The sequence below is a fragment of the Komagataeibacter xylinus genome (assembly GCF_004302915.1).
GTDB classification, from domain to species: Bacteria; Pseudomonadota; Alphaproteobacteria; order Acetobacterales; family Acetobacteraceae; genus Komagataeibacter; species Komagataeibacter xylinus_C.
The window spans coordinates 1-57,671 of the sequence record NZ_QQBI01000016.1; the positions used below are offsets into that span (position 1 = coordinate 1).

General features: G+C 65.1%; 50 protein-coding genes and 1 tRNA gene (1 of these 51 running past the window's edge). 28 read left to right on the forward strand and 23 right to left on the reverse strand.

The genetic code is table 11. From position 1 onward, the window contains the following. Nucleotides 1-48 precede the first annotated feature (48 nt). Nucleotides 49-396, forward strand: a complete 348-nt coding sequence (locus tag DV027_RS10315) for a tyrosine-type recombinase/integrase (protein ID WP_130731724.1) — start codon at nt 49-51, stop codon at nt 394-396. Nucleotides 397-426: 30 nt separating this feature from the next. Here DV027_RS10315 and DV027_RS10320 read toward each other — a convergent pair. Beyond that, nucleotides 427-501: transfer RNA gene (locus tag DV027_RS10320), tRNA-Met, on the reverse strand. Nucleotides 502-678: 177 nt separating this feature from the next. Between DV027_RS10320 and DV027_RS10325 the strand changes: the two genes are divergently transcribed. Further along, entirely contained in the window at nt 679-1,908 is a 1,230-nt protein-coding gene (locus DV027_RS10325) for a mechanosensitive ion channel family protein (RefSeq protein ID WP_130731725.1), read from the forward strand. Nucleotides 1,909-1,926: 18 nt separating this feature from the next. Here the strand turns inward: DV027_RS10325 and DV027_RS10330 are convergent, their stop codons facing one another. After that, nucleotides 1,927-2,769 carry an undecaprenyl-diphosphate phosphatase gene (locus DV027_RS10330; RefSeq protein WP_130731726.1) on the reverse strand — a complete coding sequence of 281 codons (843 nt, stop codon included), beginning with the start codon at nt 2,767-2,769 and terminating at the stop codon, nt 1,927-1,929. A 123-nt stretch (nt 2,770-2,892) separates the two neighbouring features. Between DV027_RS10330 and DV027_RS10335 the strand changes: the two genes are divergently transcribed. The 3 genes from DV027_RS10335 to DV027_RS10345 all read left to right on the forward strand — a co-directional run bounded on the left by DV027_RS10335 (nt 2,893) and on the right by DV027_RS10345 (nt 5,026). Beyond that, nucleotides 2,893-3,351, forward strand: coding sequence for an MlaD family protein (locus DV027_RS10335; protein WP_130731727.1), 459 nt, complete (start codon nt 2,893-2,895; stop codon nt 3,349-3,351). Between the two features lie 115 nt (nt 3,352-3,466). After that, nucleotides 3,467-3,736 carry a hypothetical protein gene (locus tag DV027_RS10340; RefSeq protein ID WP_130731728.1) on the forward strand — a complete coding sequence of 90 codons (270 nt, stop codon included), beginning with the start codon at nt 3,467-3,469 and terminating at the stop codon, nt 3,734-3,736. 126 nt (nt 3,737-3,862) lie between these two features. Beyond that, nucleotides 3,863-5,026, forward strand: a complete 1,164-nt coding sequence (locus DV027_RS10345) for a pyridoxal phosphate-dependent aminotransferase (RefSeq protein WP_130731729.1) — start codon at nt 3,863-3,865, stop codon at nt 5,024-5,026. Between the two features lie 126 nt (nt 5,027-5,152). On the opposite strand, the gene DV027_RS10350 is transcribed toward DV027_RS10345, so the two are convergent. Beyond that, on the reverse strand, nt 5,153-6,247 hold the full coding sequence (locus DV027_RS10350; RefSeq protein ID WP_130731730.1) for a D-alanine--D-alanine ligase: 1,095 nt from the start codon (nt 6,245-6,247) through the stop codon (nt 5,153-5,155). Beyond that, entirely contained in the window at nt 6,244-6,822 is a 579-nt protein-coding gene (locus DV027_RS10355; RefSeq protein WP_130731731.1) for a DedA family protein, read from the reverse strand. Before DV027_RS10355 ends, DV027_RS10350 begins: the two co-directional genes overlap by 4 nt. Nucleotides 6,823-7,106: 284 nt before the next feature. On the opposite strand from DV027_RS10355, the gene DV027_RS10360 reads away from it, so the two are divergent. From DV027_RS10360 to DV027_RS10405, 10 genes are all read left to right on the forward strand, one after another. After that, nucleotides 7,107-8,123 carry a lytic murein transglycosylase gene (locus DV027_RS10360; protein ID WP_165399165.1) on the forward strand — a complete coding sequence of 339 codons (1,017 nt, stop codon included), beginning with the start codon at nt 7,107-7,109 and terminating at the stop codon, nt 8,121-8,123. Further along, nucleotides 8,120-9,400 carry a D-alanyl-D-alanine carboxypeptidase family protein gene (locus DV027_RS10365; protein WP_130731732.1) on the forward strand — a complete coding sequence of 427 codons (1,281 nt, stop codon included), beginning with the start codon at nt 8,120-8,122 and terminating at the stop codon, nt 9,398-9,400. Before DV027_RS10360 ends, DV027_RS10365 begins: the two co-directional genes overlap by 4 nt. Nucleotides 9,401-9,403: 3 nt before the next feature. Further along, on the forward strand, nt 9,404-10,039 hold the full coding sequence (gene tmk / locus DV027_RS10370; protein WP_130731733.1) for a dTMP kinase: 636 nt from the start codon (nt 9,404-9,406) through the stop codon (nt 10,037-10,039). Then, nucleotides 10,032-10,994 (forward strand): DNA polymerase III subunit delta', encoded by a 963-nt coding sequence (locus DV027_RS10375; RefSeq protein WP_130731734.1) that lies wholly within the window; start codon nt 10,032-10,034, stop codon nt 10,992-10,994. Before tmk ends, DV027_RS10375 begins: the two co-directional genes overlap by 8 nt. Beyond that, nucleotides 10,991-12,532, forward strand: coding sequence for a methionine--tRNA ligase (gene metG, locus DV027_RS10380; protein WP_130731735.1), 1,542 nt, complete (start codon nt 10,991-10,993; stop codon nt 12,530-12,532). Before DV027_RS10375 ends, metG begins: the two co-directional genes overlap by 4 nt. After that, nucleotides 12,529-13,326 carry a TatD family hydrolase gene (locus DV027_RS10385; RefSeq protein ID WP_130731736.1) on the forward strand — a complete coding sequence of 266 codons (798 nt, stop codon included), beginning with the start codon at nt 12,529-12,531 and terminating at the stop codon, nt 13,324-13,326. Before metG ends, DV027_RS10385 begins: the two co-directional genes overlap by 4 nt. A 4-nt stretch (nt 13,327-13,330) precedes the next feature. Further along, nucleotides 13,331-14,116 (forward strand): MBL fold metallo-hydrolase, encoded by a 786-nt coding sequence (locus DV027_RS10390; protein WP_130731737.1) that lies wholly within the window; start codon nt 13,331-13,333, stop codon nt 14,114-14,116. Between the two features lie 162 nt (nt 14,117-14,278). Beyond that, nucleotides 14,279-15,781: an IMP dehydrogenase gene (gene guaB, locus DV027_RS10395; RefSeq protein ID WP_130731738.1), complete on the forward strand. Its 1,503-nt coding sequence runs from the start codon at nt 14,279-14,281 to the stop codon at nt 15,779-15,781. Between the two features lie 38 nt (nt 15,782-15,819). Continuing rightward, nucleotides 15,820-17,118, forward strand: coding sequence for an RsmB/NOP family class I SAM-dependent RNA methyltransferase (locus tag DV027_RS10400; RefSeq protein ID WP_130731739.1), 1,299 nt, complete (start codon nt 15,820-15,822; stop codon nt 17,116-17,118). 461 nt (nt 17,119-17,579) lie between these two features. Next, on the forward strand, nt 17,580-19,439 hold the full coding sequence (locus tag DV027_RS10405; RefSeq protein WP_130731740.1) for a cation:proton antiporter: 1,860 nt from the start codon (nt 17,580-17,582) through the stop codon (nt 19,437-19,439). On the opposite strand, the gene DV027_RS10410 is transcribed toward DV027_RS10405, so the two are convergent. Beyond that, the gene (locus DV027_RS10410) at nt 19,423-19,935 is read right to left on the reverse strand and encodes a L,D-transpeptidase family protein (protein WP_207303474.1); all 513 of its coding nucleotides are present in this window, start codon (nt 19,933-19,935) and stop codon (nt 19,423-19,425) included. The genes DV027_RS10405 and DV027_RS10410 overlap by 17 nt on opposite strands. A 167-nt stretch (nt 19,936-20,102) precedes the next feature. Here DV027_RS10410 and DV027_RS10415 point away from each other — a divergent pair, with 167 nt between their 5' ends. Continuing rightward, a complete protein-coding gene (locus DV027_RS10415) occupies nt 20,103-20,822 on the forward strand; it encodes a response regulator transcription factor (protein WP_061273227.1) in 720 nt (239 codons plus the stop codon). Nucleotides 20,823-20,955: 133 nt separating this feature from the next. Here the strand turns inward: DV027_RS10415 and DV027_RS10420 are convergent, their stop codons facing one another. Further along, entirely contained in the window at nt 20,956-21,750 is a 795-nt protein-coding gene (locus DV027_RS10420) for an exodeoxyribonuclease III (RefSeq protein WP_242621843.1), read from the reverse strand. A 380-nt stretch (nt 21,751-22,130) separates the two neighbouring features. Here DV027_RS10420 and uvrC point away from each other — a divergent pair, with 380 nt between their 5' ends. From uvrC to DV027_RS10450, 6 genes are all read left to right on the forward strand, one after another. Beyond that, complete coding sequence (uvrC, locus tag DV027_RS10425) at nt 22,131-24,017, forward strand: excinuclease ABC subunit UvrC (RefSeq protein ID WP_165399166.1); 1,887 nt, start codon at nt 22,131-22,133, stop codon at nt 24,015-24,017. A 92-nt stretch (nt 24,018-24,109) separates the two neighbouring features. Then, complete coding sequence (pgsA, locus tag DV027_RS10430; protein ID WP_130731743.1) at nt 24,110-24,709, forward strand: CDP-diacylglycerol--glycerol-3-phosphate 3-phosphatidyltransferase; 600 nt, start codon at nt 24,110-24,112, stop codon at nt 24,707-24,709. Between the two features lie 102 nt (nt 24,710-24,811). Next, nucleotides 24,812-25,285, forward strand: a complete 474-nt coding sequence (locus DV027_RS10435; protein ID WP_130731769.1) for a hypothetical protein — start codon at nt 24,812-24,814, stop codon at nt 25,283-25,285. Nucleotides 25,286-25,339: 54 nt separating this feature from the next. Then, nucleotides 25,340-25,594 (forward strand): molybdopterin converting factor subunit 1, encoded by a 255-nt coding sequence (moaD, locus tag DV027_RS10440; protein WP_130731744.1) that lies wholly within the window; start codon nt 25,340-25,342, stop codon nt 25,592-25,594. Between the two features lie 7 nt (nt 25,595-25,601). Further along, nucleotides 25,602-26,087, forward strand: coding sequence for a molybdenum cofactor biosynthesis protein MoaE (locus DV027_RS10445; RefSeq protein WP_130731745.1), 486 nt, complete (start codon nt 25,602-25,604; stop codon nt 26,085-26,087). Nucleotides 26,088-26,375: 288 nt separating this feature from the next. After that, on the forward strand, nt 26,376-28,220 hold the full coding sequence (locus tag DV027_RS10450; protein ID WP_242621845.1) for a ribonucleoside-diphosphate reductase subunit alpha: 1,845 nt from the start codon (nt 26,376-26,378) through the stop codon (nt 28,218-28,220). A 114-nt stretch (nt 28,221-28,334) separates the two neighbouring features. On the opposite strand, the gene DV027_RS10455 is transcribed toward DV027_RS10450, so the two are convergent. Continuing rightward, on the reverse strand, nt 28,335-29,084 hold the full coding sequence (locus tag DV027_RS10455; RefSeq protein ID WP_130731747.1) for a tRNA1(Val) (adenine(37)-N6)-methyltransferase: 750 nt from the start codon (nt 29,082-29,084) through the stop codon (nt 28,335-28,337). A 204-nt stretch (nt 29,085-29,288) separates the two neighbouring features. Here DV027_RS10455 and DV027_RS10460 point away from each other — a divergent pair, with 204 nt between their 5' ends. Further along, nucleotides 29,289-30,293, forward strand: coding sequence for a polyprenyl synthetase family protein (locus DV027_RS10460; protein WP_130731748.1), 1,005 nt, complete (start codon nt 29,289-29,291; stop codon nt 30,291-30,293). 80 nt (nt 30,294-30,373) lie between these two features. On the opposite strand, the gene DV027_RS10465 is transcribed toward DV027_RS10460, so the two are convergent. Both DV027_RS10465 and DV027_RS10470 read right to left on the reverse strand, forming a co-directional pair. After that, complete coding sequence (locus DV027_RS10465) at nt 30,374-31,207, reverse strand: glutamate racemase (RefSeq protein WP_130731770.1); 834 nt, start codon at nt 31,205-31,207, stop codon at nt 30,374-30,376. 15 nt (nt 31,208-31,222) lie between these two features. Beyond that, nucleotides 31,223-31,984, reverse strand: a complete 762-nt coding sequence (locus DV027_RS10470; RefSeq protein WP_061273257.1) for an orotate phosphoribosyltransferase — start codon at nt 31,982-31,984, stop codon at nt 31,223-31,225. 227 nt (nt 31,985-32,211) lie between these two features. Between DV027_RS10470 and DV027_RS10475 the strand changes: the two genes are divergently transcribed. After that, a complete protein-coding gene (locus DV027_RS10475; RefSeq protein ID WP_082770746.1) occupies nt 32,212-32,466 on the forward strand; it encodes a hypothetical protein in 255 nt (84 codons plus the stop codon). A gap of 916 nt (nt 32,467-33,382) precedes the next feature. Here DV027_RS10475 and gltA read toward each other — a convergent pair. The 4 genes from gltA to DV027_RS10495 form a co-directional block, all read right to left on the reverse strand. Beyond that, nucleotides 33,383-34,681, reverse strand: coding sequence for a citrate synthase (gene gltA, locus DV027_RS10480; RefSeq protein ID WP_130731749.1), 1,299 nt, complete (start codon nt 34,679-34,681; stop codon nt 33,383-33,385). Between the two features lie 217 nt (nt 34,682-34,898). Next, a complete protein-coding gene (locus DV027_RS10485; protein ID WP_130731750.1) occupies nt 34,899-35,420 on the reverse strand; it encodes a SixA phosphatase family protein in 522 nt (173 codons plus the stop codon). An 8-nt stretch (nt 35,421-35,428) separates the two neighbouring features. Continuing rightward, complete coding sequence (locus DV027_RS10490; RefSeq protein WP_130731751.1) at nt 35,429-35,746, reverse strand: chorismate mutase; 318 nt, start codon at nt 35,744-35,746, stop codon at nt 35,429-35,431. A gap of 42 nt (nt 35,747-35,788) precedes the next feature. Beyond that, the gene (locus DV027_RS10495; RefSeq protein ID WP_130731771.1) at nt 35,789-36,565 is read right to left on the reverse strand and encodes a metallophosphoesterase; all 777 of its coding nucleotides are present in this window, start codon (nt 36,563-36,565) and stop codon (nt 35,789-35,791) included. Nucleotides 36,566-37,094: 529 nt separating this feature from the next. Here DV027_RS10495 and DV027_RS10500 point away from each other — a divergent pair. Continuing rightward, nucleotides 37,095-38,612, forward strand: a complete 1,518-nt coding sequence (locus DV027_RS10500) for an acetyl-CoA hydrolase/transferase family protein (RefSeq protein ID WP_130731752.1) — start codon at nt 37,095-37,097, stop codon at nt 38,610-38,612. 167 nt (nt 38,613-38,779) lie between these two features. Here the strand turns inward: DV027_RS10500 and DV027_RS10510 are convergent, their stop codons facing one another. The 7 genes from DV027_RS10510 to DV027_RS18080 form a co-directional block, all read right to left on the reverse strand. Then, a complete protein-coding gene (locus DV027_RS10510) occupies nt 38,780-43,315 on the reverse strand; it encodes an AAA family ATPase (RefSeq protein WP_130731753.1) in 4,536 nt (1,511 codons plus the stop codon). Nucleotides 43,316-43,317: 2 nt separating this feature from the next. Beyond that, on the reverse strand, nt 43,318-43,941 hold the full coding sequence (locus tag DV027_RS10515) for a thioredoxin domain-containing protein (RefSeq protein WP_130731754.1): 624 nt from the start codon (nt 43,939-43,941) through the stop codon (nt 43,318-43,320). 131 nt (nt 43,942-44,072) lie between these two features. Beyond that, nucleotides 44,073-44,990, reverse strand: a complete 918-nt coding sequence (locus tag DV027_RS10520; RefSeq protein WP_130731755.1) for a hemolysin family protein — start codon at nt 44,988-44,990, stop codon at nt 44,073-44,075. After that, nucleotides 44,987-45,490 carry an rRNA maturation RNase YbeY gene (gene ybeY, locus DV027_RS10525; RefSeq protein ID WP_130731773.1) on the reverse strand — a complete coding sequence of 168 codons (504 nt, stop codon included), beginning with the start codon at nt 45,488-45,490 and terminating at the stop codon, nt 44,987-44,989. Before ybeY ends, DV027_RS10520 begins: the two co-directional genes overlap by 4 nt. Before the next feature lie 43 nt (nt 45,491-45,533). Further along, nucleotides 45,534-46,595, reverse strand: a complete 1,062-nt coding sequence (locus DV027_RS10530; RefSeq protein ID WP_130731772.1) for a PhoH family protein — start codon at nt 46,593-46,595, stop codon at nt 45,534-45,536. 89 nt (nt 46,596-46,684) lie between these two features. Then, nucleotides 46,685-48,091, reverse strand: a complete 1,407-nt coding sequence (miaB, locus tag DV027_RS10535) for a tRNA (N6-isopentenyl adenosine(37)-C2)-methylthiotransferase MiaB (RefSeq protein ID WP_130731756.1) — start codon at nt 48,089-48,091, stop codon at nt 46,685-46,687. A 3-nt stretch (nt 48,092-48,094) separates the two neighbouring features. Next, nucleotides 48,095-48,217 (reverse strand): hypothetical protein, encoded by a 123-nt coding sequence (locus tag DV027_RS18080; RefSeq protein ID WP_255210374.1) that lies wholly within the window; start codon nt 48,215-48,217, stop codon nt 48,095-48,097. Nucleotides 48,218-48,504: 287 nt separating this feature from the next. Here DV027_RS18080 and DV027_RS10540 point away from each other — a divergent pair, with 287 nt between their 5' ends. Next, on the forward strand, nt 48,505-50,451 hold the full coding sequence (locus DV027_RS10540; RefSeq protein WP_130731774.1) for an autotransporter assembly complex protein TamA: 1,947 nt from the start codon (nt 48,505-48,507) through the stop codon (nt 50,449-50,451). Continuing rightward, nucleotides 50,451-54,653, forward strand: a complete 4,203-nt coding sequence (locus tag DV027_RS10545) for a translocation/assembly module TamB domain-containing protein (protein ID WP_130731757.1) — start codon at nt 50,451-50,453, stop codon at nt 54,651-54,653. Before DV027_RS10540 ends, DV027_RS10545 begins: the two co-directional genes overlap by 1 nt. A gap of 62 nt (nt 54,654-54,715) precedes the next feature. Here DV027_RS10545 and DV027_RS10550 read toward each other — a convergent pair whose 3' ends face one another. The 3 genes from DV027_RS10550 to DV027_RS10560 all read right to left on the reverse strand — a co-directional run bounded on the left by DV027_RS10550 (nt 54,716) and on the right by DV027_RS10560 (nt 56,696). After that, on the reverse strand, nt 54,716-55,027 hold the full coding sequence (locus DV027_RS10550; RefSeq protein WP_130731758.1) for a hypothetical protein: 312 nt from the start codon (nt 55,025-55,027) through the stop codon (nt 54,716-54,718). Between the two features lie 139 nt (nt 55,028-55,166). Beyond that, nucleotides 55,167-55,763, reverse strand: coding sequence for a CarD family transcriptional regulator (locus DV027_RS10555; protein ID WP_078524182.1), 597 nt, complete (start codon nt 55,761-55,763; stop codon nt 55,167-55,169). A gap of 57 nt (nt 55,764-55,820) precedes the next feature. Then, nucleotides 55,821-56,696: a bestrophin family protein gene (locus DV027_RS10560; RefSeq protein ID WP_165399167.1), complete on the reverse strand. Its 876-nt coding sequence runs from the start codon at nt 56,694-56,696 to the stop codon at nt 55,821-55,823. Between the two features lie 237 nt (nt 56,697-56,933). On the opposite strand from DV027_RS10560, the gene DV027_RS10565 reads away from it, so the two are divergent. Then, nucleotides 56,934-57,671: the 5' portion of an S-(hydroxymethyl)glutathione dehydrogenase/class III alcohol dehydrogenase gene (locus DV027_RS10565; protein ID WP_130731759.1), read on the forward strand. Its footprint extends 378 nt past the window's final position; the window shows 738 of its 1,116 coding nt (coding positions 1-738); it begins with the start codon at nt 56,934-56,936; its stop codon lies beyond the right edge, outside the window.

Sequence of the window (57,671 nt, forward strand, 5' to 3'; positions counted from 1 at the left end):
CTCAATGGCTGATCACCATATCCGTGCTGGGGAATTTTCCGACAGCACATGTGGGGAATTTTGAAACAGCATTTACAACCATTTCAGACCGCTGTAAGCATGGCCATTCGGGGCGCAGGGCTGCAGGGCATCGTCTGGCACGGCCTGCGTGCCACAGCCGCCAAGTGGATGGCTGAAGCTGGATGCTCGGAGCGAGAAAACATGTCGATCACCGGGCACACCAGCTCGGCCATGGTCGGTCGCTATGTGCGCGAAGCGAGCCAGAAACGCCAGGCGCGAAGCGCGGCAACAAAGGTGGCCGAGTATCGCTTGAAACAGGGGATTGCCAAACCGGGGGAAAATGGAGTGCCAAACCACAGCAAAGCAGAGGCTGCTAGTGACCCTGAAAAAGCATAAAAAATGTAGGGAAATCAATCCTAACGCAGATGGTAGCGGTGGACGGATTTGAACCGCCGACCAAGGGATTATGATTCCCCTGCTCTACCGCTGAGCTACACCGCCATCGCGTTAGGATGAGTGCGGAATACCCGCGCTTATGGGGCAAGTCAACCCGTGTTTTCGCGTTCGGGTTCAAAACACATAAAAAAGCCCCGGATTTGGCACATCCACCCGATAGGGGGTACTAAGGCAGGCTCACCCCTTGACCGGCAACAACCAGCAAAAGGCTGCGCATCCTTCGTGAAAACCGAATTCCTTACACTTCTGACCCATATCAGGCACCTGTTCGGATGGCTGCCGGGACTGCTGTCCTCCATCCTCATGCTGTGTGTGGCTGGGCTGGTGGCGGAAATGTTCAGCCGGTTCATCACGAAACTCATCGTGCGCATACCGGGGCAGAAGCGCGGGGCCTTCGTGCGTTCGTTCACCATGGCCATGCAGCGCCCGGTGCGCATCATGCTGGTCATCGTGTTTGTGGGCACTGCGCTGCCGGTGTCGGGCCTGCCGTATGACATCATGCAGGCCACCACCCACGCGCTGGTGGTGCTGTTCGTGCTCATGCTGGGTTATGCCGCCGTCGTGGCCACGCGCATCCTGTCCGATGCCTACCTCAAGCGCATCAATGGCAAGGACGACAAGGACGACATCCTGCTGCGCACCCACATGACACAGGTGCGCGTGCTGCGCCGCACGAGCGACCTGCTGATCGGCCTGCTCACCATAGGGGCCGCACTCATGACCTTCGAGCCGGTGCGGCAGTATGGCCTCAGCCTGTTCGCCTCCGCGGGTGCGGCGTCGCTAGTGGTCGGTCTGGCCGCCCGTCCGCTGCTGACCAACCTGTTCGCGGGCATGCAGATCGCCATGACCCAGCCCATCCGCATGGAAGACCTCATCATCATCAATGGCGACTGGGCCTGGGTGGAGGAAATCACCTCCACCTATGTCGTGCTGCGGGTGTGGGACTGGCGGCGGCATATCGTGCCGATCTCGTATTTTCTTGAAAACACGTTCCAGAACTGGACCCATAATTCGGCAGCGCTGATCGGGGTGGTGTTCCTGCATCTTGATTTCAACGCGCCGATGGACCGCATCCGCGAGCGCCTGCGCGAGATCGTGCATTCAGCACCATTGTGGGATGGCAAGGAATTCGCAGTCCAGGTGGCCGATTGCAATGCCCATGTCATGACCGTGCGCGTCATTGCCAGCGCGCGCTCGGCCATGCAGAGCTGGGACCTGCGCTGCGAGATCCGCGAACAGATCATCGCCTATCTGCGTGATGAATGCCCCGAGGCGCTCCCGCGTGAGCGCCTGTCGCATGTGGCATCGGTATCGGGGCTGGATGTGATGGCGGACCCGGCATCGCTGTCGCCGCCTGTCAGGCGGCCGCCGCCGGGGGCCTATCTTGGCCCGCGCAATGGCGCGGGTGGTGGTGGCATGGGGCTCAGCGATGGCGGCCAGGGCCATGGCTGAGCGCCCCATGTGGCCTGCTCAGAACGACAGGTAGAGGAACGCGACCACGCCAGCACCCATGCAGTACCAACCAAACGGACGCAGCGCCCAGTCCTCATGGTCGCGGAAGTAGCGCATGAGGATGCCCGTGCACACCAGCGCCACGACACCCGCCACGATGGCGGCAATGATGGCCATGTGCATCTGTTCGGGCTGGGGCGGGGCATGGCGCAGCTTCAGCGCCTCGAGCACGGTGGCGGCCAGAATGACCGGCTGCGCCATGAGGAAGGAGAAGCGCGCCGCATTCTCATGCGACAGCCCGCGCAGCAGCCCGCCCACGATGCACGCCCCCGAGCGCGACAGGCCGGGGAAGAAGGCCAGGCACTGGAACAGCCCGATCACCAGCGCCTCGCCAAAGCCGAGGGCTGCGAGCGGGCGGTCGTTGTGGTGGCGCAGGGTGGCGCGCATGCGGTCCACGGCCAGCAGCATGACGCCATTGAGGGTAAGGAAAACGGCGGCGTAACGCGCCGTGCCGAACAGGTTGCGGATGGCGTGCTCGAACAGCCCGCCAATCAGCACGGCGGGCACGGTGGCCACGCACAGCAGGGCAAGGATGCGGATGCTGTCCATCTGGCACGTCTCGCCATGGCGACCGGCAGCGCCGGTGAACAGCGCAACCCAGTCACGCCAGAAAAAGACCAGCAGGGCGGCACAGGTGCCCAGGTGGAGCATGACCAGCAGGGGCAGGAACATCTCCCCATGCAGGTCGAGTGGCCAGTGCAGCATGGCCGGCACGATGGCCGCATGCCCGAGGCTGCTGATGGGGAACTGTTCGGTCGCCCCCTGAATGATGGCAATAATGATAGCCTGAAGGAGTGTCATTGTCCCCCCGTCCGTGACGCAGTAGAATGAAAAGATAAGGCAAGGTGTTGCGCCGCATTCCCCTCGCACCGCATTGCGGCAGCTTTCGGGATGGTGTGGCGCACAGGCGGGCAGGGAGCCAGCATGGCAAGGCAGAGAAGTGGGGCGATCATATGCAGCGGGCTTGTCCTTCTGGTGGCAGGCGGGTTCTGTATTTACGCCCGGGCCTCGCAAAGCGGCGGATCACATGATCGCTATCCTGTCATGGCGCGTTTTGTTTCAGCCAATGGGCTGAAGGTCGGCGCGGATGTTGACATGGATGGCGTGCCGGTGGGCCGCGTCACCTCCATTGCGCTCGATCCCGCCACCTACATGGCCAATGTGGGGTTTACACTCGACCGCACGGTGTTGCTACCGGAAGATACAGTCATTTCAATCGGTAGCCCCACGCTCACGGCTGATACCGCCCTGATGGTCGAGGCCGGGCAGGCGCCGGGCCGCATTGCGCCGGGCACGGTCATTACAAATACGCGCGAGCCGCTCAGCCTCGAGCAGCAGGTGAGCAACTACATTTTTGGCAATGGCGGCCTGCCGGGCAATTAAGTTGTCTCGTAAGGGCGCTGGGGGCTGACACGCCTCTTGTCGCGACAGGCGTAGGTTATATGATTTTTATTGTGTAATATTGTAAAACAGAGAAAAAAAGAGCGTTTTATTGGTAATGGAGCAGGAAGAGGGCGTCTGTATCACACTCGACAGGGCAGAAGCGCTGATTCTGTTTGAAATTCTATCGCGGGAAATGGACCGTCCCCAATACGGAAAATTTCAGGCTTTTGCCGGTTCTGATGTGCAGATATGGGCCTTTGACGGACTGCTTGCCGCCCTTGAGCGCGTGCTGCCCGAACCGTTCAGCCACGATTATGACCGGTTGCTGCCAGAAGCCGCCAGGGCCCTGATCCGGCGGCGCGGCCGCCTGCCGGGTTCTAACTGAACCTGATCCGGGGCTGTGTTGCCCGTGTTGTTCACCATGGGTGTGGGAGGGCTGCCCTTACATGGGGCGATATTGTCTTGTATGGCAGGCTGCATCTGAAACCGCATTTCCTGTCTTGAGGTCGTGATGACTGTGCCCCGGATTGATCCTTTCCACGCCATGACCATCAGCGCGCTGGCGCATGAACTGGCAGGCGAGGGGCGCAGCATCATCCATATGGAGTTCGGCCAGCCTTCCACCGGCGCGCCGCGCGCCGCGATCGAACGCGCCCAGCACGTGCTCGCCACCGACCCCATGGGGTATTGGGAAAGCCAGGCGCTCAAGGCCCGCATCGCCCGGCATTATCACGATAGCTATGGCGTTACCCTGGCACCCGATCAGGTCATCCTGACCTGTGGCGCATCGCCCGCGCTGGTGCTGGCCGTGACTGTCAGCTTCGTGCCCGGCGCGCGCGTGGCCATGGCGCGGCCGGGTTACGTGGCCTACCGCAACGTGCTGCGCGCACTGCACATGGAACCGATCGAGATTGCATGTGGCGAGGCCGAGCGTTTCCAGCTCAGCGCGCAGGCCATCGCCGCCCTTGACCCGGCACCTGACGGGCTGATCCTGGCCAGCCCTGCCAACCCGACCGGCACCATCCTTTCAGCCAGCGAGATGCAGGCCATTGTCGCGGTGTGCCGCGCGCGCGGCATCCGCATCATCTCCGATGAGATCTATCACGGCCTGAGTTACGGTGAGCCTGCCCATAGCGTGCTGGAATATGACCCGCAGGCGCTGGTGGTGAACAGTTTCTCCAAATATTTCAGCATGGCCCCGTGGCGGCTGGGCTGGCTTGTCGTGCCGCCTGAAAAGGTGGAAGCCGCCCGCGCGCGCATGGGCAACCTGTTCCTCACGCCCGCAGCACTGAGCCAGCATGTCGCCCTCGTGGCGTTTGACTGCAAGGCGGAACTGGATGGGCACCTGGCCACCTACCGCCGCAATCGTGACCTGCTGCTCAAGGCGCTACCTGAAATGGGGCTGACCCATATCGCCCCGCCCGATGGCGCGTTTTACATCTATGCCGATATCCGCCACCTGACCGATGACAGCATCGGTTTCTGCACGCAACTGCTGCGTGATACGGGCGTGACCACCGCGCCGGGCGTCGATTTCGACCCCGTGGACGGGCGGCATTTCATCCGCTTCAGTTTTGCCGTGTCGACCGACCTGATCAAGGAGGCCATCCGCCGCATGGTCCCGTGGTTTCGCGCGCAGGCCGAAAAGGCGCGGAACGCCCCGCATATGGCCTGATGCGGGCGGGCCTGCCGCGCGACGGCCTGCTGTCCGGAAAAGCCAGCGTTCCAGACATTCCATCATGTATTTCAAAACATGGGCTGACAACCACAGGCCCATAGGGCCGGTGCGCCGCGCACGCGCTCAGTCGTTGAGCGGATAGGCGGCCATGAGTTTGCGCTGGCGCAGCCAGGCGCGCAGCATGGCCATCGCGCCGCTGCTCTTCCACCCTTCGCGGCGCTTCTTGGCACCGATGCGGAAGGTCTCGCCATAATGCAGGAACTGCGTGGCGTAGGCCTCGCGCAGGGTAGTGCGCGCATCCCAGATATGGGTGGCCTCGGAGCCCACGCCGTTGATCTCGATGATCTGGAAATCCTTGCCCTCGCGCAGATGGGCGAGACTCAGGGCCTTGGCGTCGATGCGGCCAAAATGAAAATCGGGAATATCGCGCATGATGGCATTCACCCGCGCCGTGAGTGCAGGCGTGATGTCGGTGGCGCAGTCATGAAAGATCGAGCCCTTGCAGTGATTGCCCGCAAAGACCAGCGGCAATGACTGCCCGGCGGGCGGCACTTCGTTCAGGCGCGGCCTGAGGCGGGGGATGTAGATGTGCGGCACGAGGCGGGTGCGCGGGTCGGCATGCAGCAGCTCCTCCACCGTGGACCGGCCATCGCCGGTCAGGCAGGGCACTTCCTTGTAGGTCAGCGAGGTAATGCGCCCCTCTGCCTCATCCGGGTGGCGGATGTAGAATATGCCCACCTCATGCCCGTAGGGGATCAGGTGCTGGAGCATGACCGCAACCCCGCGGCCAAAGGCGGCCAGCCCCTCGCGCAGGCTGCCGGCATCGCGCATGATGCGCACGCCCGTGCCGTTGCAGCCCACATCGGGCTTGAGCACGACGGGAAAGGACAGTCCCGCCTGCTCCATGGCGGCCAGCGCGCGGGCGGTGTCATTCTCGCCTGTGGTCAGCACTGCGTAGGGGGCGATCCATCTGCGCGCTTCATCGCCCGCCATGTCCAGGATCGAGCTCTTGCTCTCGCCACACAGCCCGCCGGTCTCGATGCGGGGGTTGGCGGCGGTGGGGAGGCTGAAATCGCGGTAGCGCAGCCCGAGCATGATCCAGTACAGCACGATGGGGGTATAGAAGATCCAGCCGGGCCAGAACTCGAAGGCGGAAACCGTGGGGGCGGCAGGCCGGGCCCCGGGCCGGGCGTTCACGGTGGTGGTGGTGTCGGTCATCTGGTCTCGTTACCCTGCAAACGTGCGATCATGCGGCTTATCAGAAGGATGGTCAGGACAAAACCGCCCATGCCCGCCCATTTCCATGTTCCCAGATGGTCGATCAGGAACTGCCCCACCTGGAGCGAGACAAGGAACAGCATGGTTGTCCAGATCAGCGTGGCCGCTATGGCGGCAATGCAGAACAGCCCGAACCGGGCATGGAAGAAACCACATGCGGTATAAAGCGGCAAGCGGGCGCCGGGTATGAAACGGCTGATGAACACGATGCGGAACACGTTGCGGTCAAACCACTTGCCCTCGCGCGCGCCGCCGGGCAGCGTGATCCACCGCCGCGCGGGTGGCCACAGGGCGGCCAGCCTGCCCATGCCATACAGCCCCATGTCACCCACCACGATGCCGATATAAAGTGCTACCAGCGCCACCCACAGGGCCACATGGCCGGTGCGCACCTGCATGGCGGTCAGGATCGTGGCCGCATCCTCCAGTATGAAGGTGCCGACAATGATCGCCAGCGCCTGCAGCAGGGGCGAGGCGCCTGCCGTTGCAAGGAAGGCTGTCAGCGACGCGGGCATGCAGCGCGCTTTTGCACATCCGGGCGGGGCGGGCAGGGTGGTAAACCGTGGCTGGACAAGAACATGCCTTCTGGTCGGCCCGGCATGCGGGCAGGGCATGCGGGCAGGTAAAAAAGATCGGCCATCCGCCCAACGCGGGGCGGCGCCCGGCGTTCTTGTTGCATGCTTCGCCTATGGTCACAAACGCGAAATTATGTCGCATAATGTATCGCGCTGCCCGCCAGGGGCGCGCTGGCGCAAGTCAGAGATTGAAACGGGCGTGGTGGCGTGGCACAGCATCTGACATGCTCGTACGTCGTCGCCTCCTTCATGCCGCCGCCGCCTCCCTTGCCGGGGCGGGCGCCACGTGGCTGCTGCCCGCGCAGGCGGCACGCCACAAGCCCCCGGCCACGCCAGCGGCTGGCGGGGATTACGCAGGCTTCCTCGCCGCCATCCGGCGCGAGGCGAGTCGGCAGGGACTGAACGCGCCAGCCGTGACCCGGGCGCTCGACCTGCAGGCGCCCAACGCGCAGGTGATCCAGCGCGACCGCAACCAGCCGGAATTTCATCTCACCTGGGCGGAGTACCGCAGCCGCGTGCTTGGCGGGCGCAAGCTCAGTGACGGGCGCGCGGCCTTCGCCGCCCAGCGCGGCGTGCTCGAGCAGCAGGTGCTCACCCGCTACAATGTCTCGCCCGGGGCGGTGATGGGCATCTGGGGGCTGGAATCGGCCTATGGCGCGCTGACCGGCAAATTCACGGTGGTCGATGCGCTGTGCACGCTGGCGTTCGAAGGCAGGCGGGCGCAGTTCTTCCATGATGAACTCTTCCACGCGCTCGCCATCCTCAACGCGGGCGACATCACGCCAAACCTCATGACCGGCAGCTACGCCGGCGCCATGGGCCAGCCGCAGTTCATGCCCAGCGCCTACCTCAAATACGCCGTGGATATCGATGGCGATGGCAGGCGTGACATCTGGCATTCCATGCCCGACATCTTCGGCTCCATCGCCAACTACCTGGCGGGATCAGGTTGGGTGGGGGGCGAAAGCTGGGGGCAGGAAATCACCGTGCCCGACAGCGTGGCGCAATCCGAACTCGGGCGCACCCACACCCGCACCCATGCGGAGTGGATGGCCATGGGCATCCGCCAGATGGGTGGCGCGCCCTTTGCCGACCCCGCCACCACCGGGGCGGTGCTGCGCCCCGATGGGCCAGGGGGCGAGGCTTTCATGGTCTATCGCAATTTCGCCGCGATCCGTCGCTATAATCCTTCCGATTTCTATGCGCTGGCCGTGGGCCTGCTCGGCAACGAAATCACGTGACGCCGCCCGTCACGCCAGTCGTGCGCGCGGCTGGCACCTACCGGACCAAGGACGCAATGCACACCCGACGTTTCCTTCTGGCTGGAGCCACCAGCCTTCTTGTCTCTTCCACGGCGCTTGCCGCACCCGCGGCCCGGCGCCGCCACCCTGCCGGTCCTGCCGCCGTTGATGCGGCGGCGCCTGTCGTTGCATCCTCGCCCGCCAACAGCCTCATTGGCCCGATCGATACCATCGCGCGCTGGGCATGCATTGTCGATTACACCACTGGCGCGGTGATACTGGAGAAGGCGGCGGACGAGCGCATGCCGCCCTCGTCGCTGACCAAGATGATGACGGCCTATATCGTGTTCGGCATGCTGCGCGCAGGCAGGCTGACGCTGGAGCAGATGCTGCCGGTCAGCGAGAAGGCATGGCGCATGCAGGGCTCGAAGATGTTCGTGCCGCTCAATGGCACCGTGGCCGTGGCCGACCTGATCCAGGGCATGGTGATCCAGTCCGGCAATGATGCCTGCATCGTGCTGGCGGAAGGCGTGGCAGGCTCAGAGGACCAGTTCGTCAGCCTGATGAACACGCAGGCCGCCCAGCTGGGCATGACCAACACCCATTTCCTCAACGCAACCGGCTGGCCGATGGACGGGCATTACATGTCCGCGCGCGATGTGGCGACCATCGCCATGCACCTGATCCATGATTACCCTGAATACTACCATTTCTTCTCGGAAAAGAGCTTCCGCTACAACAAGATATCGCAGGAGAACCGCAACGCGCTGGTGGTCAAGGGCGTGGCTGACGGGCTCAAGACCGGCCATACAGATGCCGGTGGCTTCGGCCTGTGCGCCAGCGCCGAGCGTGGCGGCAACCGCGTGGTCATGGCCATCAACGGCCTACCCAGCAGCAACGCGCGCGCCAATGAGGGCGAGCGGCTGTTCGAGTGGTCGTTCGTCAATTTCGAGAACGCGACCCTGCTCCATAACGGCGCCGTGGTGGACCATGCCCCGGTGTGGCTGGGGCAGGCGCCCACCGTGCCGCTGGTGGCCACGCGTGATGTCACGCTCACCCTGCCGCATGGCTGGCAGAACCGGGTGCATGTGAGCATGGATTACCGCAGCCCCGTGCCCGCCCCCATAACCGCGGGCCAGCAGCTTGGCGAGATGGTGATTGCCAATACCGGCCTGGCCGAGATCCGCATCCCGCTGGTGGCGGGTGCCGATGTGCCCCGCCTTGGCCTGATGGGCCGCGCCACGGCGGTGCTGGGCCGCAAGCTGGGGCATGGCTAGGCCATGACGGGCCTGTTCATTACCCTTGAAGGCGGCGAGGGGGCGGGCAAGTCCACCCAGGCGCGGCTGCTGGCCGAATACCTGCGCACCCTCGGCCATGAGGTCGACCTCACGCGCGAGCCGGGCGGCACGCCGGGGGCGGAGGCATTGCGCGAACTGCTGCTGTTTGGCGGGCATGGGCTTTCGGCCCGCGCCGAGGTCATGGCCCATTTCGCCGCCCGCGCCGATCATGTCGAGCAGCGCATCGCGCCCATGCTGGCCCGTGGCGGCGTGGTGATCTGCGACCGCTTTACCGATTCAACCGAGGCCTATCAGGGCTACGGCCTGAGCCACGGCGACCCCGCGATGCTGGGCCTGATCGCTACCCTGCGCGGCCTGATCCCGGTCGTGCCCGACCTGACCTTCATGCTTGAGGCGCCGCCTGCGGTGGCCCAGGCCCGCCTGGCCGGGCGGGGCAATGCGCGCACCGACCGCTACGAGGCGGAAGGGGCCGCCTTCCATGCCCGCGTGGCCGAGGGCTTTGACGCCATTGCCCGGCGTGACGCCACGCGCTGCCGCCGCATTGATGCCAGCGGCACGACGCAGGCGGTGCAGCAGGCACTGCGCGAGATCGTAACGCCCTTGCTGCCCCATGCCTGATCCGCGCACCTGCCGCCACCTGCTCGGCCATGATGCGGCATGGCGGGAATTCCAGGCCGTCATGCGCACGGGGCGGCTGCACCATGCCTGGCTGCTGACCGGGCCGGAGGGCATCGGCAAGGCCAGCATGGCCTTTCTCATGGCGCGTGCCCTGCTGCGGGCCGAGGACCATGACAGCCCGGTAGGCCGCCGCGTGAGCGCTGGCACCCATGCCGACCTGCTGGTCATCGCGCGCGGCATGGATGAAAAGCGCAACCGCCTGCGCCGCGAGATCGTGGGTGATGACATACGCCCCATTGGCGCCTTCCTGCGGCGCACGGCAGCCGAGGGCGGCTGGCGGGTGGTGATCGTTGATGGCGCGGAATACATGAACCGCACGGCGGCCAACGCCATTCTCAAAATTCTCGAGGAACCGCCCGAGCGCGCGATCCTGATCCTGACCACCGCCGTGCCGGGCCGCCTGCTGCCCACCATTCGCAGCCGCTGCCGGGTGCTGGGCCTCTCCGCCCTTGATGAAGCGACGATGCGCACGGCACTGGCCACCATGCCCGATGCCCCCCCGGCCGATGAGATCGAGGTCATCATTCCGCTCGCGCATGGCGCGCCGGGCAAGGCGCTCGAACTGCTCGGCGGCGATGGCCCGGCCCTGTCGCGGCTGGTGGCCGGGGTGATGGCGGGCACGGCAGGCGAGGGGGCGGATTACGACATTGCCGCACAGGTCACAAAACGGGAAAATGACTTTTGCGTCTTTTTCGATCTGTTGTGTGATGCCATATCTCAAAAGGCACGCGCCCTGGCCGCCAACACGGACAGGGTGCACAAAGCGGATCTGCGCCCGGCCCGTCTGGCCCTGCTGTGGCAGGACCTGATGCGGCTGCGTGCGGAAACGGAACAGTTCAATCTGGATAAACAGCAGGCGGTCCTTACGGCCCTTGCGCGGGTGAGTGAAACATGACACGGCGCTACTACGTCACAACACCAATCTATTACGTGAACGGGGCGCCTCATATCGGCCACGCCTACACCTCGGTCGCAGCCGACGTGATCGCGCGGTTCAAGCGGCTGGCGGGCTTTGACGTATTCTTCCTGACCGGCACCGACGAGCACGGCCAGAAGGTGGAGCAGGCCGCCGAGGCGAAGGGCATGCAGCCGCAGGCCTTCGCCGATGCAGTCGCGACCGACTTCCGCGACATGTACGACACGATGGACATCTCCTACGATGATTTCATCCGCACCACCGAGCCGCGCCATGTGCAGGCGGCGCAGGCGTTGTGGAAGAAGCTCGAGGAAAACGGCCACATCTACCTCGGCGCCTATGAGGGCTGGTACGCAACGCGCGATGAATGCTTCTATGGCGAGGAAGAACTCATCGACGGCCCCGACGGCAGGAAGGTGGCCCCCACGGGCGCTGCCGTCGAGTGGGTGAAGGAGCCGTCCTATTTCTTCAACCTGTCGAAATTCGGTGACAGGCTGCTGGAACTTTATGAAACCCGCCCCGGCTTCATCGAGCCTGCCAGCCGCCGCAACGAGGTGAAGAGCTTCGTGAAGCAGGGCCTGCGCGACCTGTCCGTCAGCCGCACCAGCTTCAACTGGGGCATTCCCGTGCCGGGCGACCCGAAGCATGTGATGTATGTGTGGGTCGATGCGCTGGCCAATTACCTCTCGGCCGTGGGCTATCCGGACGAGACGGCGGCGCGGTGGGCTTTCTGGCCCCCCAACCTGCACCTTGTGGGCAAGGACATCCTGCGCTTTCACGCCATCTACTGGCCGGCCCTGCTCATGGCAGCCGACCTGCCCCTGCCCGAGCGCGTGTTCTCGCATGGCTGGTGGACCATCGAGGGCCAGAAGATGAGCAAGTCGCTGGGCAACGTGGTGGACCCGCGCGACCTGGTGAAAACCTTCGGCCTCGATGCCATCCGCTTCTTCCTGATGCGTGAGATGCCTTTTGGTGGCGACAGCGACCTGAGCCGCCGTGCCATCATCACGCGCATGAATGTCGAACTGGCCAATGACCTTGGCAACCTGGCCCAGCGCACGCTCTCGCAGGTCGCGCGCAACTGCGACGGCAAGCTGCCCGCGCAGGGCAAACAGACTGATGAGGACCGCGAACTGCTGGCCACCGCCAGCCTGCTGCCCGACATCATGCACCAGCAGATCGACCGGCAGGCCCTGACCGATGCGCTGGAGGAAGTGTGGAAGCTGATCCGCGCCTGCAATTCCTATATCGACCATCAGGCACCGTGGAAGCTCAAGAAAACCGACCCCCAGCGCATGGCCGACGTGCTGCGCGTGCTGACTGACGCGCTGCGCATCATCGCGACCGTGCTCCAGCCCTACATGCCCGGCAGCATGGACAGGATGCTCATCCAGCTTGGCGTGGAAGAAGGCGAGCGTAGTACTTTCGCAGCCCTCGATGTGCCGCTGCCCGCGGGCCGCGTGCTGCCCAAGCCGGAGGGTGTGTTCCCGCGCTATGAGGAGCCGGAGGCATCATGACCCGCACGGGACTGACCGACTCCCACTGCCATCTCGACCACTTCTCCGCTGAGGAAATGCCCGAAGTCCTGGCCCGCACGCGGCAGGCCGGGGTGGACGGGCTGGTGACCATCGGCACAAGGCTGTCACGCGCGGGGCAGCAGAAGACACTCGCCACGCTCGATGCGCCGGAACTGCGGGTATGGTGCACCATCGGCACCCACCCCGACCACGTGGATGAGGAAGCGCTGCCCACAGGTGCGGAACTCGCCGCCATGGCGGATGACGCCTGCGTGGTGGGCATTGGCGAGAGCGGGCTGGATTACTTTCACGGCAAGGAAGATGTCCGCCCCCGCCAGCAGGAGAGCTTTCGGGTGCATATCGATGCCGCCCGCCGCACCGGCCTGCCGCTGGTCATCCACACGCGTGAGGCCGATGATGACACGCTGGCCATCCTGCGTGATGAGACGGAGGCCCGCGGCGCGTTTCCGTTCCTGATCCACTGCTTTTCATCCGGGCCGGACCTTGCGCGCGGCGCACTGGAGCTGGGCGGGTATGTCAGTTTCTCGGGCATCGCCACTTTCAACCGTGCGCAGGCGGTGCGCGACGTGGCGGCCTTCGTGCCCGCGGACAGGCTGCTGGTCGAGACCGATTCGCCCTATCTGGCCCCCGTGCCCAAGCGCGGCAAGCGCAACGAGCCGGGTTACGTGGCCTATACCGCCCGCATGCTGGCCGAACTGCGCGGCATGGAGGATGCGGCATTTGCCGAGATGACCACGCGTAATTTCAGTCGACTGTTTACACAGGCGGTATAACGGCATGGACATGATCATACTGGGCTGCGGCGGTTCATCGGGCGTGCCCATGCTGGGCGGGCCGGACGGGGCGGGGGACTGGGGTGAGTGCAACCCCACCGAGCCACGCAACCGGCGCACGCGGGCCTCGGTGCTGATTGATGACGGGCCGGGCCGCAGGCTGCTTGTTGATACGGGGCCGGACCTGCGTGCGCAGTTCCTCGCGCAGCGCATCGGCATGATCGATGCCGTGGTCTATACCCATGCCCATGCCGACCATATTCTGGGGCTTGATGAACTGCGTGCCATCAACCGCATCATCAACGGTCCGATTCCCATCTACGGCACGGCAGCGGTGCTGGACGAGATCCGCACCCGCTTCGATTACGCCTTCCGCCCCTGGACGCCGCCTGCCATCTTCCGCCCCATACTGGACGTGAACCCTGTCAGCCTGCCCTCCACGCAGCTCATGGCCGGGATGGAGGTGCAGCTCTTTGCCCAGACCCATGGCCGCACCGAAACGCTGGGCCTGCGCGCGGGGCCCATGGCCTACTGCACGGACGTGGCCGAGATGAACGAGCACGCTCTGGCCGTGCTGCGCGGGGTCGATACGTGGGTGGTGGACTGCTTCCAGCGTGCGACCCACCCTTCGCATGGCTGGCTGGAGCAGGTGCTGGCGTGGCGCGAGGTCATACAGCCGCGCCGCACCGTGCTGACCCATATGGGTCCGGACATGGACTGGGCGTGGATGCAGGCCAACCTGCCCGCAGGCGTCGAGGCAGCGTATGACGGCCTGCGCCTTACAGCATAAGGGCTGCCTGCGGGCTGTTTTTTTTGCCCTGCGCGGGCAGAAAGCGCATGAAGCCCGCGCGTAATGCTTGCCAGCGCCCGCCAAGCCCCCTAAGAGGGTGCGCCAACGGTCGGTGACCCGAGGCGCGGGGTAGCCGCCATCTGCTGACGAGGGCCCTGCATCATGTCTTCCATTTCCAAAACCACATCGACTTCCCGGCTTGAGGACCGCATCCGCGAGGCCCTCGCCTTTGATGACGTGCTGGTCGTTCCCGATGAATCGAGCGTGCTGCCTTCGCAGACATCGACCAAAACCCGGCTGACCCGCAAGATCACCCTCAATATTCCGCTGATTTCCTCGGCCATGGATACCGTGACCGAAGATAACATGGCCATCGCCATGGCCCAGAATGGCGGCCTTGGCGTCATCCACAAGAACCTGACCATCGAGCAGCAGGCCGAGCAGGTCCGCCGCGTCAAGCGCTTCGAATCGGGCATGGTGGTCAACCCGGTCACCGTCTATCCCGACCAGACGCTGGCGGAAGTGAACGCCACCATGTCGCGCCATGGCATCAGCGGCCTGCCGGTGGTCGAGCGCGAGACCAACCGCCTCGTGGGCATCCTGACCAACCGCGACGTGCGCTTCGCCACCGATCCCGCCCAGCGCGTGTATGAACTCATGACGCGCGAGAACCTCGTGACCGTGCGCAACGGCGTGGACCGCGACCAGGCCCGCCAGCTCCTGCACCGCCATCGCATTGAAAAGCTGCTTGTTGTTGATGACGAGGACCGCTGCATCGGCCTCATCACCGTCAAGGACATGGACCGCGCGGTGCAGTACCCGCAAGCCAACAAGGACAGCCTTGGCCGCCTGCTGTGCGCGGCGGCCACCGGCGTGGGCGATGATGGCGTGGCCCGCGCGCGCGAACTGATCGCGGCTGGCGTGGACGTGGTGGTGATCGACACCGCCCATGGCCACTCGGCGGGCGTGCTGAAAAGCATCGAGCGCATCCGCGCCATCGAGAATGATATCCAGATCATCGCGGGCAATGTCGCAACGCCCGAGGCGGCGCAGGCGCTGATCGGCGCGGGTGCTGACTGCGTGAAGGTGGGCATCGGCCCCGGCTCGATCTGCACCACGCGCGTGGTGGCAGGCGTGGGCGTGCCGCAGTTCTCCGCCGTGATGGAAACCTCGGCCGCGTGCCATGAGCTTGACGTGCCCGCTATTGCCGATGGCGGCGTGCGCACCTCGGGCGATATCGTGAAAGCGATCGGCGCGGGGGCCGATGTGGTCATGATCGGCTCGCTGCTTGCCGGCACGGAAGAGGCGCCGGGCGAGGTGTTCCTGTACCAGGGCCGGACCTACAAGTCCTATCGTGGCATGGGCAGCCTTGGCGCCATGTCGCGCGGGTCGGCCGACCGCTACTTCCAGCAGGACATCAAGGACACGCACAAGATGGTGCCCGAGGGCATTGAGGGCCGCGTGGCCTACAAGGGGGCCATGGGGGCCGTGGTGCACCAGCTCGTGGGCGGGCTGCGCGCGGGGATGGGCTATACCGGCTCGGCCACCATTGCCGACCTGCAGAAGCGTGCGCGCTTCCGCCGCATTACCGGCGCGGGCCTGCGCGAGAGCCATGTGCATGACGTGTCCATCACGCGTGAGGCCCCGAACTACCGGCAGGACTGATCCTGCCGGCCCTTTTCACAATAACGGTTCCCTGATTCATGACACCCAGCGCACGGCTTTCCGCCGCCATTGACCTGCTTGCCGCAATGGAGGCCACGCCGCAGCGCCCCGCCGATGCGCTGGCCAATGCCTTCTTTCGTGAGCGGCGTTATATTGGCGGCGGCGACCGCCGGGCCATCTCGGCGCGCGTGTGGCGCGTGCTGCGGCACTGGCGCAGGCTGCACTGGTGGATTGAACGCGTGGGGGGCAAGGTCACGTCCCGCACGCTGGTGCTGGCCATGATGGCGCTCGAGCCGGAGGCGCGTGAAAACCCGCAACACCTCTTTACGGGCGAGCGGTACGCGCCGCTGGGGCTGATCGGCTCGGAAAGCAGCCTTTACACGCAGCTTGAAGGGCAGGGGCTGCTGCACCCCGACATGCCGCCCGCCGTGCGGCTGGAGGTGCCGGACTGGCTGCTGCCCCGCCTCGAGCGCACCTTTGGGGACGGGCTGGAAGCCGAACTCGCGGCCATGGATGGCGAGGCGACGCTGGACCTGCGGGTGAACCTGCTCAAATCAGACCGCCCCACGGCGCTGGCCGCCCTTGAGGCGGAGGGCATCCATGCGGTTGATACCGCGCTCTCGCCATGGGGGCTGCGGGTTGCGGGCCGCCAGCCCATTACATCCTGCGCGGCCTTTCGCAGCGGGCTGATCGAAATTCAGGATGAAGGCAGCCAGCTTGTGGTCGCCGCCGTGGGCGCGCGGCCGGGCATGCGCGTGCTCGATTACTGCGCGGGGGCTGCGGGCAAGACGCTGGGCATGGCCATGACCATGGAGAACCGCGGGCACATCGTGGCGTGCGATGTGTCCGAGCCGCGGCTGGAGGGGGCCGTGCGCCGCCTGCGTCGCGCGGGCGTGCACAATGCCGAGCGCCACCTGCTGGTGGCGGGCGACCGCTGGGCGCGCCGCCGCAGTGGCAGCTTTGACCGCGTGCTGGTTGATGCGCCATGCACCGGCACCGGCACCTGGCGGCGTAACCCCGATGCCCGCCTGCGCCTGCGCGAGCAGGATCTTGTGGAACTGACCGAAAAGCAGGCCGCGATCATGGACCGTGCCGCAGCCCTGGTGCGGCCGGGCGGGCGGATGGTCTATGCCACCTGCTCCGTGCTGCGCGAGGAAAATGGCGACCAGATCGCAGCCTTTCTGGCCCGTAACCCGGCCTTTTCGCTGGTCGTGCCCGATGGCGCGGATGATGACCTGCCTGCGGGGCTGAGCACGGACGGGCAGGTCAGCCTGACGCCGCGCCAGCACCATACGGATGGTTTTTTTGCCGCCATCATGCAGCGTGAAGCCTGCTGAACCCCGTTTTTTCGGGTAGACACGACAGAAGTTTCCGGACGTCGCCTTTTTCAAAAAGGCGGCGTTTTTCGCCGGATACCTTCCCCGGGCCGTCCTCGGGGGATGCAGGGTTGAGGCATCGGATGCCCCATCCGGCGCCCGCCATGCCTGCGCAGGGCAGGGGTGAATCCGGTCATCAATAAAGCGTCAGTAGAACAGAATAAAGTCAAAGGGCGCCTGTCGGGTCTTTAACATTCGCGCCGTATTCTGTTGCGGCAAGAAATATTTTTGGCTTATCTATGACAGGCCGGTTCTGGTTTCCTGCCTTGGGGCGATATTGTTGCACATATACAGCGCCATGTGCCGAAGCTGATGGGATCATGGATGCGGCGCAGGGCTGGGCGGGCCTGAAAGGTCGTGCCCCTGCGTGATCCATCGGCAGGCTGGCACCAGCGCCATTTGCAACATTATGGGACATCGGGATGCAGGCAACAAACCTGGCAATTGGAATTCTGTTTGTGCTGGGCGGTGGCATCGCGGCCCAGTGGGTGGCGTGGCGCTTCAAGCTGCCTGCCATCGTGCTGCTGTTCGCCCTCGGGCTGATCTGCGGGCCGGGGCTTGGCATCCTGCACCCGGCCACGGCCATCGGGCCGTATTTTCACCCGCTTGTTTCCATGGCCGTGGCGTTCATCGTGTTCGAGGGCGGGCTGGCGCTTGACCTGCGGCAATGGCGTGAATCGGGCGAGGGGGTGCTGCGCCTGACGGCGGCGGCCCTGCCCATCAACTGGGTGCTGGGCTCGCTGGCGGCGCATTACGTGGGGCACCTGAACTGGGGCACGGCATGGCTGTTTGGCGCCATCGTGGTGGTGACGGGGCCAACCGTGGTGCTGCCCCTGCTGCGCCACACCAAGCTGCGGCCAAGGGTGGCGGCCTTTTTGCGGTGGGAGGCGATCGTGAACGATCCCATCGCCGCCATTCTGGCAACCCTGGTGCTGGAATGCCTGCTGATCAGTTCCAGCCACACATCCGATGCGTCGCTTGCGGCGGTGGAGATCGGGCCGCACCTGCTGTTCGCCACCATGTTTTCCATCGGGTGCGGCATTTTTCCCGCCCTGCTCATCAAGTTCCTTTCGGCGCGCGACCTGCTGCCCGAGATCCTGCGCATTCCCATGATCCTGGCCTTCGCCATGGGGGTTGCGGCCATCTGCAACCTGCTCATGCAGGGCGCGGGCCTCATGGCGGCCACCGTGTTCGGCATGGCGCTGGCCAACCTGCATGTGACCGGCATGTCGGAGCTCCAGCGCATCAAGGAATCCCTGGGCGTGATCGTGGTCTCGTGCCTGTTCGTGCTGCTCACGGCGGACCTGCAGCGCACGGTGCTGGCCGAGCTGTCCTGGCCGATCATGGCGCTGACATTCACGGTCATGTTCGTCGTCAGGCCGCTTGGCATCTACCTCTCCACCATCGGGGCGAGCATGTCGTGGCAGGAGCGGCTGTTCGTGGGGTGGATCGCGCCGCGTGGCATCGTGGCCGCCGCCGTGTCCGGCGTGGTGGGGCTGCAGTTGCAGGAGGCCGGTTACGCAGGAGCCAACATGATCACGCCGGCCGTGTTCGCGCTGATCGCCTCGACCATGATCCTGCATGGCTTTTCGCTCAGGCCGCTGGCGCGCGCACTCAGGCTGACCCTGTCCGATGAGCCGGCGCTGGCCATCATGGGGGCGAATGCGTGGTCCACCAACCTTGCCCGCGTGGTGCATGACCGGGGCGTGCCGGTGCTGCTGGTCGATACGTACGCGCCCGCGCTCAACAAGGCGGCTGGGCTGGGCGTGCCGGTGCTGCGCGCCGAACTGCTCTCGGTCGAGGGGCAGGAAAGCCTGGAGGAACGCCCCGCCGACTACCTGATCGCCACCACGCCGGACGCCATCTATAACGGCTTGGTCTGCGCGCGCATGGCGCCCGACCTGGGGCGGCAGCGCGTGTTTCAGGTCAGCCCGGGCATTGCAAGGCTGGACCTGTATCATGGGATGAGCCGGGATTCGCGTGGCAAGGTGCTGGGCGAGCCTGCATGGAATTTCTCGCTCATTGATTCCCGCTACGCCCAGGGCTGGCGCTTTGGCAGCTATGTTGCCGATGAAACCATAAGCGAAACCCGGCTGACCGATGGCCCGGCCATGCTGTTCATGATCATCCGCAAGGGCACGGCGATCTGGGTTTTTTCTGCCGAGGATGCGATTCCGGCCGAACCGGCGGAAGGCGACATCATCGTGCTGTTCATGCCACCGGGGCAGGATGCCAGCAGGACGGACCTGCCCGTGGTCGATGGGCCTATCCCGGCGGCCTGACCTCGATTTCCGCAAGCCCCGCGGCGAGCAGGCGGCGCAGCGCAGGCTCGGGCAGGGCGATGCAGCCCTCCGTCGGCCTGCCCCCTTTGGGCGGAAGGTGGAGGAAGATGGCCGAGCCCGCGCCAGAATGGACAGGCGCGTCGTTATAACCAAGCACCACCACAATGTCGTAAACGTGATCCTCGCGCCACAGGCGCTCGTGCCGGGCGGGGTGGGGCAGGGTGACATGGCGGTTGTAATCGGGGCTGGCGGGGTCATCGCACCAGCCATCAAGCGGGGAAAGCGGCTCGACGGGCAGATGACAAACAGGTGATGTTACCCGGTCGGCGCGATAGAACACGCGCCGCAATGGCAGAATACCGGCAGGCGTTGCGTGATCTCCCTCGATTTTGCGGGTTTTTACGCCGCCCGCGCCGATGATGGCGGGCATAATTTCGCGAATGCAATGCAGTTGTGCATCCAGCCCTGTATTCGTTTGCAAAATAGCGCGTATCATGAATTCCTCTGGATCGGGTCGTATTTATGTTATCTCCGGCCTCATCCGGCTGCATACGGCATCGGGGCCGGCGGGTCATGGGCCTGTCGGGCATGAGGCCAGGCATGAACAGAAAGACAGAGACCGGTTCGATAAAGGGCCGGCCTTAAAGTGATAAAGAGGGTTCGATGGCAGGAGCACGTCCCATACTGATAGCGGACGACGATCAGACTTTACGTCAGATGCTCGTTGAACAGCTACAGATTGATGGTGAATTTGAAGCGATCGAGGCTGGCTCCGTCGCCGAAGCCTGGGAAAAGCTGCAGAAACCGGGGGCGCGTTTTGACGCGATCATCCTCGATGTATCCCTGCCGGATGGGGACGGGCGTGATTTCTGCGCCGACCTGCGGCGCAAGGGCAAGCGCATCCCCATCATCATCCTGACTGGCTCTGATGACGAGACGGATGTCGTGCGCGGCCTTGATGCGGGCGCCAATGACTATGTGGCCAAGCCGTTCCGCATTGCGGAGCTTCTGGCCCGCCTGCGCGCGCAGATGCGCATTTTCGAGAACAGCGAGGACGCGGTCTTCGCCATCGGGCCGTATATCTTCCGCCCGTCGGCCAAGCTGTTGCAGGAAACGGCCAAGAATCGCCGTATCCGCCTGACGGAGAAGGAAGCGGCCATCCTGAAGTTCCTGTACCGCGCGGGCACGCGCCCGGTGCCCCGGCAGGTGCTGCTCAACGAGGTGTGGGGCTACAACGCGGCCGTAACCACCCACACGCTGGAAACCCATATCTACCGGCTGCGCCAGAAGATCGAGCCCGACCCCACCAACGCCAGCCTGCTGGTGACGGAAGGCGGCGGCTACCGTCTCGACCCCGAAGGCGGCAAGAGCGCCCTTGCCTGAACGGGGCCGCGTTGACGTGTGAATTATGACGGGCCGCCCGGTTTCGGGCGGCCCGGTCGTGTTTGAGCCTTATAAAAACAAAAGTTTCTGGTGAAGCTTTTTTCAAAAAGCCTCAAAAAGCGCGGCCTTGCGCTCAGCTGTCGATATCGATCAGCACCGGCACATGGTCCGAGGGCTTCTCCCAGTCGCGGGCAGTGCGCAGCACCTCCATGCCGCGCAGGGCAGGGCGCAGGTCGGGCGTGACCCACACATGGTCCAGTCGCCGCCCGCGGTTTGACGCACTCCAGTTACGGTTGCGATAGGACCACCACGTATAGAGCTTTTCATCCGGCGGCACGAATTCGCGCATGGCGTCGATGAAGCCGGTCTGCTGCCAGGCCAGCAGGCGTTCGGTTTCCTCGGGCGTGTGGCTGACAATCCTGAGCAGCTGCCTGTGGCTCCACACATCCTGCTCAAGGGGAGCGATGTTCAGGTCGCCCACCAGCACGGTGCGCCGCATGTCACGCGCGGAGAACCACTGGCGTGCCTCTTCCACGAAGGCCAGCTTGTGGGCGAATTTGGGGTTCTCGACCGGGTCGGGCACGTCACCGCCCGCAGGCACGTAGAAATCATGCACGTCAATCGCATCAGCCCCCGTGCCATGGCGCACGGCGATGTGGCGGCAGTCTCCCTTTTCGCACCAGTCCGGCGTATCCTCCAGCACGGTTACGGGTTGGCGTGACAGGATGGCCACCCCATTATATCCCTTCATGCCACGGAACACGACATGCCCGAAGCCAAGGGCGCGCACCTCCTCGAGCGGGAACAGGGCATCAGGCACCTTGGTTTCCTGCAGGCAGACGATATCGGGCGATGTGTCCTGGCACAGCCGGGCAAGCAGCGGCATCCGCAGGCGGAGGGAATTGATATTCCAAGTGACGATACGCATATCGGCTGCATTGCCGATCCGTGGCAGGCTGACAAGAATATTTTTTTCCCCACAGGGCGCGGCACAGGACGAAAACAGGAACGAATGGCAAAAGGCGGCTGATATTTCCTGCAAAAATGCAACCCACCCATCAGGACACACGGATGCCATAATTTGTCCACCTGTGGGGTTGACAGCCCTGAATCCGGCCTGTCGAGGAGCGGATTTTTTTTCCGGCCTCCGGCTTGCCCAATATAATTGTTTAAAAACAGTAGGTTGTTGTTAGTGATGTTTTTTTGGGCAATCCAAGTACAGGAACGGAAAACCGCCACCCGCACGTTTTTTTCGGCCCCTGCTCCACAGACTTATCCACATTATCGGTGGATGAACGGCTGCCGTCCATGACAACGGCCATTTCCGACGCACCGACCCGCCCGGTGGGGGTGGACGCAATCCACCATGCCCTGCGCACCATGCCGCAGGCCCCCGGCGTGTATCGCATGCTCGGCGAAAAGGGGGACGTGCTGTACGTGGGCAAGGCGCTGAACCTGAAGAAGCGCGTGACCTCCTACACCCATGTCAGCCGCCTGACCGAGCGCCTGCGCCGCATGGTGACGGAAACGCGCAGCATGGAAATCGTCACCACCCATACCGAGGCCGAGGCCCTGCTGCTCGAGGCCAACTACATCAAGCGCATGCAGCCGCGTTACAACATCCTGCTGCGTGATGACAAAAGCTACCCGTGGATCATGCTGACCGACCGGCACGACTTCCCCCAGATCAGCAAGCACCGGGGCAAGCCGGTCAAGGGGGCCTCGTACTGGGGGCCGTTTGCCTCGGCCTGGTCGGTCAACCAGACGCTGAACCTGCTCCAGCGCACGTTCCTGCTGCGCTCATGCTCCGATAGCGAGATGCAGGGCCGCACGCGCCCGTGCCTGCTGCACCAGATCCATCGCTGCTCGGCGCCATGCACCGACCGCATCAGCCGCGAGGATTATGCCGAGCTTGCCGCCCAGGCGCGCAGCTTCCTGGCGGGCAAGGACCCGGACATGCGCGAGAAGCTGGGCCTGGAGATGGAACAGGCCGCCGAGGCGCTTGAATTCGAGCGCGCCGCCGCCATCCGCGACCGCATACGCGGGCTTTCGGCCCTGCAGCAGGATTCCAGCGTCATCAACCCCTCCAGCGTGAGTGATGCTGACATCATCGCCATCTGGCAGATTGCCGGGCAGTCGTGCATTCAGGTGTTCTTCATCCGCGCGGGGCGCAACAACGGCAACCGGGCGTTCTTTCCCAGCCATGCGCGTGACGAGAACGCGCCCGATGTGCTCGCCGCCTTCATGGCGCAGTTCTATGATGACAAGCCCCCGCCTGCGCAGGTGCTCGTCAACCAGGACCTGCCGGAGCTTGACGTGCTCACCGCTGCCCTGAGCCTGCGCCGGGGCCGCAAGGTCGAGATCCTGCACCCGCAGCGTGGCGAGAAACGCGGCGTGATCGAGCATGCCGCCCTGAACGCGCGCGAGGCGCTGGAGCGCAAGATGGCCGAAAGTGCCGGCCAGGCGAAGCTGTTGCAGGGCGTGGCCGACCTGTTTGGCCTCGACGCGCCGCCCAGACGCATCGAAACCTACGATAACAGCCACATCCAGGGGGCGAATCCTTATGGCGTGATGGTGGTTGGTGGCCCGGAAGGGTTTGAAAAACGCGCCTACCGCAAATTCTCCATCAAGGGGCCGGTCACGCCGGGCGATGACTTCGCCATGATGCGCGAGGTGCTGGAGCGGCGCTTCCGCCGGGCGCTGAAGGACCGGGAAGAGGGCGTGCGCCCCGAGGACTGGCCCGATATCCTGCTGATCGATGGCGGGGCAGGGCAGTACACCGCCGTGCGCGGCGTGCTCGATGAACTTGGCGTGACGGGCGTGACCCTGGTGGGCATTGCCAAGGGGCCGGACCGCGATGCAGGGCGGGAGTGGTTTCACACCGCCGACCGGCCGCCCTTCCAGCTGCCGCCGCGTGATCCGGTGCTGTACTACCTCCAGCGCCTGCGTGACGAGGCGCACCGCTTCGCCATCACCACCCACCGCGCCGGGCGCTCCAAGGCGCTGGTGCGCTCGGAACTTGATGATATTCCGGGCGTTGGACCGGCACGCAAGCGCGCGCTGCTCAAGCATTTCGGCTCGGCGCGCGGCGTGCGGCAGGCTGGCCTGGGGGAACTGGAGCATGCGCCGGGCATCAACCGCGACATGGCGCGGGTCATTTACGGTTTTTTCCATCCCGACTGGACAGGAGAGTGAGCGGCTGTCATGCAGATGTGAGCCTGCAAACTGCCTGACAGGCGTTATCAGTATATTGGCTTTCTCCCTTTCTTGGTTATAGCAGTATCAGCATGCTTACCGACCTGCCCAACCTCCTGACCCTGTCCCGCATCATCGTGGTGCCGATCGTCGTGGCGCTTGTGGTCATTCACACGGCGCAGACCGATTGCGCCGCGTGCGTGTTGTTCATCCTGGCGGGCATTACCGATTACTTCGATGGCAAGCTGGCCCGGGCGTGGAACCAGAATTCCGACCTCGGCCGCATGCTCGACCCCATTGCCGACAAGCTGCTCGTGGGCGCGTCGCTCATGGTCATGGCGGGGCTGGGGCGGCTGCCTTACGGGTGCCTGTACCCCGCCATCATCATCCTGTGCCGCGAGATCCTGGTCAGCGGCCTGCGCGAATACCTTGCCGCCACCCGCGTTGGCCTGCCGGTGACGAAGCTCGCCAAATGGAAGACCGGGTTCCAGATGACGGCGATCGGCTTCCTGCTCGCGGGCGACAGCACGGCAGGGCTGCTGCATATCGGCTGGCTGCCGGTCAATGTGCTCGGCGCCATCATGATGTGGATCGCCGCGGCCCTGACCCTGATCACCGGGTGGGATTACGTTTCCACCGGGCTGCGCCACGTGGGGCGCGGCACGTCGGGCGCCACCAAATTATCTTCCTGACCTACATGAAAAATTAACGCGCTTCATGGCTGATCGTCCCTGCGGGCCCATGCGCCCGCCAGTCTGGCAAGGGGGCGAGGGAAGAGCGTGGTGCGCAACGCAATGGTGCTGTCATTGCTGGTGGGGCTGGCAGGGTGTGGCGGGTTCGGGCCGATCCTGGCCGATAACACCGAATTTCCGGGTAGCCTGCCCAATACCCCGCGCGCGGAAGGTGAGAACATGCGCCGCGTGAGCGGGCAGGCCCCGCAGGTGCTGCCCATCATGCCGCAGGCGCGCAATATCTGGCCCGTTCTGCCTGACGGGCACGTCACGCCGCAGGAGGACATGGCCGCGGCCATGCCGCCCGGCACCCGGCCCGGTGGTGCAATCGAGCATGACCTGCCCGCGGGCGGCGAGATGCAGATCGGCAACGATGCAGTGGGCGATGGGCTGCCCGGGCACGTTTCCGCATTGTCTTCAGGGCAGGGGGCAACGCATAAGGACGCAGCGGATGCGGCGATCATCGTGCCCAATGGCGATGGCACCACAACCGAGGTCAGCGCCGATGGCACGGTGCATGAACAGCAGGCCCCCTGATGCAAGCCGCCCAGCGCGGTGCCGGGCCTGCCCTGAGTGGGAGAGAAGAGCGGAATGCTACGCATTCTTTATTTTGCATGGCTGCGCGACCGTCTTGGCCGCTCCGGCGAGACGCTGCCCCTGCCACAGGGCGCACATTGCGTGCAGGACCTGATTGCAGCGCTAAACGCGCGTGGGGGAGAATATGCCGCCATTTTCGCCAGGCCCGAACTGATCCGCGTGGCGGTGAACCAGAGTTTCGCCACGATTGCCGCCCCTATTGCGGCGCATGACGAGATTGCCTTCTTCCCGCCGGTTACAGGGGGCTGAGACCACCATGCCGCGTGTCACGATCCGCGTTCAGGCCGAGGCGTTCGATAGCGCCCATGAAACTGCGCTGCTGCTGCGCGGGCATGAGGATGTGGGAGGAGTCGCAGCCTTTACCGGAATCGTGCGCGGCGGTGGCGGCCTGGTGGCGCTGGAGCTCGAGCATTATCCCGGCATGACCGAATCCATGATGCGCCGCATAGCGGAATCGGCATGCGTGCGATTCGGGCTGGCAGGCTGCACGGTCATCCACCGGGTTGGCAGACTGGCGGTGGGCATGCCCATCGTGCTGGTGCTGTGCGCCTCCGCCCACAGGGGGGGCGCGCAGGAGGCCACCACCTTCATGATGGACTGGCTCAAGACCAGCGCGCCGTTCTGGAAACGCGAGGAATTTGCAGATGGGCGAAGCGCCTGGGTTGAAGCGCGCGCGCAGGATGAGGCGGCAAAGGCGCGCTGGGGCAGCCTTGCCGCGTGCGATGGCGGGAAGAAAAATTAAAAAAAATAATCTGCCGTCAACGCGCTTGACGTAAGCTGACCGCTGATTCGAGGCAACGCTCCCCATTTTCCCGGGCCACATTATCTAGTGCAAAGCGGCATGGAATAGTCCATATATAGGGGCATATCATAAAGCCCCGTCCCATCACGCAGGCGCCCGAAAGGCCCTGCGTGCCTTGGCGCGGGCCGATTACGGAGAATGTAAATGGTCCTGGATGACATATCCGGCGGCATGGCCGATCGTTCTGCCAACTGGGATGGGACCGTTCAGGGAAAGGACAGTACGCCTATGGCTGAAACGTCTGACATGCTTGACAGCGTGGTCCAGCTTCCCGGCCATCATCCCGTGCGCGTGGACCACTCCCGCGATGCGCTGCTCACGGCGTTTGGCAAGGCAACGCTCAACAACCGCTACCTTTTGCCCGATGAGAGCTACCAGGACCTGTTTGGCCGCGTGGCCTCGTATTACGGGGCCAACCCCGCCCATGCCCAGCGGCTGTATGACTACATCTCGCGGCACTGGTTCATGCCGGCCACACCGGTGCTCTCCAATGGTGGCACCTCGCGGGGGCTGCCCATCTCGTGCTTCCTCAACGAGGCCAATGACAGCCTGCGCGGCATCGTGGACCTGTGGAACGAGAATGTGTGGCTGGCCTCAAAGGGCGGCGGCATCGGTTCCTACTGGGGCAACCTGCGCTCGATTGGCGAGAACGTGGGCCGCAACGGCAAGACCTCGGGCGTCATTCCCTTCATCCGGGTCATGGACAGCCTGACCCTGGCCATCAGCCAGGGCTCGCTGCGGCGTGGCTCGGCTGCGGTGTACCTGCCGGTCTGGCACCCCGAGATCGAGGAATTCATCGAGCTGCGCCGCCCCACCGGCGGCGATCCCAACCGCAAGGCGCTCAACCTGCATCACGGCGTGCTGGTGTCGGACGCGTTCATGCGCGCGGTGGCCGATGATGATGAATGGGCGCTGCTTTCCCCCAAGGACAACACGGTCATCCGCAAGGTTTCGGCCCGCGCGTTGTGGATTCGCATCCTGACCGCGCGCATGGAGCAGGGTGAGCCGTACATCATCTATTCCGACCACGTGAACAACGCGCGCCCCGAGCACCACAAGCTGGCGGGGCTTGAGGTCAAGACCTCCAACCTGTGCGCCGAGATCACGCTGCCCACCGGCATGGACCACCATGGCCGCGAGCGCACGGCGGTGTGCTGCCTGTCCTCGCTCAATCTCGAGACATGGGATGAGTGGAAGGATGATCCGCAGTTCATCGAGGATGTGATGCTGTTCCTTGACAACGTGCTGCAGGACTTCATCGACCGCGCGCCCGATGACATGGAGCGCGCCCGCTACGCCGCCATGCGCGAGCGCTCGGTGGGGCTGGGCGTGATGGGGTTCCACTCCTTCCTGCAGGCCAAGAACGTGCCGTTCGAGAGCGTCGTGGCCAAGAGCTGGAACCGCAAGATCTTCCAGCACATCCGCGCGCAGGCCGATGCCGCCTCGCGCAAGCTGGCCGAAGAGCGCGGACCCTGCCCGGATGCCGCGGAATATGGCGTGATGGAGCGATTCTCGAACAAGATGGCGATTGCGCCCACGGCGTCGATCTCCATCATCGCGGGCAATGCCAGCCCCGGCATCGAGCCGATCGCGGCCAATGTGTTCCTGCAAAAGACGCTGTCCGGCTCGTTTACCGTGCGCAACCGCCACCTTGACAAGCTGCTGACCAGCAAGGGCCGGAACACCAGCGATGTCTGGTCATCCATCACGCTCAACAAGGGCAGCGTGCAGCATCTCGACTTCCTGACCCAGCAGGAGAAGGACGTGTTCAAGACCGCGTTCGAACTCGACCAGCGCTGGGTAATCGAGCATGCGGCCGATCGCGCGCCGTTCATCTGCCAGGCGCAGTCGGTCAACATCTTCCTGCCTGCCAACGTGCACAAGCGCGACCTGCACCAGATCCATTACATGGCGTGGAAACGGGGGGTGAAATCGCTGTATTACTGCCGCTCGCTGTCGATCCAGCGCGCCGATGCGGTGAGCGATGGCCAGGAAAAGCGCGACGTGCCGCCCAAGGATGCAGGCAGCCCCGCCACATCAGGCGACTACGAAGAATGCCTCGCCTGCCAGTAAGGTGAGGGGAAAAAGTTTTTGGTGAAGCTTTTTTCCAGGACGCTTCAGGAAACGCCGCCTTTTTGAAACAAGGCGGCGCCCGGAAGCTTTTGTTTTTCAGTCATATCGCTGTGCTCAAGGCATGAGCGGCATGCCCTGCTCCAGTATGGCGCGGGCCTGTGGCGTAAAGCGGCCATCCGCCTCATGCAGCACAAGGCCGGGCAGCATTTCGCTGCCCGCGCGTGAATTCGCCCGTCCCTGCACCAGCATGATGCGTGCGGCCTGCCCCGCGCGGGGCCAGAAGGGCAGCACCCTGATCCGGCCCAGCTGCGCGCCCTCCATGGCCGTGCAGCAGGCGGCCAGCAGGGTGGCGGGCAGGGCCAGCGTCAGCGTGCCGTGGTGGCGTAGCTGGGCGGCGAGCGCGCGCACCCAGCCCCCAAGCGCGCCGGTGGGCAGGCGGCGGGCAAGGTCGCGCTGGCTGTGGGGCGAGGCCGACGAGTCCTGCCCATGCCATGGCGGGTTGGCAAAGGCGTGGTCGATGCGGCGCAGGCCGGGGCCGGACAGCAGCGGGTCATCGGGCAGGGCAGGCAGGGTGGCATGGCGCACATGCAGCCCGTGGCGATGGTTGAGCATGAAGTTGTGCCGGGCCAGTGCCGCGGTGGCGCCATCATGCTCCAGCCCGATTCCGGTCAGCCGGGGCACCCGATTCGACAGGCAGAGCAGCCCGGCGCCCGCGCCGCATCCGCCTTCCATGACGATCTGGCCGGCGCGCGCGGGCACGAAAGCGGCCATCAGAACAGGCTCAAGCCCGGTCCTGTTTCCGGTCGAAAACTGGCGATAGACCACCTTTCCGCCCAGCAGGTGGCCCGTGGTTACAGGGTCCATGCCCGAGGGGGGGAGAGGCAGGTCATGCGCTGCTCCGTGCCGTGTGCCTGTTTGCTCCGGCTTGACCGTTATTCCAGCGCCGCCCATATACTCATTCTATGTTCATACATTCGGAACCGGGAGAGTAACCTTTTGGCCCTAGCAGTTAGTCTGCCGGAATCCGACGAAACGGCAAGTCAGAAAGACGAAGGGGCTCGCCGCCCGATGGCAGATGGATCAGAAGTCGCCCTGCGCGATCTGGCGGAATATCTTGCGGATGACATGGCGGCGTGCAACCGCGCCATTGTCGAGCGGATGGACAGCCCGGTCGCCCTTATTCCCCAGCTTGCAGCCCACCTTGTGGCCGCCGGTGGCAAGCGGCTGCGCCCGCTGCTGACACTGGCCTCCGCCCGGCTGTGCGGCTACCAGCCCGATGCCACGCACCAGCGCCACGTGGCCCTGGCCGCCTGCGTGGAGTTCATCCACACGGCAACGCTGCTGCATGACGACGTGGTGGACGAAAGCTCGCTGCGCCGGGGCATGGCCAGCGCCAATGCGGTGTTTGGCAACAAGGCCTCGGTGCTGGTGGGGGACTTCCTGTTCGCCCGCTCGTTCCAGCTCATGACGGATGATGGCTCGCTCAAGGTCATGAATATCCTCTCATCCGCTTCCGCCACCATTGCGGAAGGGGAAGTGCTGCAGATGTCCACGCAGAATGACCTGTCCACACAGATTGATCAGTATCTGGAAGTGATTCATGGCAAAACTGCGGCATTGTTCGCCGCAGCCTGCCGCGTGGGCGCTGTCGTGGCCGACCGGGGCGAGGATGAGGAGCGCGCGCTCGAATCCTACGGCACCAATCTGGGCATGGCTTTCCAGCTGGTTGATGACGCGCTGGATTACGCCGCCGATCAGGCCCGACTGGGCAAGACGGTGGGAGATGACTTCCGTGAAGGCAAGATCACCCTGCCGGTGCTGGCGGCCTATGCCGCGGGCTCGGCGGAGGACCGTGCCTTCTGGCAGCGCGTGATCGAGGAAAGCGAGCAGAAGCCCGAGGATCTCGATCATGCCCTGCGCCTGATCGAACAGACCGGCGCCATCCGCACCACGCTTGAGCGTGCAACGGAATATGCCGATGCGGCGCGTGAGGCGCTGTCCATCTTCCCGCCCAGCCGCCTGCGCCAGATGCTGCAGGATACGGCGAGCTACACCGTCAACCGCCTGCGCTAGCAGGCGGGGCGGCCTGTCCTTCTGGCCTCTGAAAATCAGAAAAAGCTTCAAGGAACGCTGCCTTTTGAAAAAAGGCGGTGCTACCCTTTGTATGCAGCAGCCGGGCTGGCGTCGAACAGCTTTGGCGCATCCTGCCCATAGCCCAGCGCGGCCAGTCCCGGCCGCAGGGCCGCGAGGTCACGGGGCTGGGCGGTAAAGCAGAACTGGTCGGGCAGGGAAGAGGCGGGGCCGGTCGGGACAGGGCATGCGGCCAGCACGCGAGCGACCTGCCGGGCCACGGCGGGGGCGGGATCCAGCCAGGTGACCTGCGGGGGGCCTGCGTCACGCATGGCATCAAGCAAAAAAGTATAATGCGTGCAGCCCAGGCCCACCACGTCGATTGCACTGCCGCCGGGTTGCCCGAACAGGCCCGCGAGTTCCGCCCCGAGCAGGGCGGGGTCTGGCGGGGTGCCGCGAAAGGCGTTTTCCGCCATGTCCGCCAGTCCGCGCGCGCCGTGGGCAAGCAGGGTGCAGTTGGGCGCAAAGCGGGCGCTGAGAGCCTTCAGGTAGGGCCTGCGCACGGTCGCCCGCGTGGCCAGTAGCCCGATCGTGCCGGTGCGGGTCTGGTCGGCAGCCCATTTTATGGGGGGCACGCAGCCCACGAAGGGCACGTCATAAGCCGCGCGCAGGCTCTCGAGTGCAAGCGTGCTGGCGGTGTTGCACGCCACCACCACCACGCTGGGCCGCAGGCAGGCAATGGCAGCGCCCACAAGGCGCACGATCCGCTCGCGCAGCACGGCATCGGGCTGTTCGCCGTAAGGGAATACGGCCGTGTCGGCCAGATAGTCGACCGGTATGCCGGGCAGGAGAGGGCGGAGCTGGGCTACGATTCCCAACCCCCCAATTCCCGAATCGAAGGCAAGAACACGCGGCATCATCTGGCCCGTGGGTCAGGCCCCGGCATCACGCTTGGCCTTGAGCGCCAGTGCCTCTTCGGCACTGCCCACGCCGCCATGCTTGGCCGACCAGGCACACGGATCTTCAAGGAAACGACGCACCTCGGCGGCATCCTTTTCCGAGAAATAGGGCTTGCCCGCACAGGCCTCGAGCACATCCCACCAGGTGCACAGCGCATGCAGGCTGATATCCATGTCCGCCAGCGTACGATACGCGCCGGGGAAGACGCCATAGAAGAACACGACGAAGGTGTGGTCCACGATCGCGCCCGCCTTGCGCAGCGCGTTGGCGAACTGCACCTTCGATGAGCCATCGGTGGTCAGGTCTTCCACCAGCAGGGTGCGCATGCCCTCGGGCACGTCACCCTCGATCTGGGCATTGCGGCCAAAACCCTTGGGCTTTTTGCGCACATAGGCCATGGGCGCCATCATGCGGTCGGCAATCCAGGCGGCGAAGGGAATGCCCGCCGTCTCGCCGCCCACCACGGCGTCGATGCTTTCGTAGCCGACATGGCGGCCGATCTTTTCCACCGCCAGTTCCATGATCTTCTGGCGCGCGCGGGGGAAGAAGATGATGCGGCGGCAATCGATATAGACCGGCGATTTCCAGCCCGAGGTCAGGGTGTATGGATCATCGGGGCGGAAGTTGACGGCCTTGATTTCCAGCAGCAGGCGCGCGGTCATGAGTGCCGCATCGCGGTCCCATGCGGTTGTGCCTGTTGAAAGTCCTGCCCCATTCCCCGTGGCGTCGTGCATACCCTATCTCCGGCCAAATGAATTGCGTGTACTGAATGTCAGCACAGACGATTAACCGCAACAGGGCGGAAAATCCATCGGTGTCCGGGCCAATGGGGGCGGAATTGCCAAAAAAACGCCGCATCGGAAATATAACGTGACCCGATCAGCAGAGTGTGAGTGCTCGCGTACCTTGCCCCCACGGGGTATTCGCTCTAGTATCTCAATATTAATAATCATTCTCACTAGTGGATCATCGCATCGTGTCTGTTGAAAACAGTCGCATCGCCCGCAAATGCGAGCGTGCCGTAATCACCGCCTACCAGGAACTGCGTGGCGTCGGGACCAGCGATGTGTCGGCTTTCCATGCCTGCACGACCCTCTACCGCATCCACCACCCCGAATCCTCGCTCAACGAGGCGCGGCGCCTGGTATCGGAATGGATCGACCATCACGTGATCCAGAAGCGCCCTGGCCCGACTGCCGGGTGTGAGTGTGACTGATCCATCCGGGGAAGGGGATTCGTAAAAAAGCAGGGCCGACTGCGGATGCAGTCTGTCCGGTTTTCATGTCAGACGAGGAACTTTATCGAAGATGCCCGGCGTATTCCCCTCAAGACCGACCTGCCACAGGAACGGGCCATGCCGCCACGAAGGTGGATAATTCCAGCGATGCTGCAGGGTGACTGATGTGGTCTGGCCAGGCTGGGTCCCGACCTCCTTGACGACAATATTCTCGCGACCGATCTCTGTAGCCAGATGCCAGCAGGCAGGTGAGAGAACGTAAATGCTCCGTCCGCATCACGTGTCACGTGCTGGACGAATGACGCAACATTACCAGAAGCAGCCTTTGGCCCGGTCATCATGCCGTAACGGAACATATTGTCCACGACAGGATCAGATGCTAGTTTCCGTCTTCTTCAGTTTTATTTAAATCTGTTCTGATATACTTGCTGCGGCGGTATCATTCTTTCTTTATATATACGTAGCGGATTCTGTATTATTATAAATAACACAGATATAAATTATTTTTTTGGTCCTTTATTTTAATGGAATGAGCGATCCGTTTCGCAAGACCAGCACGTTATTCTGAATCTGTTGATGGAGATCTGACGTTCTTCGCGCAACCCGGCGCACCGTAGTGGATCAGCGGCGAGGACATGCATGGTCCCCTTGAACAGCGGCGCCATATCAACGCGTTTCCATACGGGGTATGAGGAACTGAATTGCGTAAAAATGGGGCATCGGGAAGCTGCTTGGCTAGCTTCCGGAAGTGTTTCAACGGATATTCCCGGTCCATTGGCATATGGTGACCGTCGAAACATGTTATGACAATAGCGGTCTAAATAACGAAAATTCCTGCAAAAACAGGATTGCCATGCCGGGTGGGGCACTCATCCACCCGGCACGGTTTTTTCAATCAGGCCCGCTTGTCAAACGGCACGAAATTGCGCTCGGGCGATCCGGTATAGAGCTGGCGGGGGCGGCCGATGCGCTGGCCGGGTTCCTCAATCATTTCCTTCCACTGGCTGATCCAGCCGGTGGTGCGGGCTACGGCAAACAGCACGGTGAACATGCTGGTGGGGATGCCCATGGCCTTGAGGATGATGCCGGAATAGAAATCGACATTGGGATACAGGCTGCGCTTGACGAAATATTCGTCATGGATCGCAATTTTCTCCAGTTCGATGGCCAGGTCGAGCAGCGGGTCATCCTTGATGCCAAGCTCGCCCAGCACCTCATGGCAGGTGGCCTGCATGATCTTGGCGCGCGGGTCGAAGTTCTTGTACACCCGGTGGCCAAAGCCCATCAGGCGCACGCCGCTGGTCTTGTCCTTCACCTTGGCGATGAATTCGGGGATGTTGTCCTTGTGGCCGATCTCGGCCAGCATTTTCAGCACCGCCTCGTTGGCCCCACCATGGGCGGGCCCCCAAAGTGCCGCGATGCCTGCGGAAATACATGCAAACGGATTGGCCCCCGTCGAGCCCGCAAGGCGCACGGTGGAGGTCGACGCATTCTGCTCATGGTCGGCATGCAGGATCAGGATGCGGTCCATGGCGCGTGCAAGCACCGGGTTGATCTTGTAGGGCTCGCTCGGCACCGCGAACATCATGGACAGGAAATTCTCGGCGTAGGACAGGTCATTGCGCGGGTAGATGAAGGTCTCGCCCTGCGTGTATTTGTAAGCCCAGGCCGCGATGGTCGGGATCTTGGCGATGATGCGCATGGCTGACTGGTAGCGCGTGGCAGCATTCGAGACATCAAGCCCTTCATGATAGAAGGACGACAGCGCGCCAACCGTGCCGCACAGGATGGCCATGGGGTGCGCATCGCGGCGGAAACCATTGAAGAAATTGCGGATCTGTTCATGCAGCAGCGTGTGGTGTTTGATGGAATTCACAAACCCGTCGTACTGCGCCTTGTCGGGCAGTTCACCGTTGAGCAGCAGGTAGGCCACTTCCATGAAGGTGGCCTGTTCGGCCAGCTGCGCGATGGGGTAGCCACGATGCAGCAGCACGCCCTTTTCACCATCGATGAAGGTGATCTTGCTGGAGCATGACGCGGTCTCGCCATAGCCGGGATCATAGGTGAATACGCCAGCCTGGGCAGGCAGCTTGCGGATGTCGACGACCTCCGGCCCCATCGTGCCGGACAGCATGGGCAGCGCAACATCCTTGCCGTTTAGCGAGATTGTGGCAGTTTTTCCGGACTCGCTCATCTACAACTCTCCTCCTGGGGGGCACGCCTGCGCTGGTGGGGCAGGGGGCCCATGTCTCCAACCTCCGGGCATTCTGCCGTTCATGCGGCAGTTTATGAACATGCCCAAATTATATGCCCGTGTGCCGCGGGGGGCGGCACCCATCGGGCCTCGGCTCTGACGATAGGAACGAAACCCCCGGCGTGGCAATCCATGCCCCCCCTTTGCCGCAATGACATTATTGGCAAGACAGGGCGTTCAGGTCGATTTCACCATCGGTGGCGGAATTCCATGGTTTTTTGGCGGTAAAACAGGCGATCGAGGCCGGTGGAAAGCCGCGCTGCATGGCGCCTTCAAGGGCGGGCGGACAATGCCGGCCGCCCCAGCCAAACACCAGGGCGCCCAAGGCCGGATTGTGCCCTAATACCATGATATTGCTTACTTTATCGGAAATGCCATACAGCATCTCACGCACCGTTTCGGCCGTCGCCTCATACAGTTCGTTCACATATCGGATATCGGGTTCCTGATCGCCATAAAATGATCCCAGTGCGGCAAGCGTCTCGACCGTGCGCCGCGCGGGGCTGACCAGTATGAGCTGCGGGGCAAAGGCGCGCGCCCGCAGCCATGCCCCCTGGGCATGTGCGCTGTCGCGGCCATGTGGGGTGAGCGCGCGGTTGAAGTCGGCTTTGGCGCCCATGTCGCCAAATGCGGCGGGAGCGGCCTGGGCATGGCGCATGAGCACGAGCTGGCGGGGCATGACGGCGGTTACTGGACTGTGCCCGCGGCAATGGCCTCATGGTGGCGGATGACCTCGCGGATGATGAAGGCCAGGAATTTTTCCGCAAAATCGGGGTCCAGATGGGCTGCGGTGGCCAGTTCGCGCAGCCGTGCCACCTGGCGTGCCTCACGCGCGGGGTCGGCGGGCGGCATGTCGTTGGCGGCCTTGAGCCTGCCCACCGCCTGCGTGTGGCGAAAGCGCTCGGCCAGCATGTAGATCAGGGCGGCATCGATATTGTCGATGCTGCAGCGCAGCTCTTCAAGCTTGAGCCGGGCTGCGTCCTGTCTGGCCTCGGTGGTGTTCATCGGTGTCCGCGCTCCTGCGATAAAAAAGGGATGAAAAAAGACTTACAGCACCGGCGGGAGGTCGATCCACGCCAGGTGCCCCCCCTTGCCAGCCCCGGTATCGGTAAAGATGGCCCGCCCGCCCATGCGGCCGTTGCGCACCCAGGGCCGCCCGTCAGTCGAGCGGCGGTCATGCCCGCAATAGACCGTATAGCCCGGCGGAATGTGATCGACCCAGTTCAGCCTGCGCTCGGGGTAGCCATCCTTCTGCATGCGGCCTGTCGTCTCGCCAAACAGGGCGCGTGACAGCAGGGGTGTTACCGTGCCCAGCCCCGGTGGCGGCAGTTCGCCCAGCATGCGGGCATGAAAGCCGCCATGCACGAATATGGAGTGCCCCAGCACGATCCACGCGGGCGCCTTGGCAAGGTCGGCCAGCGCGCGCTGGTACACGTCGCTGTTCTCCTCGCGCAGGAAGGCGGCCAGCGTTTCCATCAGCGGCGGGTCGCGGCGCATCTTGCGGCCCTGCAGTGCACGGGCCAGCTTGCGGTCATGGTTGCCCAGTATGAACAGGCCGCGCCCTTCATCGATCAGGCGCTGCATCAGGCGGAACGCGCCCGCGCTGTCCGGTTCGTAATCCACCAGGTCGCCCAGCTGTATGACAAAGCGGTCGGTCGCGGCGGCATGGCGGAAGGCATGCAGGTCGCCGTGCACGTCGCCCACCACGCGCAGGGGGCGCCCCGCCAGCAGCCCTGCGAGCGGGTGCGTGGGCAGCGCGGGCGGGGCAGGGGGGGCTGCGTCTTCCCGCTCGGCGGCGGGCGGGAATGTGGCATCCCGTGCCATGACAGGCCGATGAGAGGGAAATCGACGTCTCAAGCGAAAATCCTCTCCTGTTGGTGGCCGGTCCGGGTTGTGCCCCTTGCTGGGTCTGGTCTCCTATTATTCACAAGATTGACCGCCATGCACTAGGGGGATGGGCAATAATGTATCCTTAATGACACAAACCGGTTGCATCCGGGTAACGATATTGTACAGGAAAAAACCGGAATATATTACCCCCGACACAGATCGGCAGAAGACATCGCGCCGCGGCCTGTGGCGTGCCTGATGGAGCAAACGTGAAACAGCCAACCGGAGTCAGGGCGCCGTGTCACACTCTTTTGTTGTGACGTAGCCTGCAGGACGGAGAACAGATGAAGACGTCATGCTGAAGTGAAACGCAGGGAGAAGCGCTCTGGTGCAAAGGGAATACCCGCACCACCGTTGCTGCCCCGGCAGATCGGCCCCGGCCAGGGCCGTGACGACGGCATACGACATATCCGGCGCGGTCTCGACCGGCCGGGCATAACGATAAGAGTTTGAGGGAAAGTTCATGATCGACCACACCCGAATCCGGAATGCGGCGCTCCGGGCCAAGATCACCACCGCCGAGCAGGCGGCCTCCCTTGTCCGCCCGGGCAGCACGGTGGGCACCAGTGGCTTTACCGGCGCCGGTTACCCCAAGGCCGTGCCGCAGGCGCTCGCGGCACTGATGGAGCGCGCGCATGCCGAGGGTAAGGAGCACCGCATCCGGCTGCTCACCGGCGCCTCGACCGGGCCGGAGCTTGACGGCGCACTCGCCAAGGTCAACGGCATCTCCTTCCGCATGCCCTATAATTCCGATCCCGGCCTGCGCGCGCGCATCAACAAGGGCGAGACGGAATATCTCGACATGCATCTCAGCCATGTCGCCCCCATGGCCTGGGCGGGCTTCTTTGGCACGATCGACACCGCCATCATCGAGGCCACCGCCATCCGTGAAGATGGCAGCATCGTGCCGTCCTCTTCCGTCGGCAATTCCAAGACATGGCTTGACACCGCCAAACAGGTGATCATCGAGGTCAACAGCTGGCAGGACGCGGCCCTCGAGGGCATGCACGACATCTGGTACGGTGCCGCCCTGCCGCCGCACCGCCAGCCCATTCCGCTGCTGCGCCCCGATGACCGCATCGGCGGCACCGCGCTCAAGGTCGATCCCGCCAAGATCGTGGCGATTGTCGAGACCAATGCGCCCGACCGCAACGCCCCGTTCTCCCCGCCGGACGAGACCGCGCGCGGCATTGCGGGCCACCTGATGGAATTCTTCCGCCATGAAGTGAAGATGGGCCGCCTGCCGCCCTCGCTGCTGCCGTTGCAGTCCGGCGTGGGCAACGTGGCCAACGCCGTGATGGGCGGCCTGGAGGAAGGTCCGTTCGATGACCTGACCGCCTACACGGAAGTGATTCAGGACGGCATGCTGGGCATGCTGGAAAGCGGCAAGATGCGGGTGGCCTCGGCCACGGCCTTCTCGCTCAGCCCGGAAGCCGCGGAATCGCTCAACAGCCGCATGCGCGAGTTCCAGAAAAAAATTATCCTGCGCCCGCAGGATATCAGCAACCATCCCGGCCTGATCCGTCGCCTTGGCTGTATCGCCATGAACGGCCTGATCGAATCGGATATCTATGGCAACGTGAACTCGACCCAGATCATGGGCTCGAAGATCCAGAACGGCATTGGCGGCTCGGGTGATTTTGCCCGCAATGCCTATATCTCGGTATTCATGACGCCATCGACCGCCAAGGGCGGCAAGATTTCCGCCATCGTGCCCATGGCCTCGCACGTCGATCACATCACGCAGGATTCGCAGGTGCTCGTGACCGAACAGGGCCTGGCCGACCTGCGTGGCCTCTCGCCCAAGCAGCGCGCGGAAGTGATCATCGCCAACTGCGCCCACCCCGATTACCGCCCCATGCTGCAGGACTACTACAAGCGCGCCCGCGCGGGGTCGTTCGGCCAGCAGTCGCCGCACCTGCTGACCGAGGCGCTGTCATGGCACCAGCGCTTCATCGAGACTGGCAGCATGCTGCCGTAAGGGGCCAATCGGTAACTGACGGGATGCGGTCAGGTACCGCCCCCGTCGCACCATATATAGGCAGTCATTAAAGTTTTTGGGTGCCGCCTTTTTTCAAAAAGGCGGCGTTTTCTTTCGAAGCTTTTTGGAAAAAGCTTCACCAAAAACTTTCATTTCTTATCAATGCTTTATCTGGCGGGTTCGGCATCCACCATTTCGGTTGCGCGTTCGAGGTCAACCGACAGCACGCGGCTGACCCCGCGCTCCTGCATGGTCACGCCATACAGGCGGTCCATATGCGCCATGGTCAGCTGGTGGTGGGTCACGACAAGGAAGCGCGTGCCCGCTTCGGCCACCATGTCGGCCAGCAGGGCGCAGAAGCGGCCCACATTGGCATCATCGAGCGGGGCATCAACCTCATCGAGCACGCAGACCGGGGCGGGGTTGCAGCGGAATACCGCGAAGATGAGCGACAGCGCGGTCAGCGCCTGCTCGCCACCTGAAAGCAGCGAGAGTGTCGCCAGCTTCTTGCCCGGCGGCTGGGCATAGATTTCCAGCCCGGCCTGAAGCGGGTCGTCATTGCCCACCATGCCCAGATGCGCCCGCCCGCCATTGAACATGCGGGCGAACAGCGCCTGGAAATGCTGGTCGATCTGCGAGAACACGGCCATCAGCCGCTCGCGCCCCTCGCGGTTGAGCTGCCCGATCATGCCGCGCAGGCGGGCAATGGCCGATTGCAGCTCATCGCGCTCATGCAAGATCGTGTCGATCTTGCCCGATGCCTCCTGCGCCTCAAGTTCGGCCCGCAGGTTGACCGGGCCCAGTTCATCGCGCTGGCGGATCAGGCGGGCAACCTTGCGGCGCAGGCCGGTCTCGGCGTTCACGCTCAGGTCCGTGGGCACCACGCCCGCGGGCGGCGTCGAGTCCGCCTGCAACTGGGCCAGCAGCACCTGCGCCTGCTCGCGCCTGCCTTCGGCGCGGACCACGGCTTCACGCGCTGCGGTCAGCACCTCTTCCGCTGTGCGGCGGCCCTGCTGCACTTCCGCCATGCGGGTTTCGGCCTGTTGCAGTTCCACCATCGCCACGTCGTGGCTGGCTTCGTGCCGGGCCAGTTCGGTTGCGATTGCATCGCGCCGTTCGCGCACGGCAACGGGCTGGGGGGCGACGCGCTCATGCTCGGCCCGGGCATTGTGCAGGCGGGCCCCGGCGGCCTCGGCTTCGAGGCTTGCAGCCTCCACGCGGGCGGTCCACTGCGTCATGTCCTGTCCGGATGCCTCAAAGCGCTGGCGCAGGGTGGCATCTTCCGTATGCAGGCGGGCCAGGGCGTCGCGCTGTTCGGTTTCCTGCGCGCGCAGGCTTTCGGCCTGTTCACGCAGGCTGGCCAGCGCGTGTTCCAGCCCGCTTAGGTCAGGCAGGGCCTCAAGGCGGGCGCGGGCGGCGGCAACGGTGGCTTCGGCCTGGCGCAGGCCATCGGTCAGGTCAGCCATGCGGGCCTGCCGGGCTTCAAGCCGGGCGCCGGTCTCGCGCATTTTCTGCTCAAGGGCCGTGCGTGCGGCGCGGGCCTGCTCCAGCCGGGTCGTGGCCTTTTCCACTGCCATACGGGCCTGTTCCAGCGCTTCGCCTGCCTGTGTCGCGGCTGCGGTGGCCTGCCGGGCGGCATCCTCGGCTACAGCCGGGGCGGGCAGGGCGGCAAGCTGTTCGCGCCGGGTGGCCAACGCGGTGCTGGCGGTGTCTCGGTCGTTTTCCAGCCGGGCCTGTTCGGGCAGAAGGGCCTGCAGGCGTGTTTCCGCCTCGCCATGCCGGGTCGTGGCGGCCTGCAGGGCGCGGCGGGCCTGTTCCAGCGTAGTTTCAGCCTGCTGGCAGCGGGTACGGAGCGCCTTTTCGGCATCCTGTGCCTGCGTGGCAGCCTGCGTTGCCGCCTGCTGGGCGCGGGCCAGCTGCTCGAGGTCGGGCAGGCTGGCTTCCTGCGCTGCGGCGCGGGTGCAGGCGGCCTCGGTATCCGCCAGGGCGGCCTGGGCCGTGGCCTGCTGCACCGCGAGCGTATCGATCTGGGCCGAGACGGTGGCGTGCTGGCGTGAAAGTTCGGCCTCTGCCGTGCGGGCGGCTTCCAGTGCGTTCTCGGCGGCCATGCGGGCGTCGCGTGCGGTTGTCAGGGCCTGGCCTGCCTGCTGGCGGGTGGTTGTGGCGGCCTGTGCTGCCTGTTCCAGCGCCGGGAGCGTGGCGCGCAACTGCTCGCGTTCCGTGCGCAGGGCGCGCAGGCGGCCGAGCTGCTTGAGCCTCAGTGCCGCGCGGTCGGGCAGGTTGGGGGCCTGCGTGTAGCCATCCCACCGCCAGAGCGCGCCCTCGCGGGTGACAAGGCATTGCCCCGGGGTCAGGCTGGCCTGAAGGGGGGCGCCATCCATGCCATCAGGCAGCAGCCCAGCCGCACCCAGCGCGCGTGACAGGGCAGGCGGAGCCTCAAGCACGGCGGAAAGCGGTTCGATGCCCGCAGCCGGAAAGGGCGCGGGTGCGGCAGGCGGCAGGTCATGCCATGAGCGCGGGGCCACGCCCTTGACCACCGCCTCAAGCCCATCGGACAGCACCACGGCCAGCGCGGTTTCCAGCCCCGCGGGCACATGCAGGCTGTCCGCCAGCGTCGTGCCACGGGCGGGATCGGCCTGCGTCTCGCTATGCAGCGCACGGGCGAGGCCGTCAGCTTCCGCCTCGAGGCCCGACAGGCTGGCGCGGGCCCCGGCAAGGCGGCCGGCGCAGGCTTCATCTTCCCGTGTTGCGGCAACGGTGGCGGCCTCGGCTGTAGCCATGTGCTGGCGGGCGGCTTCCAGTGCTGCGGTCGCGGCCTCGCGTTTGGCCACGCGCGCCTGTAGCGCCTCATCGGGCACGGCCTGCGCGCGCAGGCGGGTCATGCTGGCGGCAAGTGTATCGACTTCGTCGCGCGCGCGCTTGTGGGCGGCCCGGGCAGCGCGCAGGGCTTCCTCGGTGGTGGCGCGGGTGGCGCGGGCTTCCTTCAGGCGGGCATTGGCCTGAATTTCAGCTTGTGTCGCCTGTGCGCGGGCGTCCTCTGCCGTGGCGCGTTCGGCGCGGAGGGTATCAAGGGCGACCCGGGCCTCGGTTTCCGCCTGGGCCAGACGCGTGCGCTCGGCCTCGGGCACAAGGTCCGCGCGGGCGTTGCGCACATGGTTGCCCAGCGTTGCCACGTCGCGCTCAAGGGCTTCGAGCCTGCTGGTGGCCGTGGCGGCATCCTGCGTGGCCTGCGCATGCACGCGCAGGCTCTCGGTTGCGGCGTTGCGGGCAAGGTCCGCCTGTAGCGTGGCGTCGGCATGGGCGCGGGTGGCGGCCTCGCGCGCGCTCAGGGCGTGGGTGGCCTGTGCCTCGGCCTGCGTGATCTGTCCGTCATGGTCGGCAATGGATTCGGCCGTTGGCATGTCGGCTTCAAGAGCCGCGATCTCGGTGGCGAGGGCCGCGTGCCGGGTGGCAAGGTGCTCATGCGCGGCGGTGGCCGTGGCAAGCCCTTCGCGGGCCTGCGTTGTCTGCAGTTCGGCCTCGCGCACGGTGGTGGTGGCTTCTTCCACGCGGGCCGCCATCCCGGTCATGGCCTGGGCCAGCGCGGTGCATTCGGCCTGCGTGGCCTCGCGCAGGGCAGGCAGGGCGGAAAGGCGTTCCGAGACCTGTGCCCGCTCGGCCTCAAGCTGCCCGAGCATGAGGGTGGCGTCATCACGCCGCGCAAGGGCCGCGGCCTGCACGCCCTCGCATTCGGCAAGGCGGGCCTGCGCCTGTTCCGCCGCGGCCTCGGCGCGGGCCAGTTCCTCGGCAATGGTTTCGGCGCGGACCTTGAAGCGTTCGAGTGCTGTGCGCCGCGTATCGAGTGCCTCGCGCAGGGCGGGCAGGGCCTTTGTCACTTCGTAATCGGTCAGGACGGCGGTCTCGGCCATTTCCTCCGCGGCCCTGAGGTCGGTGCGCGCGGCGAGCAGGGCGGCCTCGCCCTCGGCCACGCCGTTATGGGCGCGGGCATGCAGCAGCGCCAGCAGGGCGGTTTCGGAGTCGCGCAGGTCCTGCGAGAGTTCGCGGTAGCGCGAAGCCTGTTCGGACTGCTCGTGCAAATCACCAAGCCGGGATTCGAGTTGCAGGCGCAGATCTTCCGCGCGCGCGAGATTGGCCTCGGTCGCGCGCAGTTTCAGCTCGGCCTCGTGGCGGCGGCCATGCAGGCCGGTAATGCCGGCTGCTTCCTCCAGAATGGTGCGCCGTTCCTCGGGGCGGGCATTGACCAGCGCCGAGACGCGGCCCTGGCTGACCATGGCCGATGAACGCGCACCGGAGGCCAGATCGGCAAACAGGGTCTGCACGTCGCGCCCGCGCGTGGTGCGGCCATTGATGCGGTAGCCGCTGCCCGCCCCGCGCTCGGCCCGGCGGCAGACCTGAAGCTCCTCCTGCCCGGTAAAGGGGGCGGGGGCGATTTCGGCCGCCCCTTCCAGCGTAAGGGTTACTTCCGCCATGTTGCGGGCGGCGCGCGCGGTGGTGCCGGCGAAGATCAGGTCATCCATTTCGCCGCCGCGCAGGGCGCGGGCATTGGTTTCGCCCATGACCCAGCGCAGGGCCTCGACCACGTTGGACTTGCCGCACCCGTTGGGCCCGACAATGCCGGTCAGGCCAGGCAGGATCTCCACGGAGACCGGATCGGCGAAACTCTTGAAACCTGCGATGCGCAGCCGGACGAAACGGGCGGTCATGCTCAGCGGGCCGCCGCTTCAACCTTCTGGGCAAACTGCTCGTAGGTCAGTTCCTGCGCCACCTGTTCCTTGTCATTAAAGCGGAAGGTCGGCGTGCCGTCGATCTTGTACAGGGCCTGGGCGCGGTCTTCCTCATCCATGATGGCATGGCGCAGCTTGTCGTCATGGATGGTCTGCTGGAACAGGTCGGATGACATGCCGGCAAGGGCGGCCATTTTCTGGATCTCGGCCTCGGATTCCGCCGGTTCCTTGCCAAAGGCCCAGCGATCCTGGCTGGACAGCAGTGCGAGCACGAACGGCTCATAGCGCTCGGGGGCGAGCGTGCGCGCGACCATGCAGGCGGTCAGCGCCACCTGGTCGAGCGGGAAATCACGGAAAATGTAGTACACCTTATCCGTATCGATCAGCTTGCTGCGCACCTCGGGGAAGACCTCGGCGGCAAAACGCGCGCAATGCGTGCAGGTAAGCGAGAAGAATTCCTCCACATGCACCTTGGCCGCCGGGTTGCCTACGGCGCGGATGGACAGGCGCGGGTCCGCCGCCTGCGCCATGGCCCGGCCAGACAGCAGGCCGCCAGCCATGAGGGTGGGGGTTAAGGCAAGCAGGGTGCGGCGTGTGATGGGCATTACGGTCACTCTCCGGTGGGGACAGGGGTGGGGCATGGCCCCGGCGGGGATCAGTATTAGGGCCGTGCGGGGCGTGCGTAAATCCATCATGCCCTTATCGGATGGCGCGCCCGTTCTGGCGCGCCATCCGTTCAGGCCTGCTGCGGGGCTGCCTCACGGGGTGGCAGGCGCACGCGCACGTGGCGGATATGGCGGGCATCCGCATCAAGGATGCGGAACACCATGCCGCTTTCATGCGTCACGATCTCGCCGCGCGTGGGCACGTGGCCCGCAAGGCGGAACACCAGGCCGCCCACGGTCTCGATCTCGGCCTCGCGCTCCTCGCGCGTGAGTACGGGGCCGACTTTTTCCTCAAAGGCGGCAACAGGGGTGCGGGCATCGACATCAAGCGTGCCATCGGGCCGTTCGCGCATCATGCTCACGGTCGGTTCGTCATGCTCGTCGGAAATATCGCCTACGATGGTCTCGATCAGGTCCTCGATGGTGACGAGGCCATCGATCCCGCCATACTCGTCGATCACGAGGGCAAGATGCACATGCCGCACCCGCATCTGCAAAAGCAGGTCGAGCACGGGCAGCTGCGGGGCCACCATGAGCGGCTGGCGCAGCAGGGGCTCCATGCGGAAGGCTTCCGATGTGCCGACATAGGCAATCAGGTCCTTCACATGGATCATGCCCACGATGTCATCCAGCTGGTCGCGATAGACCGGCATGCGGGAATGGTTTTCCCGCCGCATCATGGCCAGCGCCTCGTCGAGGCTGATATCGACGGGCATCGCCACGATGTCGGCGCGCGGGATCATCACGTCATCGGCCGTGATGCCACGCAGGCGCAGCACGTTGGCCAGGAGCGCGCGCTCCTGCCGGTCGAGTTCGGAGGCGTGGGGATTGGCGTCATCCCCCGCCGCGTCATCGGCTTCCTTGACCAGCGCGGCAATGGAATGGCGCAGCCCCGGCTCAGCGCGCCTGCGGCTGAACAGCGACAGAAATCCCTTGCCGCGCGAGCCGGACGGAGGCTCCTCGTTGGCATCGGTGCCGGGGCGGCTCATGAGCGTGCCCCCCGCATTACCATGCGGCCCGGCTTCCACGGGTTGGCAACGCCAAGGCCGGACAGGATGCGGGCCTCGCGCATTTCCATCTCGCGGGCCTCGCCGGGGTGGTGGTGGTCATACTGGGCCAGGTGCAGCACGCCATGCACAACCAGATGCGCCAGATGGGCCGCCATGTCGCGTCCTGCCGCCTGCGCCTCACGCGCCACGGTCTCGAAGGCGATGATGATGTCGCCCCCCCATACGCCGCCTGCCGCGGGGTATTCGAATGTGAGGACATTGGTGGGCTTGTTGCGCCCACGATGCCGCCAGTTCATGCGGGCCACCGTGCGGTCATCGGCCAGCACCACCGTGACCGGGCCGTGGCAGCCCGTGGCAGCGAGGGCGGCGCCTGCCGCGCGCTCAACCACGCGGGCAAGGTGGCGGACGGCGCGGTTCCAGCGCCTGTCCGCCACCGTGACATCGGGGGCATCGCGCCCGGCCTTCAGGTCAGGCTGCATGGCCCGGCCTGCTGCGACCCCGCCCTTGTGGGCAGGGCCTGTGCTACTTCGAGGTTTCATCGTTCTCCTGCTGCGACCGGGCGCGGTGGGGGCGGCGTTCGGCCCCGGCACGCTGGTCGTATGCCTCCACTATACGCGCCACCAGCGGGTGGCGCACCACGTCACGCGATTCAAATCGCATCATGCCGATCCCGGGCAGGCCGTCGAGGGTATCGACCGCCTCCCGCAGGCCGGATGTCACGCCACGCGGCAGGTCAACCTGGCTCAGGTCGCCGGTAATGACCATGCGCGTGCCTTCACCCATGCGGGTGAGGAACATCTTCATCTGGGCGGGGGTCGTGTTCTGCGCCTCGTCCAGAATGACAAAACAGTGCGCCAGCGTGCGCCCGCGCATGAAGGCCAGCGGCGCCACCTCGATCTCGCCCGTGCCCATGCGCCGGATCACCTGATCGCCCGGCATCATGTCATGCAGGGCGTCATAGAGGGGGCGGAGGTAGGGGTCGATCTTTTCCTTCAGGTCGCCGGGCAGGAAGCCCAGCCGCTCGCCGGCTTCCACCGCAGGGCGCGACAGCACGATGCGGTCGACCTGGCCTGCCTGCAGCATGGCGACCGCCTGGGCTACGGCAAGGTAGGTCTTGCCAGTGCCGGCCGGCCCGAGGCCGAACACCATTTCCTGCCGGGCCAGCATGGCCATGTATTCTGCCTGGCCAACTGAACGCGGGGCCACGGGGCCGCGCCGGGTCATGATGGTGGGCAGGTCGGCCAGCGTGGGGGCAGGCGCGGGCATGGCGGCGCGGGTTTCGGGCATGGGGGGCAGTCCTCCCGTAACGGGGCGTGGCGCAGGCGCGGAAAAGGCATGGGCGGCCAGCCGGATGGCGGTATCGACGGTGGCGGTATCGACTGCCTGCCCCGCCGTTGCGCGGCGGTAGAGTTCGGTCAGCGTGGCCTGTGTCAGTTCCACCCGCCGGGCCGCACCCGAAATGGCGATGCGGTTGCCCCGGCACGCCAGCCGGACATCAAATCCACGTTCAAGATGCAGCAGGTGGCGGTCATGGTCACCCACAAGCTGTGCGAGCAGCACGTTATCTTCAAACTGCATGGTCACGGTGCGGTCATTGGCCGCGGCCGTGCCACCGGGGGTACGCCGCCCGCCGCTGCGACGGGGGGCGTGGAGCGTGGATTGTGTCTGTTCTCTCAAGCCCTGTCTGTCTCCTCTGTCAGGACACCACCCAGCGAGTTGGTGTACCTGTGGCGGATATCCACATTGGCGATCTGGCCGATCAGGCTGTCCGGGCCTTCGATGCTCACGGCCTGCAGCCATGGGCTCTTGCCCGAAACCTGACCCGGCTTGCGCCCCCGCCCCGTAAAGAGCACGGGCACCACCTGGCCTATGGTTGCATCATTGAATGCATCCTGCTGCACGCGCAGCATGGCCTGGAGTTCCTGCAGGCGGGCATCCTTCACATCCTCGGGCACGTGCATGCCGGCGCCCGCGGCGGGCGTGCCGGGCCGGGAGGAATACTTGAAGGAATAGGCCTGCGCGAAGCCGATTTCATCGATCAGGCGCATCGTGTCGGCAAAATCGGCATCCGTCTCGCCGGGATGGCCCACGATGAAATCAGACGACAGGGCAAGATCGGGCCGCGCCTCGCGCAGGCGGGCCACGAGCGTGCGGTAATCATCAGCCGTGTGGCCCCGGTTCATGGCCGCGAGCACCCGGTCGGAGCCGGACTGCACCGGCAGGTGCAGGAACGGCATGAGCTGCGGCAGGTCGCGGTGGGCTGCGATCAGGTCATCCTCCATGTCGCGCGGGTGCGACGTGGTGTAGCGGATGCGTTCGATGCCCAGCTCACCGGCCAGCACGCGGGCGAGGCGGGCAAGGCCCCATGTGCGGCCATCCGGCCCCTCGCCATGATAGGCATTCACGTTCTGGCCAAGCAGGGTGATCTCGCGCACGCCGCCTGCCACGAGCCTGCGGGCCTCATCGATCACGGCCTGCGCGGGCCGACTGCTTTCCGCCCCGCGCGTGTAGGGCACGACGCAGAAGGAGCAGAATTTGTCGCACCCTTCCTGAATGGTGAGGAAGGCGGAACCACCCGCGGGGGCCGCGCGGTCAGCGGGCAGGAAATCGAATTTCTGCTCCACGGGGAAGTCGGTCTCGATCACCGCCCCTGCCGCACGGGCGGCACGCGCCACCATCTCGGGCAGGCGGTGGTAGGTCTGGGGGCCCAGCACGATATCGACATAGGGCGCGCGGGCCAGGATTTCCTTGCCCTCCGCCTGGGCCACGCAGCCCGCCACCGCGAGCACGGTGGCCGCGCCCTGTTCGGCGCGCGCCTCCTTGACCTTGCGCAGGCGGCCGAGTTCGGAGAACACTTTCTCGGCCGCGCGGTCGCGGATGTGGCAGGTGTTGAGGATGATCATGTCAGCCGCATCCGGCGTGCTCACGGCCCGGTAGCCCAGCGGGCGCAGCACATCGGACATCCGCTCGCTGTCATACACGTTCATCTGGCAGCCCCATGTTATGACATGAAGCCCCCTGGTGGATGACGTGCTGGCTTGTGGCGTGGCCACGCCGGGGCGGGGAGACAGGCTGTTCACGGGTCAGGTATCCTCAGGCATCATCGCGGGCACGCGCCCGCGCAACGGGGGCAAGACATCGGGCCTTGCCTGCGCGCGGTCAAGAGGCTTGCCGCCGATAAAGCCGGGAACACATGGTCTGCCCATCAACGCTCCTGGTGCGAAGGGTGGGGTGCCGGGCGCGGCCCCCTTGCCCGATTCAACCCGATCATGCGCGCCGGAACAGGGGGTATGTCAAGTCAGGAACGCGGGCGTGGAGATAGTTTGCAACATCTCTGGCCCGTTTTGCCCTTCAATGCGACAAATTCGGAACTTATTAAGGGCAGGGCGTTAATATCGGTTTGATCATGCACGGCGGGAATGGCAGACAAGACCCTGTGGGCAACTGACCGCATGAAAGCAGACAGCAACAGGGGCAGCACCGTTTGACAGGATTGCGTCATCTCCGCCTGGCAGCCAGTGCGCGGCGCGGGGCCGGTTATGTCAGCCTGTTCGCGGTCATGACGGTTTTCCTGCCGGGGCTGCCAGCGGCTTTTGCGGCTGACCCGCAGGACTACACCACAACCATCCGCCCCACCGGCAATGCCGACCTTGATGCAGCGCTCAGGGCATCTTCCGACCTGCTTTCGCTCCAGAAAACGCAGGCCGTCAGCCCCTTTGCCCTGACCGGGCGCATCCATAACGACTATTCCCGCCTGATCAGCGCGCTTGAAAGCTATGGCTACTACGCGGGCAGCATTACCATCACCATAAGCGATGGCAGCCACAAGGGCGCCACGCCCGCCGATGGCGGGCAGGACGGGCGCGACCCCGACCTGCCGGAATGGATGCAGGCGCTGCCCGCGGGCCACAAGGCGCAGGTGAGCATCGCGGCCACGACCGGCCCGCTGTTTCGCATCGGCACGGTCACGCTCAACCCCGACAAGGGGGATGGCCCCATTCATCTCAACGCCACCGAGGCGGCGGCCTTCGGCATGAAGCCGGGCGCAGCCGCGCAGGCCGAGGCCGTGCTGACGGCGGCGGCGAGCCTCCAGACCGCCCTGACGGAGGAAGGCTACGCGCTGGCCCATGTCAGCACCCCGCAGGCCTGGCTGCGCCCCGCCACCCATACGCTCGACATTGCCTATACCGTGCATCGCGGCCCTGTGGTGAACCTTGGCGCCTTCGCCTTTGGCGGGCTGCAGCGCACGCACCCGGCCTATATCGCGCGCAGGCTGACCATTGCGCCGGGCGAGCTGTACCAGCCCTCGCGCATCGAGCGCGCCCGGCAGGACATCGCCTCGACGGGGCTGTTTTCCGATGTGCAGGTCAATCATGGGGATACGCTGGCCCCTGATGGCTCCATGCCGCTCGATTTCGGCTTTCATGAAGGCAAGCGCCACAGCGTGGGGGCGGAGGGCGGGTATTCAACCGATCTCGGTGGCCGCGCGGGCGTGACATGGACGCATAACAACCTGTTCGGCAATGCCGAGCGGCTGCGGCTCACCGCGCTCATCACCGGGCTTGGCGGCTCGGCGGAGCAGGGGCTGGGCTATGATTTCTATGCCGACCTGATGAAGCCCGATTTCGGCTCGCGCCAGCAGAACCTGAGTGCCCGCATCGAAGGCATCAAGCAGGAACTCTATTCCTACCGCCAGACCGCGCTGCTCGCGCGCATAGGCATCGTGCGCCACGTCAACCGGCACTGGAACGTGTCGTTCGGCGGCCAGATCGAGCAGGAACAGATCGAGCAGATGCGCACCACCAGCAGCTACTTCATCCTCTCGGTGCCGCTCACCGCCAATTACGACGGCACGGGCGTGGACAACCCCATCACGCCTGCCACCCATGGCGTGCGCGTGGGGGCCAGCATCACGCCCTCCGCCTCGTTGACCGACGGCACCTCGTTCTTCGCCATCATGCAGGCCACGGTCTCGACCTATTTCGACCTCAAGCATCTTGGCCTGAGCCGTCCTGGCCGCAGCGTGCTGGCGTTTCGCGGCACCATCGGCAATGTGGAAGGGGCCTCGACCTTCGCCATCCCGCCTGACCAGCGGCTATACGCCGGTGGCTCGGCCACGGTGCGCGGCTTCCGCTACCAGGGCGTTGGCCCGCAATTTGCCAATACGCGCTACGCCATTGGCGGCACGTCGATGGATGCGGGGTCATTTGAATACCGCCAGCGCATATTGCAGAAATTCGGCGCGGTGGGCTTTATCGATGCAGGCCAGGTCACGGCGGACCGCACGCCCTTCCAGGGCACGGTGCGCGTGGGTGCGGGGGCCGGGGCGCGCTACTACACGCCCATCGGCCCGGTGCGGCTGGATGTGGCGGTGCCCCTCAACCGCCCCGCCAAAGGCGACAAGTGGGAGCTGTACGTGGGCCTGGGGGAGACATTCTGATGCCGCAAGACACGCCATCCTCCCCCCCGCCGCGCACGGGGCGGCGCATTGCGCGCGCCTGCGCGCTGGCGCTGGGCATTCCTTTCGGGCTGGTGGCCGCGGCACTGGCCATGGTGCTGGTGGCGGCCAATACCGGGGCGGGCCAGCGCGAGATCGAGCGCCGCCTGCCCGGCCTGACCGGGGGCAGCGTGCACCTGTCGGGGCTGGGGGGGCGCTTTCCCGATGCGCTGCATGTCCAGCATCTTGAACTTGATGACTACAGGGGCGCGTGGCTGTCGATCGATGACCTCCAGCTTGACTGGTCGCCCCTGCGGCTGCTCACGCGGCAGGCGGTCATCAGCAACCTGTCCATGGCGCGGCTGGCCATTCCGCGCCTGAGCGAGGATGACCCCGCCCACCCGCCAAAGCCTGAACAGCCCTCGGGCGGCAGCATCCACATGGGTGTCAACATCAAGGAAGTGCATGTGGCGCGGATTGATGTGGGCGCGGCCCTGGCGCAGGTTCCCGCCGCCTTCAGCCTGGGCGGCCATGCCAGCCTGGCCGATATCGCCCCGGTGCTCGATCATTTCTCGATCGCGACCCTGCCGCCGGCCGATATCGCGCTGAAGCTGACCCGGCTCGATCATCCCGGCAGCCTCGATCTTGTCACCAGGCTGGGCAAGGCAGACGTGGCGCTGGACCTGCACGCCAGCGAAGGGGAGGACGGCTTCCTCGCCACGCTCAGCCACGTACCCGCCCTGGCACCACTTGACCTCTCGCTGGGGCTGCATGGCCCGCGTGATAACACGCAACTCGCGCTTGCGCTGGCTACGGGCGGCATTCATGCCAGCGCGCATGGCCAGCTCGGGCTGCTCGATCACCACATGGCGCTTGATGTCGCGGCCCATAGCGGCGCTGTAACGGCGACTGGCGGCACGGGCTGGCAGGGTGCCGACCTCGCCACCCATCTGGGCGGCACGCTGGACCGCCCCACGGGCAACGGCACGCTCGACATCGACCGCCTGACCTATAACGACACCAGCTTCACCAACCTGCATCTGGTGGCCGATGGGCTGAGTGCTCCGGTTGCGGGCCAGCCGGAACATGCGGCGGTGCATGCCACCGTGACGGGGCTGCGCATTCCGGGCAGCCAGCCCATGCTGTTCGCTGCCGATCCGCTGAAACTTGATGTCATGTGGCGGCCCGATGCGCCAAAGGGGCCGGTCACGCTGTCGCTGGCGCACCCGCTGGCGCAGGTGACCGGGCAGGCCACCACCACGCAGCCCATTACAGCCACCTTCCATGCCGACCTGCCCGACCTTGCCCCGCTGGCAGCGGCGGGTGGTACGGACCTGCATGGCCATGCGGGCCTGGATGGCAGCGTGAGCCTGCCCGCAAAGGGGCAGGACGGGCAGTTCGGCCTCGAGAGCCGGATCGTGCTTGATGGCGGCCTGCCGGTGGCTGTCGGGCTTGTGGGCGACAAGGGGCATGTGAGCGTTGCGGGCACCATGACGCCGGGCGGGAAGGGAGGCAATACGATCCGCTTCACCACGTTGCAGGTACAGGGCCGCACCCTGCAGCTTGATGCCACGCCGAGCCAGATCGTAACCGGTACGCCGCTCAATGTGGATGCCACGGCGCATCTGGCCCTGTCGGACCTGCATGTGCTGGCGCCCACGCTCAAGGGGCACATGCAGGCCGACCTGCATGCGGCGGGCCCGGTCAATGACCTCATGGCCAGCCTGAAAACCCAGGCCAGCATCGCGGCAAGCAACACGGCGGCGGGTGACGTGCAGGCCAGCCTGACCATGGCGCACCTGCCACAGGTCAGGCAGGGGGAGCTTGCCATATCCGGCACGGTGGACCGGGCACCCATACAGGTCAGCGCCCATCTCGACAGCAATGCCGATAACAGCCGCCACCTGCAGATTGCCCAGCTGGGCTGGAAGAGCCTTGGCGGCACGGCGGACATGACGCTGCCCGATGGCCACAAGGTGCCAACCGGCATGCTTGACCTGCACATGACCCGCCTGGCCGACCTGCATGACCTGACCGGGCAGGACATCAGCGGCCATGTCGCGGCTACCGCGCGCACCACCAGCGCCACGGCCACGGCGCCTGCCGCACTGGCGGTGAATGTCGATGGCGCGCTCAATGCCGCCATCGCCCGCATCGACCGGGTCGTGCTCAGGGGCCACGTGCTCGACCCCACGGGCGATGCCCCCACGACCGACCTCGACCTTGCGGTGGATAACGCCCATTTCCGCGATATGGGGGGGCGGGCGCATGTTACGGCCAAGGGGCCGCTTGCGGCGCTGGATGTGAACGCGCAATCCACGCTCGATACGCCCTGGACCGGCCCCGCCTCGCTGGACACGGCGCTGGTGGCCAATATCAGCGGGCAGTCGGTGAGCGTGCGCCGCCTCGTGGCGCAGGCACGCGGCGAGCAGGTGCGCCTCGATGGGCCGGTGAGCGTGGGGTATGGCAAGGAGATCGCGCTCGACCACCTGCGCGTGAGCTTGACGCCGCCGCGTGGGCAGGCGGGCAGTATCGAGGCCAGCGGCAAGGTCAGCCCGGCGCTTGACCTGCACGTGGCGATCAACCGCCTCTCGCCCGACCTGCTGGCCCCCTTCGTGCCCACGCTGCACGCGCAGGGCCAGCTCTCGGCCGAGGCCCGGCTGACCGGCACGCCCGCCAGCCCCACGGGCAAGGTCAGCCTGCGCGGCACGGACCTCAGATACCATACCGATTATACATCCTCGCTCGCGCCCGCGTCGATCGAGGCCACGGCCAACCTCAATGCAGGCATGGCGCGGGTGGATGCCCAGATCGAGGCGGGGCCGCAGGTCAATCTGGGCCTGCATGGCACGGCGCCGGTCAACAAGGCCGGGCAGATCACCCTGCAGGCCGATGGCAAGGTGGACCTTGCGGTGGCCAATGCCTATCTGGGCGCGCAGGGCATGCAGGCGGGGGGCAACCTACAGGTGGCGCTGGGCGTGCGCGGCACTCCCGCCCAGCCCCGGCTCAATGGCACGCTCAGCCTGAGCAATGGCCTGTTCCATGACTTTGGCGAGGGCATACAGCTTTCATCCATGCAGGGCACGGTCAACGCCCTGGGTGACAGGCTGGTCATTGCAACGCTCACCGCGCAAGCTGGCAAGGGCAGCATAGCGGCCTCGGGCAGTTATGGCGTGCTCCAGCCCGGCCAGCCGATCGACCTGCACGTGCATGCCGACAGTGCCCGCCCGCTGGCCAGCGACCTGATTACCGCAACACTCAATGGCGACCTTGACGTGAAAGGCCAGCTTGCCAGCCGGATCGACGCCACCGGCAACATCACGCTCAAGCGGGTGGACATCAACATTCCCGATTCCCTGCCCACCTCGGTCGCGCATCTGGATGTGATCCGGCCCGAGGATGAGAAAAACCAGGAAAAAATCGTCAAATCCACCCCGATGGTGATCGGGCTGGGGCTGGATGTGACCTCGCCGGGGCAGTTCTATGTGCGCGGGCATGGGCTGAACACCGAAATGCACGGCCATATCCACGCAGGCGGCACCGCAACCGCGCCGGTGATGACGGGGGCGTTCTCGCTGGTGAAGGGTGGGTTCTCGCTTGGCGGCATCTCGCTCGACTTCAGCAAGGGGCAGGTGGGCTTCAATGGCGTGGGGGTGACGCATGCCATCGACCCGACGCTGGATTTCGTGGCCGAGCGCAGCACCAATGATGGCACCGCCCGGCTGAACGTGGGCGGCTATGCCAGCGCGCCCAAGATCACGTTCTCGTCCTCGCCGCCGCTCTCGCAGGACCAGATCCTGGCCATCCTGCTGTTCGGCACCGATACGCAGTCGCTCTCGCCCACGCAGATGGCCTCCATCGCCGCTGCGGTGGCCAGTATCAGCGGTGGGTCCGCCTTTGACCCGCTGGGCATGGTGCGCAAGACGCTGCATCTGGACCGGTTGCAGATGAGCAGTTCCTCCAATGGCTCGGGCGGCAACGATACCGGGGCCATCGAGGCGGGCAAATATGTCATGCGCGGGGTGTATGTGGGGGCCAAGCAGGCCACGTCGGGTTCAGGCACGCAGGCGCAGGTGCAGGTTGACCTGACCAAGCGGCTCAAGATCAACACCACCGTGGGCACGGGCGGCAACGTGACCGGCTTCACCACGCCGGAAAATGATCCGGGCAGCAGTATCGGCCTGCTTTACCAGTTCAAATACTGAAGCGTCACGTCAGGGGCGGGGCAGGCGGCATTTGCCGGCAGGACACGCCCTGTTTCATCAGGCTAGGTGTGGGCTGGCGGCGTTGCCGCTTCAGCGCGCATCCGTGCGAGCCTGGCTTTGTTGAAGCGCTTGAGGCGGGCCTTGCGCCGGTTCCTGTGGGCAAGCAGGGTCTGTCCAGCCTGTTGCGCCGTGGGCAGGAGGCGCGTGTCATCAACGCGGGGATAGGCCCCGCCGCATATGGGGTCCGGGCAGCCGCAGGTAATGAGGTGGGTGTGGTAAGGCACGGGGCCCTGCCGTTTCTGGATGGCATTCATGCGGTCGAGGTTGCGGCGCGTATCGATGATTGCATCGCGGCTAAAGAATTTTCCGGCCATTATTTCCATCCCTGCCTGTCATGGTAGCCGGAGGCCCTGCGTCTTTTGTTCCGTACCGGGCCATGTGTCAGCGCCCATAGCAAAACCGCTGGCACGGGGGCCAGCGGTGTCTTGTCGGTTGGGTGGGGAAGGGGCGGGATCAGGCCGCCTTCATCACCTCGGTCAGGTTTTCCAGTACTTCGGTCGGCTCCTTGCCTTCCAGCACGGCCACTTCGGCCACGAAGCGTTCCTGTGCGGCCTCGAACAGCTTGCGCTCGCTGAAGCTGCCATCAAGGCTGTCGACATTGCGGCGCAGGTCGCGCAGCACTTCGGCAATCTGCACGAGGTCGCCGGAATTGATCTTTTCCTGGTAGGCCACCGCGCGGCGCGCCCACATGCCACGGCTGACATGGGGCTTGCCCTTGATGATGGCCATCGCCTTGTCCACGATCTCGCGCGAGACGATCTTGCGCAGGCCCGACTTGCGCGCCTTCGAGAGCGGGATGCGCAGCGTCATCTGGTTGCCGGGGAACGAGATCTGGATCATCTCCAGCTTCGTGCCCGCGATCTCGTCGACCCCGATCCGGTCAACGCGGCCCACGCCATGCGCGGCATAGACGATGGCATCGCCTTCGCGGAACGGATCTTCATCTTTTACAGCCGTGCTGGACTTGGCCTCGGCTGCCGTGGTCGCGGCGGCGGTCCGCGCCATGGCATCGGTCACAGTGCCCTTCTGGGTGGTTCTGAACATGCTCATGTCCGCCCTATAGCATAAATTGCGCCTGCTGTCTTGAGGCGCTTGCACGGCACGGCTTCAGCCCTGAATGCCCCTGACGGGTGCCAGCGGGGGTGGTGCGGGCAACCCGCAGGACTGCATGAGGTCGATCTCGATGGTGCGCGATATGGTCAGCATCGGCATGCCGTGCGGTGTCGCGCCAAAGGGGTCCTGCAGGTCGCTGCCGATCTTGTCGAGGGCCACGAACAGGAGCCCGACGAGTGATGAGCCGAGCGGCGTGATCCACCCCAGCGTCTGCACCATGGAAAGTGGCAGGATGATGCAGAACACCGCCGCCACCACCTTGGGCAGCACCGAGAACTGGATGGCCAGCGGCGTGTTGCGGATGCGCTCGAGCCCGCCCTGCGCGTTGCTCATGTCCGACAGGATGCGGTCGATCTGGCCCTGCAGCGCGCCATCGATATCCATCGCGCGGCATTCCGCCTCCACCCGCAGCCCGATCTGGAACAGGATGGCGGCAGGGATGTTGGCGCGGCCTTCAATGCCCGGCTTCATGGAATCAGGCAGAAGGCGCAGCACGTCATCCATGTCATCAAGCCGGCCCAGCGCGCTGCGCAGGGCGTAGGGATAGGCGGCCATGGCGCAGGCCAGGTCGGGGCAGCCGCGCAGGATGGTGCCCGCCTGCCGGGCAAAGGAGCGGCTGTTATTGGTCACGGCCCCCCACAGGGTGCGCCCCTCCCACCAGCGGTTATAGGCGGTGTTGTTGCGAAAGCTCATGAACAGTACCAGCGCCGAGCCGATGAGCGATATGGGCAGGGTGGGCTGCTCCATCCATTCCTGATGGAAGATCTGGAACATCACAACCACGACCACATCCCACGCGCACAGCAGCATGAGCGAGAGCAGGCTCTCGCGCATGAGGATCCACAAGCCGATTTTGCGATTGATGACCATATGGCGTTCCCGGAACGGTTGAAAAAAGCAGGGTGCCGTTGCCAGCCCCTTTCCCGCGCTTATCACATCGCGCGGCAGGCATGGCAGCGTGGCATGGTGCGTGGCATCATTTGTCACTTAAAGAGCTTAATGTTTTCCTGACCGGGCAACATTGACGCGCCCCGCCCCGATGCCCTTAATCGTTGCGAAGATGTACGGGCCCTGGAGCCTGCAACGCATGCAAGGAAAGACTGGTCAATGGATGTAAGGGCCGCCGTAGCCTTCGAGGCTGGCAAACCGCTTGAAATCGAGACCGTGCAGCTCGAAGGCCCGCGTGAGGGCGAGGTGCTGGTGGAAATCATGGCCACCGGCCTGTGCCATACCGACAAGTTCACCCTCTCCGGCGCTGACCCGGAGGGGCTGTTCCCCGCCATTCTGGGCCATGAAGGGGCGGGGATCGTGCGTGAGGTCGGCCCCGGCGTGCGCCACCTCAGGCCCGGTGATCATGTGATCCCGCTCTACACGCCGGAATGCCGGGAGTGTAAGTCCTGCCTCTCGCGCAAGACCAATCTGTGCACGGCCATCCGCACGACACAGGGCAAGGGGCTGATGCCCGATGGCACGTCGCGCTTTTCGTTCAAAGGGCAGCCGATCCATCACTACATGGGCTGCTCCACCTTCGCCAACTTTACCGTGCTGCCCGAGATCGCACTCGCCAAGATCCGCCCCGATGCCCCGTTTGACAAGGTGTTCTACATTGGCTGCGGTGTGACCACCGGCATCGGCGCCGTGCTGTTTACCGCCAAGGTCGAGGCCGGGGCCACGGTGGCCGTGTTCGGTCTGGGCGGCATCGGGCTGAACGTGATCCAGGGGGCGAAGATGGTGGGCGCCGAGCGGATCATCGGCATCGACATCAACCCCGGGCGCGAGGCCATTGGCCGCAAATTCGGCATGACCGATTTCATCAACCCCAAGGATCTCGGCCCCGATGGCGAC

Bases quoted from the DNA above. Each gene is read 5' to 3' on its own strand.
- DV027_RS10415 (WP_061273227.1), top strand. From the start codon at position 20,103: ATGGCAGGAGCACGTCCCATACTGATAGCGGACGACGATCAGACTTTA.
- DV027_RS10385 (WP_130731736.1), top strand. From the start codon at position 12,529: ATGACCCGCACGGGACTGACCGACTCCCACTGCCATCTCGACCACTTC.
- DV027_RS10510 (WP_130731753.1), bottom strand. From the start codon at position 43,315: ATGACCGCCCGTTTCGTCCGGCTGCGCATCGCAGGTTTCAAGAGTTTC.
- DV027_RS10435 (WP_130731769.1), top strand. From the start codon at position 24,812: ATGGTGCTGTCATTGCTGGTGGGGCTGGCAGGGTGTGGCGGGTTCGGG.
- guaB (WP_130731738.1), top strand. From the start codon at position 14,279: ATGTCTTCCATTTCCAAAACCACATCGACTTCCCGGCTTGAGGACCGC.
- pgsA (WP_130731743.1), top strand. From the start codon at position 24,110: ATGCTTACCGACCTGCCCAACCTCCTGACCCTGTCCCGCATCATCGTG.
- DV027_RS10545 (WP_130731757.1), top strand. From the start codon at position 50,451: ATGCCGCAAGACACGCCATCCTCCCCCCCGCCGCGCACGGGGCGGCGC.
- DV027_RS10460 (WP_130731748.1), top strand. From the start codon at position 29,289: ATGGCAGATGGATCAGAAGTCGCCCTGCGCGATCTGGCGGAATATCTT.
- ybeY (WP_130731773.1), bottom strand. From the start codon at position 45,490: ATGCAGCCTGACCTGAAGGCCGGGCGCGATGCCCCCGATGTCACGGTG.
- metG (WP_130731735.1), top strand. From the start codon at position 10,991: ATGACACGGCGCTACTACGTCACAACACCAATCTATTACGTGAACGGG.
- gltA (WP_130731749.1), bottom strand. From the start codon at position 34,681: ATGAGCGAGTCCGGAAAAACTGCCACAATCTCGCTAAACGGCAAGGAT.
- DV027_RS10465 (WP_130731770.1), bottom strand. From the start codon at position 31,207: ATGCCGCGTGTTCTTGCCTTCGATTCGGGAATTGGGGGGTTGGGAATC.
- DV027_RS10405 (WP_130731740.1), top strand. From the start codon at position 17,580: ATGCAGGCAACAAACCTGGCAATTGGAATTCTGTTTGTGCTGGGCGGT.
- DV027_RS10490 (WP_130731751.1), bottom strand. From the start codon at position 35,746: ATGAACACCACCGAGGCCAGACAGGACGCAGCCCGGCTCAAGCTTGAA.
- DV027_RS10485 (WP_130731750.1), bottom strand. From the start codon at position 35,420: ATGCCCCGCCAGCTCGTGCTCATGCGCCATGCCCAGGCCGCTCCCGCC.
- DV027_RS10410 (WP_207303474.1), bottom strand. From the start codon at position 19,935: ATGATACGCGCTATTTTGCAAACGAATACAGGGCTGGATGCACAACTG.
- DV027_RS10515 (WP_130731754.1), bottom strand. From the start codon at position 43,941: ATGCCCATCACACGCCGCACCCTGCTTGCCTTAACCCCCACCCTCATG.
- tmk (WP_130731733.1), top strand. From the start codon at position 9,404: ATGACGGGCCTGTTCATTACCCTTGAAGGCGGCGAGGGGGCGGGCAAG.
- DV027_RS10520 (WP_130731755.1), bottom strand. From the start codon at position 44,990: ATGAGCCGCCCCGGCACCGATGCCAACGAGGAGCCTCCGTCCGGCTCG.
- DV027_RS10470 (WP_061273257.1), bottom strand. From the start codon at position 31,984: ATGCACGACGCCACGGGGAATGGGGCAGGACTTTCAACAGGCACAACC.
- DV027_RS10420 (WP_242621843.1), bottom strand. From the start codon at position 21,750: ATGCGTATCGTCACTTGGAATATCAATTCCCTCCGCCTGCGGATGCCG.
- DV027_RS10495 (WP_130731771.1), bottom strand. From the start codon at position 36,565: ATGGCACGGGATGCCACATTCCCGCCCGCCGCCGAGCGGGAAGACGCA.
- uvrC (WP_165399166.1), top strand. From the start codon at position 22,131: ATGACAACGGCCATTTCCGACGCACCGACCCGCCCGGTGGGGGTGGAC.
- DV027_RS10500 (WP_130731752.1), top strand. From the start codon at position 37,095: ATGATCGACCACACCCGAATCCGGAATGCGGCGCTCCGGGCCAAGATC.
- DV027_RS10350 (WP_130731730.1), bottom strand. From the start codon at position 6,247: ATGACCGACACCACCACCACCGTGAACGCCCGGCCCGGGGCCCGGCCT.
- DV027_RS10315 (WP_130731724.1), top strand. From the start codon at position 49: ATGTGGGGAATTTTGAAACAGCATTTACAACCATTTCAGACCGCTGTA.
- DV027_RS18080 (WP_255210374.1), bottom strand. From the start codon at position 48,217: ATGGGCAGACCATGTGTTCCCGGCTTTATCGGCGGCAAGCCTCTTGAC.
- DV027_RS10345 (WP_130731729.1), top strand. From the start codon at position 3,863: ATGACTGTGCCCCGGATTGATCCTTTCCACGCCATGACCATCAGCGCG.
- DV027_RS10360 (WP_165399165.1), top strand. From the start codon at position 7,107: ATGCTCGTACGTCGTCGCCTCCTTCATGCCGCCGCCGCCTCCCTTGCC.
- DV027_RS10455 (WP_130731747.1), bottom strand. From the start codon at position 29,084: ATGGACCCTGTAACCACGGGCCACCTGCTGGGCGGAAAGGTGGTCTAT.
- moaD (WP_130731744.1), top strand. From the start codon at position 25,340: ATGCTACGCATTCTTTATTTTGCATGGCTGCGCGACCGTCTTGGCCGC.
- DV027_RS10355 (WP_130731731.1), bottom strand. From the start codon at position 6,822: ATGCCCGCGTCGCTGACAGCCTTCCTTGCAACGGCAGGCGCCTCGCCC.
- DV027_RS10340 (WP_130731728.1), top strand. From the start codon at position 3,467: ATGGAGCAGGAAGAGGGCGTCTGTATCACACTCGACAGGGCAGAAGCG.
- DV027_RS10400 (WP_130731739.1), top strand. From the start codon at position 15,820: ATGACACCCAGCGCACGGCTTTCCGCCGCCATTGACCTGCTTGCCGCA.
- DV027_RS10335 (WP_130731727.1), top strand. From the start codon at position 2,893: ATGGCAAGGCAGAGAAGTGGGGCGATCATATGCAGCGGGCTTGTCCTT.
- DV027_RS10555 (WP_078524182.1), bottom strand. From the start codon at position 55,763: ATGAGCATGTTCAGAACCACCCAGAAGGGCACTGTGACCGATGCCATG.
- DV027_RS10445 (WP_130731745.1), top strand. From the start codon at position 25,602: ATGCCGCGTGTCACGATCCGCGTTCAGGCCGAGGCGTTCGATAGCGCC.
- DV027_RS10330 (WP_130731726.1), bottom strand. From the start codon at position 2,769: ATGACACTCCTTCAGGCTATCATTATTGCCATCATTCAGGGGGCGACC.
- DV027_RS10450 (WP_242621845.1), top strand. From the start codon at position 26,376: ATGGCTGAAACGTCTGACATGCTTGACAGCGTGGTCCAGCTTCCCGGC.
- DV027_RS10560 (WP_165399167.1), bottom strand. From the start codon at position 56,696: ATGGTCATCAATCGCAAAATCGGCTTGTGGATCCTCATGCGCGAGAGC.
- DV027_RS10390 (WP_130731737.1), top strand. From the start codon at position 13,331: ATGGACATGATCATACTGGGCTGCGGCGGTTCATCGGGCGTGCCCATG.
- DV027_RS10375 (WP_130731734.1), top strand. From the start codon at position 10,032: ATGCCTGATCCGCGCACCTGCCGCCACCTGCTCGGCCATGATGCGGCA.
- DV027_RS10550 (WP_130731758.1), bottom strand. From the start codon at position 55,027: ATGGCCGGAAAATTCTTTAGCCGCGATGCAATCATCGATACGCGCCGC.